Origin of the sequence: Cnuella takakiae (assembly GCF_001953305.1) — a bacterium.
In the GTDB taxonomy this organism is placed as follows: Bacteria; Bacteroidota; Bacteroidia; order Chitinophagales; family Chitinophagaceae; genus Flavisolibacter; species Flavisolibacter takakiae.
On record NZ_MTFE01000010.1, the window covers coordinates 500,523 to 542,195 of the forward strand.

Here is a 41,673-nt window from a genome sequence, read left to right on the forward strand (position 1 = left end):
TGGGCTAAAAGCCACGGCTTCAACACTTTGAGCCTGTGAAAAATAAAGCTGTGGCCTGCCTACACCTAACAGGTTTTCTACACTTAACAGGTTTTTAAAACCTGTTAAGTGTATAGACTATAACGCCGCTGTCTTCAACTGCAGGGAGCTGTCGTTGATTTCAAAATCAAATTGCTTGGTGAGGAGCAGCACTTCGGAGCCGGCGAGCAGCACGGGGCCATAGCCGTGGGCCGCAAACACGTTCACCGGGCGGTAATAGTAAAATGCAGGGTCGAAGCCCATGCCGGTACCCACGCAGGTGCCAGCCACTTGTCCTTTATCGGTAACCTTGGTGGCAACGGCATTCCAGGCTAGCAGGGCAACAGGTGCAAAGGCTTTTTTATCTACATAACCCCTGTTAATGGCCCGGGCAATGGCATAGGCATAAATAGCGGTAGCCGAAGTTTCGAGGTAGGTATCGTTGCGGTCGATCAGCTGGTGCCAGAAACCGGTACCGTCCTGGTAGGCAGCCAGTCCCTGGATATGTGCCTGCAGTTGTGCCAGCACGGGTTTGTATCCCGCATGGGTTTTGGGCAGCACTTCAAGCAGTTCTACCATGGTCATCGCGGCCCAGCCGTTGGCACGGGCCCAGTGAAACTGCGGGTGAAAAGCCATTTCCTGCACCCAGCCGTGCATGTACAATCCTTTTTCCTTGTTGAACATCCGCTGCGAAAACTGGAGCACCTGTTTTACCGCATCGTCAAAATATTTCTGGTCGCCGGTAAGGCTGCCCATCTGTGCCAGGGCGGGCACGCTCATAAAGAGGTCGTCGAGCCAGAGGGTGTTGGGCTGTGGCCTGTTGCGGGCCAGGGTGCCATCAGGCAGGCGGAATTCCTTGCTGCTGATATACCCAATGAAATTATCAATGAGGGGACGCAGGTTGGCTTTATTGCCCTCTTTCTGTGCTTTGATCATGGCTGCGCAAATGGCGCCTGCATCATCCAGGGCATGGGGCATCAGCACCGAGCGCACCGGAGCAGTTGCTTTTGGGTTTTGCTTCAGCACTTTTTTGAAATAAGGCGCCACATCGGCAATCAGCTGCAGGCGCTGGTGGGTATAATCGGCAAAGCGCTTGTCGCCGGTTGCAGCGGCAGCATTGAGCGCACCGGCATAGGTTACGCCCCACTCGTAAGAGGTAAGGCGGAAATCGCCGGGCGCAAAAATAGTTTCGGGTGTGAGTTGCTTCAGATCGGTGATGGGTGCTTTGGTTTTGCCATCCACTACCTGTGCAGGTGTTGCGGCTTCCAGGTAACGCAATACACGGTTCAGCACCTCGGTGATGCCCGCCTCGGTGGGTTTGCCATAAGGCGTGGGATAGTCGGGCTTCATCAGGTGCAAGGGCGTGGTTACATCGTTGGTTGCTTGCTGGGCAGTGGCGGGCAGCACGGTGCCGGAAAGACAAAGCGCCATCAGGGTGTTGCGCAGCCGGGGTGCACGGCCGCTAAAAGGAGCAGTGATATTCATACAGCGAAAATCGTTTTAATGGGGCAGGAAGTTGGGATAAATAAGGAAAACCAGCAACCTGTGCTGTCGGGTGGTGGGTTCTCACAGATGGCACAGATAGCACGGATAAATGTTTAGCGGAAAGATGCACGAAAATAAATTAAAGAATGGATCGTATACGTGTTGGAAGGAAAGTGCTCACAGATGACACAGATAGGTTTTTGGGAAAAGCTACAAGCTTTTAGCTGCAAGCTCCCGGTGAGTAACCAATACAACTGATTATATTTCTATTGAACACCATCCGTGCGATCCGTGCTATTTGTGAGCAAATCAAATAGGGCACACAGATGACGCAGATAAGTTTTTGAGGAGCAAATGGCCAACTATAAAATGCACGTGATTTAAAAAACACTTGAGTGCACCATTGCTATCATCTGTGCCATCTGTGAGCACCAACCTAATATATCAGCCTGCGCAGGGCATCGGTATAGCTGCGGCTGACTTTTACCGTTATCCCGTTTTGCAATACCACCTGCGGGCCGGTGGGTTCGCGGTGTATTTCCCTGATGGCATTGAGGGCAATGATGGCCGAGCGGTGTACCCGTTGAAACTGTTGCGGGTTGAGGCGGGTTTCCAGTTCGCTGATTCCTTTGGAGCTCAGGAAGCTTTGTTTGGCTGTATGGATCTTGGTATAGTCGCCTTCGGCTTCAAGCCAGTAGATTTCTACTACCGGCAGGGTGATCCATTTGTTGCCCTGTTCCACCAGGATGCGTTCGGGGTAGGTCTTGCCCTGCAGGCTTTCCGACAGGGCCATCAGGTTTTGCATCACAGAAGGTTCTTTTTGCAATGCCTTGCGCAAGGCCTGGTCAAAGCGTTCGCGAGTAAAGGGCTTGAGCAGGTAATCAACAGCATTGGCATTAAACGCATCCAGTGCATATTTATCGAAAGCTGTGGCAAAAATGATCTGCGGCAGGTGCTCTATTTCCTGCAACACTTCCAGCCCTGTTTTTCCCGGCATTTGTATGTCGAGGAACACCAGGTCGGGCTGCAACACGTTGATGATGCCAATGGCCTCAATACCGTTTTTACATTCGGCTACCACCTTCAGTTGCGGGTAGGCCTGCAGGTATTCCTTCAGCAGGCTGCGTGCGGGCACTTCATCGTCTACCAGTACTACTTTTTGTTCCATTCGGGGTGGGGTTGTAGGGGCAATGCAAACAAAACACGGAAACCCACCGGTTCGTTGGGCTGTACACTCAAAGGAGCGCCATATAATTTCTGGATCCGCTGCCGGGTATTTTCCAACCCGATGCCCTTGGTAAACAGCTGCCCGGGCTGGTAGCCATTGATGCCTTTGCCGGTGTCGGCCACTTCAAACTGTACGCTGCCTCCATCTTTTTGTACCCGCACACTAATGCTGCCACCTTCCAGGCTTTTGGCAATGCCATGTTTCACCGCGTTTTCCACCAGCGGCTGCAGCAGCATGGGCGGCACCGGATAATCGCTCAGGGTTTCGTCGAAATGATAGTACACGCTGAGGCGGTCACCAAAGCGCTGCTGCTCCAGCGCCAAAAAGTTGCGGATGAATTCCATCTCCTGCCCAAGGGTAATGAACTCCTTATCCGACACATTCATGGCAAAGCGGAACACATCGGCCAGCTGCGCAATGAGGGTGCGGGTATGCTCCTGTGCAGCAGGCACCGAAGCGGAAATAGAGTTGAGGGTGTTGAACAAAAAATGGGGTTGTATCTGTGCTTTGAGCGTAGACATTTCTGCGGCATGAGCCAGGCGCATCAAGGACTTTTCTTTCTCTTTCTGCCGCAGGATTTCGCACCAGTATTCGTAGGCATGAAACACACCAAACTGAAGCAGGTATACCAGTATGGGTATGTACACATCCCACCAGGAGCCTGAGGCATCGAGGTGGCCAATACCGATGGCTTCGGAAGTGGCGTAAAAGATGGTTTTCCAGGTAAACACATACAGCAAACACAGGGGTAGGTGCAACAGTATCCGGTTGCGCAGGTTCCAGTGCCTGAGGCGGCGAAAAAACAGCCACCATACCGGTGCGGTGAACAATATTTTAAACAAATAATTGATGCTGATACCAATAGCCTGGTTCTGCCCCGAGGTAAGCAGGATGGCGCACCAGTACAGGAAACCCAGGAAGGTATGCATACCCAGAAAGGCCACCAGTTCCCAGCGGCGGATGCCCCAGAACAAGGGTCGTTGCCAAAATGAAGTAGCAGGTTCCATTGCTTTAAAACTACTCTTTTCCAAATGCAATGGTATGCCTGTTGTCGACGAATGAACAATAAGAGCGATAAACTGCAGCTTGCTACTGAACGATGCTATTGCACGCCAGCCGATTACTGCTTGCCTTGGGCGGGCATGCCGGATAGGTTTGCAACAAATCCTTTTTCATGCGATGCTTTACATTTTTATGGTTGCTGCTGGCCACAACAGCTAAGGCGCAAACAATCCAGGGTTCAGTAAGGAATGAACAGGGCGAACCGCTTGTAAACGCTACCATCACAGCGTACCGCGACAGTGCTGTTTGGAAATACACCCTGAGCGACAACAAGGGTACTTTCCAGTTGGCTCAACCTGCTGCCGGAAAGCTGCGTTTGTATGTGAGCTATAAGGGCTATCAGGATTGGGACAGCATCCTCACCATGCCTGTTGCAATAGCTATACAGGTAAACATGCAGCGCATGGCACAATCGCTATCGGCGGTAACGGTAAATAGCAACAAACCCTTGATTGAAGTACAGCCCGATAAAACCGTGTTCAACGTAAGCGGGAGCATTGTGGGTAGTGGTGGCAGTGCACTGGAAGTGTTGCAAAAATCGCCGGGCGTGCTGGTAGATAAAGATGACAACATAACCATGAATGCAAAAAGCGGTGTACGCATTTATATCGATGGCCGTCCTTCGCCTCTTTCGGTGCAGGAAATAGCGGCACAACTGCGTACCATGCCAGCGGCAGATATCGATGCCATCGAAATCATTACCAATCCATCAGCACGGTATGAAGCGGCAGGCAACGCAGGCATCATCAATATCCGGTTAAAGAAGAATAAAAACTATGGCACAAACGGAAGCATCAATACCGGGTGGAACCTGGGTCTTTTTCCAAAATACAACAGCGGCGTCAGCCTGAACCACCGCAATAAAAAGATCAACCTTTTTAGCAATTACAGTTACAACAAAGGCCGCTATCAAAGCACCCTCAACCTGTTTCGTTATCAAAACGATTCCCTGTTCGATCAGCGTTCGCAAACCAACTCACGCAGCAAGTCACACAATATCAAAGCAGGTGCAGATTTTTTCATCAACAAGCAACAAACTTTAGGTGTGTTGGTAAATACCAACCTGAGTGATAACAGTGGCCGCACCCGTAGCCTTACACCTATTGCTGCGCAGGATGATAAACTGGTGGTGCAAACACTGGAAGCAATAACCCAATCGGAAAGACGGCGCACCAATATCAGCGCCAATATCAATTACCGTTTTGCCGATACTGCAGGCAGTGCGCTCACCGCAGATGCAGATTATGGTTACTACGATATGGAAGCAAGTGCCTTTACACCCAACTATTACCGCAACAATGCAGGTGCTATCCTTTACCAAACCACTTTCGGCAACCGCACACCGGTGCGTATTCGTTTCTACTCGTTGCAGGCATCCTGGGAGCAGAACTGGAAAGGCGGCAAGCTGAATGTGGGCTGGCGCAGTACCTGGGCAAGTACCAATAATACCTTCCATTTTTTCGACTATATCAACAATGCACCTGTATTGAGCGAAGAACGCAGTAACCGTTTCAACTACAACGAAAACATCAACGCAGCCTACCTGCAGTACAGCAAGCAAAAAGGTGCATGGAGCTACCAGGCAGGACTCAGGCTGGAGCATACCGCAAGCCTTGGTGAACTGATTGCATCACAATCAAACAAGGACCAGCGGGTACAACGCAATTATATCAACCTGTTTCCCACTAGTGGCATTACTTACCAGTTAAATAAAAACCACCAACTGGGATTGAGCCTTGGCCGCCGCATCGACCGGCCTTCTTACCAGGATCTGAATCCTTTTGAAAACAGGATCGATGAACTGACATATCAAAAAGGCAATCCTTTTTTGCGGCCGCAATTCACCAACAATATCGAGCTGAAGCACACGTACAAGTATAAGCTTTCCAGCAGCATCGGCTTTTCGGATGTACAGGATTTCTTTGCTGCCATTACCGATACCATCGAAGGGCGCCGCAACTTTATTACTACGCGCAACCTTGCCAGCCAGAAGATATGGAGTTTGAATACAGGTATGCCCTTCGCTATTGCCAAATGGTGGAACCTGTACTTTAATGCCGGTGTAAACCATAGCCGTTATCGTGCACAATTTGAGCCGGGTAAAGAAGTGCGCATCAATGCAACGGTTGCCAATATTTACCAGCAACACAGCTTTACATTCAGCAAAAAGTGGAGTGGTGAATTGAGCTGCTTTTATATGTCGCCATATGTGTGGGCGGGCAATTATGAATGCCGCAGTATGTGGAGCCTGGATGCGGGTGTGCAAACAAAATTGCTCCGGGATAAAGCCACACTGAAGCTGAGTATTAGCGATATCTTCAGGCGCATGCCCTGGGAGGGTACCAGCAGGCTGGGACAATTGCGCATTGATGCTTCGGGTGGATGGGAAAGCAGGCAGCTGCGGCTCAACTTTGCATACCGTTTTGGCAACAAGGAAGTAAAAGCAGCACGCCAGCGCAAGACTGGGCTGGATGATTTGAACAACAGGGTGCAATAAAATTATTTTCCATAACGAAACTTTTTTCACCATACTAAAACCTATATCATGCGCACTAAATTTTTTCTTTCAGGCATCATTGCAATGCTGCTTACTGCACCCTGCATGGCACAATCATCAACAAGCGTTGCTGCTGCAAAAGACAGCACTTCCGCAACCCAACAACTGGTACAATCGCTATTGGATACCTGGGTTATTGACCTTCGGCCATCACCTGATGCTGAGCCTTACCTGAAAGATTTTGTTTTGAAAGCTTTTGATGCGCAAACCCTTAAAGGATCGTTTTACGACACACCTTTTGCTAACGGCAGGATACATACTGCATGGGGCAAACTATACTTTGCATTTACCACGGCAGATGGCTCCGGCACTTATTTCCATAGTGGCTACTTGGAAAACGGTAAGCTGTCTGGTTTATCTTTTTCACCAAGCCGAGAGTTTGTGATGCCGTGGACGGGTGTGCGGAAGCAATAACCAAATTGATTGTTCCAGCAATCCTTTTTTGAAGAATCGGGACTTCGTAAATAGGGATTATAATATTAACATGGATTGCAATCTACTCCTATGGCCGGGCCAAACCTATAAGGTCTTGAAGACCTTATAGGTTTTTACCTTTACGGCCTAACTGCTTTTTATGAACCTGCAAACCGCAATCCGTTCCGCACTCTTTGGCCTTGCCGTTGGCGATGCGTTGGGCGTGCCTGTAGAATTCAGAAGCCGCGCCTCCATTGCTGCTAATCCTGTCGTGGATATGCGTGGGTATGGTACCCACAACCAGCCGCCCGGCACCTGGTCTGATGATAGTTCGCTTACCTTTTGCCTGGCCGAAGCCCTTTTAAATGGATACGACCTCCACCGAATAGCCGATGCATTTTCCCAATGGTATAGGGATGGTTTATGGACCCCGCACGGACAGGTGTTTGACATTGGCATCGCAACTGCCGATGCCCTTTACCAATACCAGCAAGGTTGCCCACCCTTGCTGGCAGGTGGCGCCGATGAACTTAGCAATGGCAACGGATCGCTGATGCGTATACTGCCCCTGTTGTTTTATACCCACAGCAAGCCAATTGAAGAACGCTTTGCCTTTACTGCGCAGGTATCATCCATTACGCACCGGCATATCCGTTCTATAGTTGGTTGCTTTTACTACCTAGAGTTTGCAAGGGGTATTTTGTATGGGCGCACTGCAAAAGACATCTATCAGCAATTACAAAATGACCTGCCAGCTTTCCTGTTGCAACAAGGTGTGGCCATTGATGAAATCAATCAATATCACCGGTTGCTGCAACAGGATATCACCCTGTTGCCTGGAGCTGAAATCCACAGCAGTGGCTACGTGGTGCACACTTTGGAAGCAAGCATCTGGTGTTTGCTTACTACGCGTAACTATAGCGAAGCCGTATTAAAAGCTGTGAACCTTGGCGAGGATACCGATACTACCGGTGCGATATGTGGTGGATTGGCAGGTTTGCTGTATGGGTTTGAACAGATACCAGGAGCATGGTTGCAGGTGCTGGCCAGAAAAAAAGATATCGAAGCATTGGCACGGAGCTTTGCCGCGGTTGTTTTTGAAACCTATAAGGTCTCAAAGACCTTATAGGTTTTTTGCAGATCTTTCATCTCTTGGAGAGATGGAAGATCTATGCTAATTCGGCAAGCACTTTATCTATTCTTGCAGCCATCGTTTCATAATCAACATAGCCACGGCCAAGCAGGTAAAACTTTGCATCGCTTACCTGCATCAGAACGGTAGGAAAGCCGCTTACCTGCAATTGCTTCACAAGTGCCATATCATAATACGCTTTCTCGCGGTACTCCTCGCTTTTCAACTTGTTGTAAAAATCTTCATCACCAATTTCATATTTAGGCAGCAGGTGCCGATATGCTTCATTATCGGTAAGGTCGCGGCCTTCGAAGTTGAGGGCATACTGCAGGTCGGAAGCGAATGCAACGGCACGGTCAGGATGCAATTCTTTGAGGATACTTAATGCAATAGCAGGCTTGGTAGAATCGGGAAACCAATCCGTTTCCTCCGGGTGATTGACATGCCACAGGAAGTCGGGGCCAAAGGTTACACCCGTCATTTCTTCTACCTGTTTGTAGGCACCCTGAATGTATTTGGCCATGGGGCCAAAATGCGTAGGCGCTTCGGGCAGGATCATGCTACCGGATAATACATCAAAAGCAATACGGTCTTTGTATTCAGCTTCCAGTTGCTTAATCACCGGGCTGAAACCATAGCACCAGCCGCAATAGGCATCGTAACAGTAGTATATCGTAGGCTTCATTGTTCTCTTTTTGAAATAAAGAATGCAAAGTTAACTCCAACGAGGTTTGACACAGAACCCGGAAAACTGCAGGCCATTTTCCCTTGCCGCCTCGCATTGCTGCCCTACCTGTTTTAAGTCATAAGTGGTTTTGCTTACTGCCTGCTTCAGGACGGATGCAAAGGGCGTAAAGGTCAGCAACCAGGCGCTTTAGAATGTGTTAACAATCAAAGCCGCAGTTGACACTCGTCACTACCCGCCCGCCAGGAAGGGGCGAACCTTGCAGTATCAATTTCAATTCACCAATATGAAACGCCTGATATCTACCCTAAGCCTTGGCCTGTTATTTTCGATAAGCCTACCCTTTGCGGCCAATGCACAAACTAAATTTATCGCTACTGCAGGCACCGTAGCCATCAATGGCACTTCTACCCTTCACGACTGGGAAATGTCTGCACAAAAGCCCGCTGTTGAAGCCGTATTTGTACAGGATGCTTCCGGTGCGCTATCCAGCCTGAACACGCTGTCGTTTACCCTGCCCGCCGAAGCCCTGAAGAGCGGCAAGGGTCCCATGGATAAAAACGCTTACAAGGCCCTTAAAACAGGCGCCAACCGCAATATCAGTTTTGTTGCCAGCCAAGCAAGCATAACACCCGCAGGAGCCAATGCCTACCTGGTGAAATGCACCGGCAAACTAACCATTGCAGGCACTACCCGCGAAACCGATCTGCAGGCTACCTGCAAACTGAACGCAGATAAAAGCCTGCAGGTTAGCGGCAGCAAAAAGCTGAAGATGACCGATTACAAAGTAGAGCCGCCCTCCTTTGCTTTTGGTACCGTTAATACTGGCGATGCCATCAATCTCATTTTCAACCTGACTCTTAAGAAATAACCATCGGCAATGGTGAATGGTCAATGGTGAATAGGCAATAATAGATGGTAACTCATAAATGGCCAATCACTAACACCCAATCACCAATCACTATTCACCATTCACCTTCTCCCCTCACAACTCTTTTCACTTTTACTCTTTTCTTATGAACACAAAACAAATGGCAAAGCTTGCCCTGAGTGTACTCTTATTAGGAAGTATGCAAGCTGCCAATGCCCAGCAAACCACAGAACGAGAAGCTTATGGCCGTCCCTCTTACTGGCGTCCGCACGATAAGACCGGCATCAATGTTTTTGAAACATCGAAGGCTGCCGATACGATCCCCTATACCGGTTTGAAGATCCGGTTTGGTGCGGGCTTCACCCAACAATTCCAAAACCTGAAGCACGAAACAAAAAGCGGGCAGGCCCTGTATGAAATGGGGGCCGGTTTCAACCTCGCCATGGCCAACCTGTATACCGATGTGCAACTGGCAGATGGCATCCGTCTCGACCTCACTACTTATCTCTCTACCCGGCACCACAATGAAACATGGGTGAAAGGCGGCTATATACAGTTCGACAAACTGCCGTTCAAAAGTGCGCTGTTCGACAAGATCATGCAGTACACCACCATCAAGATCGGTCATATGGAAGTGAACTACGGTGACCAGCACTTCCGCCGCACCGATGCCGGTAACGGCATCTACAATGCTTTTGGTGAAAACTATATCGTAGATGCTTTCTCTACCGAAATCGGTGGTGAAATCTATGTACAGAAAAATGGCTTGTTTGGTATGGTAGCCCTTACCAATGGAACCATCAATTCTTCTATTGCCAAACAAGCTAAAGATGGCACCGGCGACTCTACCAAGAACCCCGCGATATACTTCAAAGCCGGTGTTGATAAAAGCTTTGGCAAAGCCCGTGTACGGTTGAGCGGCTCTGCTTATGTAAACCAGAAATCGCCCCGTAGTGTACTGTATGCCGGCGACCGTGGCGGCTCGTGGTACTATGGTGTGATGGACCCCAAAGGCGCCGACCTGAAAGCCAATTTTACCTCAGGCCGCTTCACTCCCGACTTCACCAGGAATGTTCGTGCCGTGATGCTGAATGGTTTCTTCAAGTATGCAGGCTTTGAAGCTTTTGGCACTTATGAAACTGCAAAAGGCAACAAGGCTGTTGCTGCCGATGCTACCAAGGGTATTGTTGCCGACCTGAACAAGCGTACCATGAACCAAACAGCTATTGAAGGCATCTACCGCTTTGGTGCTAAAGAAAATGTGTTTGCAGGTGTGCGCTACAATGCTGTAAATGCCGAACTGCCTGGCTACACCAACAAAGTAAACATCGACCGCACTTCATTTGCCGCAGGCTGGTTCCTTACCAACAATGTGCTGCTGAAAGGTGAGTACGTGGTGCAGAACTACAAGAACTTCAAAGCTGCCGATATCCGCAATGGTGGCAAGTTCAATGGTTATGTAGTAGAAGCGGTTGTAGGTTTCTAAGCTGCTATGTTAATAGTGATTAGTGCCAGGGCAGTTTGTGCTGTCCTGGCTTTTTTTCAAGCCATCAATTAAGGTTATGAATACGCTATGGATGCCCTGCCTTTTGGCTTTTTTGCTCATGGCATTTACCCTGCCAGCAGAACCCTCCCGATGGGTAGTGCAAAGAGGCAGTACCGTTGCGGTAAAAGGCAAAACAAATATCAACAGTTATGGCTGTGGCATCAGTAGCTTCGAAGGATGCGATACCATCAGCATGACGCCGCATCCGGCATCGCCGCAAAGCATGCTGCTAAATGGCTGCATCTACCTGGATGTTGCCCGCTTTGATTGTATCAACCGGATGATGACTGCAGAACTGCGCAAAACCTTACAGGCAGATAAACATCCAAAGCTGAAAATAAAATTTATCACTTTAGGTAAAATTGCTGTTGGCACAAACCGTAAGGAAGAAGATTGCGGTATCGTGGAAATGGAAATTGCAGGTGTAAAAAGAAGGTATCCTATTCAATACTGCTATACCATTGGCAGCGATGCCAACACTATTGTGATTGCCGGGCAAAAGACCTTATGCTTTTCAGACTTTTCGCTTATTCCTCCCCGCAAGCTTAATGGTATGGTACAGGCGAAAGACGAGTTGGAGGTGCAGTTTCACTTGGTGATGCGAAAAATATAATACCCCCTGTCCCCCTAAAGGGGGAACTTAGGCCGAAATGGCTGCCGGGGTTGCAACATGTTTTTAGCATAACGATTTTATGATGGAAACACGGATGTAACGGATAGAATGGATATCCGTTTTAATCCGTTTGATCCGTGTTCCTATCTTAATCATAATAACTACGAACTTCTACAAACTACAAAGCCACTCAGCGCAGAGTGGCTTTGTAGTTTGTAGGGCTATTTGACCTAAGTTCCCCCTTCAGGGGGACAGGGGGTATTAATGCGCCTCCAACCAATTTTTCCCTTCACCCACTTCCGCCAGCACCGGTATGCCGTTGGGCAGTTCCATGGCTGATTGCATGGCTTGCAGGATCACGGGTTTCACAGTTTCCAGTTCATCTTTCACCACATCAAACACCAATTCATCGTGCACCTGCAGCACCATGCGGCTTTTAAAATTATGTTGCTTGAAAGCTTTGTGTACGTTCACCATCGCCAGCTTAATCATATCGGCGGCGGTGCCCTGTATGGGTGAGTTGATGGCGTTGCGTTCGGCAAAACCACGTACGGTGAAGTTGGCCGAATTGATATCACGCAACCAGCGTTTGCGGCCCATCACGGTTTGTACATAACCATGCTTTTTTGCAAAAGAGATCATATCGTCCATGTACCTGGTTACACCGGCAAATTCTTTCTTGTAGTTGTCGATGATCTCCTTGGCTTCGGCACGGCTGATGCGCAGGTTTTCGGCCAAGCCAAAAGCACCCTGGCCGTACACGATACCAAAGTTCACACTCTTGGCTTTGTAGCGCATTTCCTTGGTCACTTCTTCTTCGGGCACATTGTACACTTTCGAAGCCGTGGCCGTGTGTACATCCTTGCCGCTGCGGAAAGCTTCGCACATGGCAGGATCGCCGGAAAGGGCGGCAACAATACGCAGTTCAATCTGCGAGTAGTCGGCAGATACAAGGATATGCGCTTCATCACGCGGAATAAAAGCTTTGCGGATCTCGCGACCACGTTCGGTGCGGATGGGAATATTCTGCAGGTTGGGGTTGTTGCTCGACAGGCGGCCAGTTACAGCCACCGCCTGTGCAAAGGTGGTATGTACCCTGCCTGTTTTGGGATTAATCAGTTGCGGCAGCGAATCCACGTAGGTGGAACGCAGCTTGGTGTACTCGCGGTAAGCCAGAATATCGTCTACGATCTTGTGTTCTGCTGCCAGTTTACCCAGCACATCTTCGCCGGTAGCATACTGGCCGGTCTTGGTCTTCTTGGCTTTGGGATCGAGCTTGAGGTGTTCAAACAAAATCTCTCCCAGTTGCTTGGGCGATCCCAGGTTGAACCTTACACCGGCAGCTTCGTACACGGCCTCTTCGTGGCGGTGCGCATCTTCTTCAAGCAGTTTGGAGTAGTCGTTCAAAAACTGCTCGTCGATTTTCACACCTTCAAATTCCATATCCACCAGCACCGGCGCCAAGGGGTTTTCTACTTCATCAAATACCCTTTGTACATCCAGCTCTTTCAGCTGCGGAGCAAATACATTTTTGAGTTGCAGGGTAACATCAGCATCTTCGGCGGCGTAGTCTTTTACCAGGGCCACATCCACGTCGCGCATGGTCAGTTGGCCCTTGCCTTTTTTACCAATCAACTCGGTGATGGAAACAGGTTTGTAGTTGAGGTATTTCTCTGCCAGCAGGTCCATATTGCGCTTGCCTTCGGGGTCGATTAGGTAGTGCGCGAGCATGGTATCAAACTTCTTCCCTACCAGTTCCACATCATACCATTTCAGCACCAGCATGTCGTACTTCAGGTTCTGCCCGATCCAGATTTTATCCGGGTTGGCAAACAAGGGCCTGAAGCGTTCCAGCACCTGCATGGCTTCGGCCCTGGATGCAGGCACCGGAACATAATAGCCAGTTCCGGCCTCTACGGAAAAGGATAGGCCTACCAGTTCGGCGATGTTGGCATCGATGGCGGTTGTTTCCGTATCAAAAGAGATTTCAGTAGTCTTATTCAGCACGTCCATCAGTGCGGCAAACTCGCCTTCACTTTCTACCAGCTCGTAGTTGTGCGGCACGTCGGCAATGGTTTGCACGGGACCATCCCAGCTGCGGTCGGCCTCCCCCCCGCCCCCTCCGGTGGAGGGGGAGTTGGACTCAGATGATTCGTTGTTGCCTGTGTCAAACAGGGAAGGCTGGGAACCAGATTTCTGCTCCTTTCCTGTTGGGGTGGGTGTCAGTTCTTCACCCAGTAAGCGTTTGCCTACCGTGCGGAACTCCAGTTCAATGAGTATTTCTTTTAAAGCTTCCTTGTTCCATTCTTTCAGGCGGAAGTCTTCTTCGTGAAATTCAACAGGTACATCCGTAATGATGGTAGCCAGCTTTTTCGACATGATGGCACTGTCTCGGCCGGCGCGGATCTTTTCACCCATGGCGCCTTTGATGGTGTCGGCAGCGGCCAGGATATTTTCTACGGAACCGTATTCGGCAATCAGCTTGGCGGCGGTCTTCTGCCCCACACCGGGAATACCGGGAATATTGTCCACGGCATCACCCATCAGCCCCAGCATATCAATCACCTGGTCCACATTTTCAATGCCCCATTTACCACACACTTCTTCGGGGCCCATGATCTCCACATCGCCGCCCTGGTAGCCGGGTTTGTAGATCTTTACTTTATCGCTCACCAGCTGTCCATAGTCTTTGTCGGGCGTAACCATGTATACTTCATAGCCTAAGGCTGCTGCCTGCTTGCTCAAGGTGCCAATTACATCGTCGGCCTCAAAACCTTCGCTGTCGATCATTGGTATGTTGAGGGCGGCAAGGATGCGGCGTATATCAGGCAGGGATGCCTTGATGTCTTCGGGTGCTTCCTGCCGGTTGGCTTTATACTCCGCAAAATCGGAAGTGCGCCCTACAGGTTCGCCGCCTTCAAAGCACACGGCCATATGCGTGGGCTTCTGGTTGTTGATCAACTCGATGATGGTATTGGTAAAGCCAAATTGCGCGTTGGTATTCTTTCCTTTTGAAGTGATGCGCGGGCTGCGGATCAGGGCATAATAAGCCCGGAACACAAGGGCCATGGCATCAAGCAGGAACAGCTTTTTTTCTTCCATATCGCCAAAGGTAGGAACCGCTGATTGCTATAATTGAAAATGATTTTTGTGATTAGGTTGATGCGGTTCCGGCTGGTTGGAGCATGGAGCAAGTAAGTTAATAGAGCGTCGCTACAAAATTTCAGGACCAGGCTGTTACAAGTGTCTAAACAGGAAAACAATACTGTTGATACTTATGAAACTAATAAAAGAGGTACTAGCCCAGGCATCCTAAAAATCAAAACCCCGATGATGTATCGGGGCTTTGCCTGGTATCGCGTAGTTGGGTAAAAAGGGGCTTGGTTGGGTATGTGTCGTCTTGAGTGAAGCACCGGCTACTGATTATGGCAGTAGTTTAAGAGCAACTGAAAAACAAAAGCACTTTCAAATTTCCTCGGCTGGAAACAGGACAAAAATAAGTGTAAACGCCTATAATTTCCTAATCATTACCCCGGTAAGTTTTAAAAATTATTGACCAGCTTGTTATCAGGGTTTTATTTATGGAAAAGAATTGCAATTTGACGGTTTCAGCTAAACCCTGACGAATTATGCAGGGCTGTGTGCAAGTAATTTCACTTATTGCTTGCCGAAATATTGAATCCTCTCAAGAGCTTTTCCAGACTGTGCTCAAGTTAGCCCTATATGCTATTGCGCTTCCTATTAAAACATATAGGTAAGCAAAACGGGGCCGCCTAGGCCCCGTTTTATATGCTTTGAAAGATCATGCTTTCATGCCTTCCAGTTTTTTCTGCAAACCAAACATTTCATCGCGTAGCCTGGCAGCTTCCATGAAGTCAAGGTCGCGGGCAGCCTTTTCCATATCCTTTTTGGTTTTGGAAATGGCCTTTTCTATCTGCGGAATGGTAGTGTAAGCATCGCCGTCCTCAGCAGCCTTGGTGATCACTTCTTCCACCGCGTAGGGCGAATCGGGATCGTAACCCTTAATATCCAGCACTGAGGTTTGGGCCATGATCTGCTCCTTGCTCTTGGTTACTGTTTTGGGGGTGATGCCATGCTCCAGGTTATGCGCCATTTGCTTTTCGCGGCGCCGGGTGGTTTCGTCAATGGTGCGCTGCATGCTCTCCGTCATGTTATCAGCGTAAAAGATCACCAGGCCGTCTACGTTCCGGGCAGCTCGGCCGGCCGTCTGCGTCAGCGACCGTTCGTTGCGGAGGAAGCCTTCTTTGTCGGCATCCAAAATGGCTACCAACGAAACCTCGGGGAGGTCGAGGCCTTCCCGCAAGAGGTTGACACCCACCAGTACGTCAATCACCCCGAGGCGCAGGTCGCGCAAAATTTCTATACGCTCCAAAGTGTCCACATCGCTGTGGATGTACTTGGATTTGATATCGATCTTTTTCAGGTATTTATCCATCTCCTCGGCCATGCGCTTGGTAAGCGTGGTTACCAGTACGCGGTCGCCCTTTTTCACCCGCTTGTCAATTTCATCCAGCAGGTCGTCGATCTGGTTCACGCTGGGACGAATTTCAATGGGCGGCTCCAGCAGGCCCGTGGGGCGCACTACCTGCTCTACCACCACGCCACCGCTTTGATCCAGTTCGTAGTCGCCGGGGGTGGCGCTTACATACACCACCTGGTTCATCAGGTTTTCAAACTCGTGGAAGTTTAAAGGGCGGTTATCCAGTGCCGATGGCAGGCGGAAACCATAGTCCACCAGGTTCATCTTGCGGCTGCGGTCGCCACCATACATACCGCTTACCTGCGGGATGGTCTGGTGGCTTTCGTCGATCATACACACAAAATCCTTGGGGAAATAATCCAGCAAACAGAAAGGCCGGGTACCCGGTTTGCGGCGGTCGAAGAAACGCGAGTAGTTTTCAATACCATTACAAAAACCCAGTTCACGAATCATCTCCAGGTCGTACTCTACCCGCTCTTTGAGGCGTTGCGCTTCAATGAATTTGCCCACGCTTTTAAAGTATTCTACCTGGGCGGTCATCTCGTCCTGTATTTCGTACATCACCTGCTGCATCATGTCCTTGGGTGCCACGTACAGGTTGGCAGGGAAGATGGCGGCATTATCCAGCTTGCCGATGCGTTTGCCGCTGGGCAACTCGATGGTTTCGATGGAATCTATTTCATCGCCAAAGAAAGTGATGCGGTAACCAAAGTCCACATAAGGCAGGTTGATGTCCACCGTGTCACCTTTTACCCGAAACGTGCCCCGGTTGAACTCGATGGTGGTACGGGTGTAGAGCGAATTCACCAGGTCGTGCAAAAAGCCCTGACGGGAAATCTGCTGGCCCTTGTCAATCCGGATGATCCCGCTTTCATAATCGGTAGGATTACCCATACCGTAAATACAGCTTACCGATGCTACCACGATGATGTCGCGGCGACCTGAAAGCAGGGAAGTTGTTGCCCGCAAACGCAGCTTGTCCAGTTCCTCGTTGATGTTGAGGTCTTTTTCGATATAGGTATCCGTTACCGGTAGATAAGCTTCCGGTTGGTAATAATCGTAGTAGGATACAAAGTACTCTACCGCATTTTCGGGGAAAAACTGCTTGAACTCGCCATAGAGCTGGGCCACCAGGGTTTTGTTGTGCGTCAGAATAAGGGTAGGCTTTTGCACATTCTGGATCACATTGGCCATGGTAAAGGTCTTACCCGAACCGGTTACCCCCAGCAGCACCTGGTGCCGCTCACCGCCCAGTATGCCTTCCGTAAGTTGCTGGATGGCAAAGGGCTGGTCGCCGGCGGGCTTGTAAGGCGATTGTATTTTGAAAGGCATATAAAGTTTATTGTTTGTGGTTTTTGGTTTTTGGTTGAAGGCTTACGGTTGGCGTACCAACCATAAACCAAAAACGATAAACAAAAAACCGCTTATAATTGCCGTGTCAGGTAGGTACTATAATCAGGCGTACTGATCACATAATCGTCCTGCATGAGCGGCGAGGTTAAGATGAAATCGGCGGAGGTACGGTTGCAGGCCATCAGGATGTTCCAGGCTACAGCCAAGCGGAGCAGGGCTTTTACGTCGCTGTCGTGGGGCTGCGCTTCCATAGGGTCCCAAAAAAATACGATCAGGTCAATATTGCCTTCGGCAATCAGGGAGCCGATTTGCTGGTCGCCGCCAAGTGGGCCGCTGAACAGCTTTTTTACCGGCAACTGCAGTTTTTCTTCCAACATCTTACCGGTGGTACCAGTGGCTATCAAATCGTGGCCAGCCAGTGCTTCGCGGTTGTGCACTGCCCAGTCGGCCAAGTCTTTTTTCTTGTGGTCGTGGGCAACCAGTGCGATGCGCTTTTTGGTCCGGATTGTTCTTATATCTGACATGGTTTGGTTTTGGGGTGAAATTAACCAATCCGGCGCTATCTGCCGGAGCTGGGCAGCAGGCTTTAAATGGCAGACTTAATTGATTTTTCTAAAATTTAAAATCCTAGAGGATAACATTTTACACATATGGCAAAATTTTTGAATGGCATTAACTATCTAAACATTTGAAAAGACTAACGAAAAACCAACACACCTGCCCTTAAAACTGATTATTCCTACTATGAAGAACCATTTACCCTATTGACACTAAAAAAGGCCTGCGTCCACAGGCCTTTTTTCTTTTAGTATCGTCAGCTTACGCGTTTTGTGCTTCTTTGAGCTTTTCGCGGATCTTGCCTTCAATTTCGTTAGCCAGTTCCGTATTGTCTTTCAACAATTGCTTCACTGCTTCACGGCCCTGACCCAGTTTGTCGGTATTGTAGCTAAACCAGCTACCGCTTTTGTTTACAATACCCATTTCCACACCGATGTCCAGGATTTCCCCAATCTTGCTCACGCCTTCACCAAAGATGATGTCGAACTCGGCAGTGCGGAAAGGAGGCGCCACTTTATTCTTCACCACTTTCACTTTTACACGGTTACCCACAGCTTCTTCGCCATCCTTGATCTGGGTCATCCGGCGGATGTCCAAACGTACGGAAGCATAAAACTTCAGGGCGTTACCACCGGTAGTGGTTTCGGGGTTACCGAACATCACACCGATCTTTTCACGCAGCTGGTTGATGAAGATGCAAATGGTGTTGGTCTTGCTGATGGTGGCGGTGAGCTTACGCAGGGCCTGCGACATCAGTCGGGCCTGCAAACCCATTTTGGAATCACCCATCTCGCCTTCCAGTTCGCCTTTGGGTACCAGGGCCGCAACGGAGTCGATTACAACCACGTCGAGGGCGCCGGAAAGAATCAGGCGGTCAGCGATTTCAAGGGCCTGTTCGCCATAATCGGGCTGGGAGATCAGCAGGTTGTCGATGTCCACACCCAGTTTTTGTGCATAGGCGCTGTCAAATGCGTGTTCGGCATCGATGATGGCGCACATGCCGCCCTTCTTCTGCGCTTCGGCAATAACGTGTGTTGACAAGGTGGTTTTACCCGAGCTTTCCGGGCCGTAGATCTCGATCACACGGCCGCGGGGCAAACCGCCGATACCGAGGGCTGCATCCAAACCAATAGAGCCGGTGCTTACCACCTCCTGGATTGTTTCAGCTCGCTCGTTCATCATCATTACGCTACCCTTACCAAAGTCTTTGTCGATCTTGTCCATGGTAAGCTTGAGCGCTTTCAGTTTTTCGCTATTAGACATGTTGTTGTTTTGAAAAAGTAAGTAAGAAGGACAACTCTAAAATACTGTTTTTTGCCCCTTCCGGTTGTTTTTTATTAGGGTGTAAAGCTAATGATTTTAGCAAAGAAAAGGGCTTTTTCTTGCTTTTTTTCCGATTAAAAATAGGTTAAAGACGGGCCTGTTCCCAGGCAGTAAATACTTCCTGCATGCAAAAAATTAAAGCCTTTAAACAATTGATTTTCAATAATTGTTCAGTTAGCCTATTGGCTGACGCTAGTTTCCAAAACCAATCCGTAAAGGGTTTTTATTTCCAAACACCACCTCCAAAATTGGAGGAATTGGGAAGCTGCAAAAAATAGTCTTAGCAAAACCCTTATTCAAAAAGCCTGTAGCTTAGCAAAGCATTAAACCCTGACAAAAAAACGATTATGAAAAAGCTGATCACCGCTGCCTGCCTGCTGTTTGCACTGCACGCCGGCGCACAGGAAAAAGATATAACCCCCGCCGCTAAAGGTGTGGTATATGGTGCACCCATTGCTGCCGGCGCCAAAGCCATCAGCACCGACGAACTGGCTCAGAAAGCCGCCACTGCCGAATACGCCGGCCAGGTTACCGGTAAGGTTTCCGAAGTGTGCCAGGCCATGGGCTGCTGGTTCAAGTTGCAAAAAAGCGATGGCACCAGCGTGATGGTGAAAAACAAAGACCATGGATTTTTCCTGCCCCAAAGCCTGGTGGGTAAAACCGTTGCCGTGGAAGGCACTGCCAAGGTAAAAGAGGTGAGTGAGGCCCAGCGCCGCCATCTTGCCGAGGATGCAGGCAAATCGAAAGCCGAGATCGAAAAGATCAAGGGCGCCGAAAAAGAAGTGCAGCTGATTGCCGCAGGCGTTAAAGTGCTCGACTAAGTGCTTAATACACACGATATATTTTGCAAAGCCGGTATTTCAGATACCGGCTTTTTTTATGGCACAAAACTTTCACCTCTTTGTATATGCGAAACCTGGTCTTCATCCTCTGTATTGCAGCACTGTCCTGCAATACCAGCAGCACCGAAAAACAAAGGGAAGTTGATTCGGCCAAGGTAGATGGTACCCGCCTGCTCGACACGCTGCCTGCCACCGACTCGTTGCCACCTGGCGTCACCAACCCGCAACCAGATTAGTGGAAGGCAGTCATTTTGTTATAGAATTATGAAAGAAGCAAAACATTATGGTTTCAGCCATGCGGCTTTTGTAACTTAAATACTGCTAACCGGAGGCAACACCACATTACGTCATTGCTTAACTGCAAGCCTTGCCGCCAGCGGCAAAAAGCGGCAGTTCATAAGTCCCCCGGTATTTGCAGGCAGCAGCTAATTTATAACCGCTGCCTTTTGTTGAGGCCAACCTAAATGGAGGTATATGCAAAAAGTTTATCGCTTATTGCGCAACAACCGGGAAACGGGTCCCTACAGCCTGGAAGAATTGTTACAGCAAAACCTTAAGCCTGCCGACCTGGTATGGGTGGAGGGAAAGAGCGGCAGCTGGGCTTACCCCTACGAAATAGAAGCACTAAGGGCTTTTGTGGCAGCGCCGCAAGTGCAGAGTCCCGCTGCGCCCGATTCAACCCCGGCAAGACAGCCCGGAAGGCCGCAAGAAACGGCCCGGCACATTTTTGTGCGCCTTCCCGAAGGCACCAAAAAAGCAGCTGCAACAAAACCTGCCGATCCGCTGGAAGAAAGAGCAGAAGCCCTCCGCCAACGTGTGGCAGCACAGGCTGCAAGCCATCCCGATACCGAAGAACCGCTTCAAACCCGGTATAATCGCAGCATCGACGATGTGGAAGAAGAGTACACACACTGGTACTATAAACAAAAGACAAAACCAAGGAAAAACAGGCAGCGCCTGCTTACCGCAACGGTATTGGGTGCAGCCCTCCTCACGGGCGGTTATTTTACCAGCCAGATGCTTTTGAAAAGCAATACTGCCAGTGCTGTTCAAAAAGAAGAACACAGTTCGGAAGAAACCGCCAAAGCGGCCATCCTGCCTGCGGTATCTACCGGGCCGGTGACCGATACAATGGTGAATACGCCCACCGATTCGGTGCAGCTATTGCGGCAGGATAGTCCCGCCCAGGTAAGAAAAGATTTGTTGGCTAATAAACCCCTTGTGCAAAAGCCACTGGCCGAAACACCCGCACCGGCACCAGCCGAAACTACCGCTGTTGCCGCTCCGGTAATAGCAGCAGCAGAGCCGGAAACTAAGCAGGAAGAAGCGCCGGCACCTGTAGCCGAGAAAAAACGTGGCGGCTTTTTGGGATTGTTCCGCAAAAAAGAAAAACAACCTGAAACTCCTACTAACGCGGAATCCACAAGTGCCCGCAAAGCCAAAAAACGCGATGCAGCCGCACAGGATGCCATCCCGCTTGCCGAACGTATAGAACTGCGTTCTGACGCCACCCGCGAAAGCTGGATGCTGGGGGTGATGGGGCAGAAATTAACCCTGGTAAACCACAACCCACAACCGGTAGGTAGCGCATCGGTAGAAGTAAGCTACTATGGCGAAGACAAAACCCTGCTGGAAAAGAAAACCATCCGTATTGCCAATATCGCCGCCAAAGGCCAGGCAACGGCAGTGCTCCCCGATAACCGGGTGGCCGAAAGGGTAAGCCTCAAAATACTCAGTGCGGAGGCTCCTGTAGAAAAGTAAGCCACAGGCCTGTTTGCAGTACCGGGTATTGGTTTTGATACCGGTATAGGGTAATAAAGCTTTTAACCCATGCAACAGGCATCTACCCAGGACACGCTCAAAAAGATGGCCCGTGCCGGCTATGCCGCAAAGGGCGTTGTTTATCTCCTCCTCGGCATTCTTGCTTTTATGGCTGCCTTCGAATTGGGCCGTAGTGTATCGGAAGCCAACCGGGGCAGTGTTTTCCAAATGGTACGTAATGCACCGGCAGGTGGCATCCTGATGGGTATCCTGGCCTTGGGACTGGTATGCTATGCTTTGTGGCGGCTGGTGCAGGCGCTGGCACCCCGCTATGGTCATGAAACCAGCACCGGCAAAAGGGTCTTGTATTTTTTCAGCGCCCTTGCTTATGGCGCCATAGCCTTTACGGCCATCAAGATGGCTTTGTGGAACGAGCAAAGCGGCGGCAACCAACAGCAAACCCTTGCTGCTACCCTGCTGGAGCGCAAGGGCGGCCAGTGGCTCACCGGGATAGCTGCATTGATCTTCATCGGCACCGGGCTGTACCAGATTTATTATGGCTGGTCGGAAAAGTATCGCAAGTATGTGCAGGAAAGCCAGATCCATTCGCAACATGCCGCCCTTTTGTTGCGCTCCGGCAAGGCAGGTTATATTGCCCGGGGTATTGTATGGCTGATCATTGGTTACCTGTTGTTGCGGGCAGCCCTTAACGCAAGCGCCTCCGAAGCAGGCGACACTACTGATGCTTTTCGCTTTCTGCAAAATGCATCCTATGGCTCCTGGTTGCTGGGCGCTGTGGGATTGGGGCTGGCGGCATTTGGTGTTTTCTCCTTTTTAAGAGCCCGGTATGAACGGTTTTAAAACAGTCTCCTGTTTATGTGTACCTGTTAATTGATTTGCACGGGTTTAAACCGTTAAAACGGTTTAGAGTTAGTTGTTTATATCGTGCAACCCCACGGTTGAAACCGTGGGCTAATCTTGTGATTGCGGATTTATACAGCGCAGGAGGTCAAATTCTTTCATCCTTCGTGCTCCTTTGTGCTCCTCTTTTCTTTCCAACAGTAGGTATGGAACACAAAGAAGCACAAAGAATAGTACGAGGTGTGCAACACACCCTTTTTACGCTTTCGGAGCCAATAAGTATTTGCTTTCCCCACCCATCCTTTGCGCCCTTTGCTCCTCTGCATCTTTGCGTGAAAACCCTCCTGCAAACAAAAAAGCCGCAGGTAGTACACCCGCGGCCTTGCTGATAAATATGGCAAATAGCATTAAGCGAAAACGGCATCGCCGTACATCTCGCCGCGGAGTTCTTTTACACGCTTGTCTTCCATGTATTCGTCGAAGGTCATCAGGCGGTCGATGATACCCTTGGGTGTGAGCTCGATGATACGCGTGGCCACGGTTTGCATAAACGTATGGTCATGCGAGGTGAGCAACACTACGCCGGGGAACATGGTACAGCCTTCGTTGAAGCTCTGGATGCTTTCCAGGTCCAGGTGGTTGGTAGGCTGGTCAAGAATAATGCAGTTGGGGTTTTGCAGCATCATGCGGCTTACCATACAACGCACTTTCTCACCACCGCTCAACACGTTGGTCTTCTTCTGGATATCGTCGCCCGAAAACAACATCTTACCCAGGAAGCCGCGCAGGAAGGGCTCGTCGGCGTCGGTTACATGCGGTGGCACATACTGGCGCAGCCAGTCCATCAGGCTCAGGCCATTCTGGAAAAATTCGCTGTTCTCCAAGGGCAGGTATGCCTTGGTGATGGTAGTACCCCACTCAAACTTACCGCCATCGGCTTCCTTGTTGCTGTTGATGATTTCAAAAAAGTTGGTCACTGCCAGCGGATCCCGGCTCAGGAAAGCGATCTTCTCGCCTTTGTTTACGCTGAAGGTAACCTTGTCGAACAGCTTGCGGCCGTCAACTGAGGAAGACAGGTTCTCCACGTTGAGGATCTGGTTGCCCACTTCGCGGAGGGGCTGGAAGATGATACCAGGGTAACGGCGGTTGGAAGGCTCGATCTCTTCGATGGTGAGCTTTTCCAAAGCCTTTTTACGCGAAGTAGCCTGTTTCGACTTCGAAGCGTTGGCCGAGAAGCGGGCGATAAAGTCCAGCAGGGCGGCGCGCTTTTCCTCGGTCTTCTTGTTCTTGTCGTTTACCTGGCGGGCCATCAGCTGGCTCGATTCGTACCAGAACGTATAGTTACCGGTAAATACCTTGATCTTGGCGCGGTCCACGTCGGCAACGTGGGTACAAACGGCATCCAGGAAGTGACGGTCGTGGCTCACCACCAGTACGATGTTCTCGTAATCGGCCAGGAAGTTCTCCAGCCAGGCGATGGTTTCAATGTCCAGACCGTTGGTAGGTTCATCCAACAGCAGGATGTCGGGGTTGCCAAACAGGGCCTGCGCCAGCAGCACGCGTACCTTCATGTTGGAAGGAATGTCGCGCATCAGCATCTGGTGCATGTCCTCGCGGATACCCAGGCCACTCAGGAAGGTAGCGGCGTCGCTTTCGGCAGTATAGCCACCCATTTCACCAAATTCGGCTTCCAGCTCACCGGCTTTCATGTAGTCGTCTTCAGTAGCATCGGGATCGGCGTAGATGGCGTCTTTCTGGTGCATCACATCCCACATCTTCTTGTGGCCCATCAGCACGGTGTTGAGCACGGTCTGCTCGTCAAACTCAAACTGGTTTTGCTTGAGGAAAGACATGCGCTCGCCCTTGGTGATTTCTACACGGCCTTTGTTGGGCTCGATTTCACCGGAAAGAATTTTCAAAAAAGTGGACTTGCCGGCACCATTGGCGCCAATCACACCATAACAGTTGCCCTTGATGAAGTTGATGTTCACTTCGTCGAACAGCACCCTTTTACCAAAGGAAAGCGATACGTTATTTACTGAGATCATAATTGTATTGAGTCGTTGTTTGTTTGAAAGACGGGCCGGATTTCCAAGGGAGCCAGCCACAGCAACATTTTTGCCTTTGCTGCAAACAGCCTTCCAAACCGCTTAAAACGGGTGCAAAAGTACGATTTTAAGGCCAGCGCAAAAGCCCCAATTTCGTTAAGGATAGGCAAACAAATGCCCCGCAGGTGCGGGGCAGAGCTTAGGCGGCAATGGTGAAAGGGCAGTGGTGAAATGGAAAGCTTCAAACAGGAAAACCGTCCTGGATATTTTGTGGCAGATGCGGCCCCTCAATTGACCATTCACGATTCCCTACTTGCCATTATACGGAAACTTGCGGCTGGCATTGCGCATCAGCGCATTTACAAGGTTTTCGGGTGAGGAGCCTACAGATCCCTGTGCCTGGTAGTCGTATTTCCACAGCAAATCGCCCTGATTGGCCTCGTGGATATGGATGGTAGTAACAGCCTGGTTGGTACTTCCCCAGGCACCAAATACCAGCCCCATGGCTATGGCCACTCCTTCGTTCATGGGTTTGTCGGTGCGCAGTTGGGTAGAAATGACGGCATCCACACCCAGCAGCCGGGCCAACTCTGCCCGCGACTTCCGGGAAAGGTCGGTATAGCTCAGGCGGGCTTCTTCCAGCAAAGCATTGGTTTGACTTACATCCTGAAATTTTACCGTGTAATGAAATCGGTTGCTACGGCGCAGGAACCAGCCATATAGTTTTTCCTGGATTGCATATCCGGTAGCGGCTTCATTTTTCTCCAGCATCTCGGGTGTGGTACGCCGCATTTCATTGGGCCGCAAATTGATGGCCACCTGTGCCGGCAAAATGGCTACCGTTTTGTGGGTGGCAGCAACAGTAGCAAAATCGTTGGTTTTGTAAATGGCAGGACCGCAGGCGGTAAGCAACAGCAGCAAGGCTGCCAGGGCAGGTAACAATGTTTTCATAAGTGCAGTAGTTTCAAACAAAACTATGCGCCAGTGACATTCAAAACGGGCCGTGTATTTTATTAAGAATTTTTTTGCAGGTACCGGGAAAGTAGCCAATAGATTGAGCCGGCAGCGCATATTGTACAAGGGGTGGCAAAGTAGTTGTAGGAACAGTAGGAAGCGAAAAAATTCAAGGCATGAAAAAACTGATGATTCTTGTAGTAGCCTCGGCACTGACCTTTGTTGCCTGCAATCCCAGCAACCATAACCCCGGAGAAAGTGGTGCCCAAAATGATGGCATGGGCCCGGCCGATGCCAATGGTGCCCTGCAGGATACCGGCTATCAATACACGCCGCAAACAGATACCGCCAAGATGGAACATCGTACCGATGTTTCGGACAGGAAATAAGGATTGTGGAGTTGTGATTCCGGATTGCGGAAGTTGCAGCAAGCGTATTTTATATACTGCTTGAAACTTCCGCAATCCGGAATCACAACTCCACAATCACTCCACCACCGGCTGCAGTTTGCGCCGGCTATAATGCTCCATATACCCAAGTAATTTGAGGGATAGTACCAACCATAAAAAGCCTACGGCAAAACCCGCCAGCACATCGCTGGTATAGTGTACCCGCAGGTAGATGCGGCTGAATCCAATCAATAGGATCAGCAATAACAGGAAACTGATCATCGACCATTTGGCGGTTTCGTTTTTCCAAAGATGATAAACGGCGTAAATCAGCAGTCCGTAAAAGGTTACGCTCATCAGGGCATGCCCACTTGGAAAACTCAAACCCTTTGCTTCTTCCAGCAAGGGAATGCCTGGACGTTCCCTATTGAACACATTCTTCAACAAGAACATCAGCCCCAAAGAACTGAGTGCCACAGCAGGCACTTTGATGGAATACCACCGGTGTTTGCGCACCAGCAAAAACCAAAAGATCAGGGCGATATTAGCAGGTATCAAAAACTCGTGTTTACCCAGAAAAGTAACCGCTACCATCAGCTTGTTGGTGCTTTCATTTACATACGGGTCAAGGGCACGAAATATCTTCTCATCGAAGCTGTTGTTCTGCAATACAAATACGCGGCGCACCATGTACACAAACAACACCACGGCGCCGGTAAGCAGTGCCGATACCACTACCACTTCGGCTGATAAAAGCGCCAAGCCGGCCCAAAATTTTTTGATCCTTTGCCTTACCATACAGCGCATATTGCAAATGCTGTGCGAGCAGAAATCCGGAATTACCAGGCCATACACAAACTGCGGTGCACCACAGGAAAAAGCCTTTTACTTTTCCCGGTATAACACCTGGCAGTTAACACAAAAAAAGCTCCTTCGTGGTGTTTGCCCCGTATGCCTTTTCTCCAGGGGCAGGTTGCAGCGGCTGCAGATCTTTTTGGTATGTGCAAGCCAGTGCTGGCGCAGGGTGCCTTCTTTTTTCCAGTCCAGAAACTGGAAGCTGTAATGGCGGGCTTCTTCAACCAGCGCATTCAGCTTTTCAAAAGGCAGGCTGGCGCCCAGGCTTTCAGGATGCACACCAATGCGGTACAGCACTTCGTTCTTGATGATATTGCCCACACCCGAAAACACTGTTTGGTCCAGCAACAGGTCATCTACCTGTCGGTTGGGATGTGCCCGTATTTTCCCGCAGGCAGCCGAGGGGTTCCAGCTTTCCTGCATCACATCGGTGCTCCAGTCGTACAGCCGGTCCAGGTCGGTGGTATCCAGAATGCGTACCGCGCAGTTGTAATTATGCCATTGCCCGTTGGAAAAATAAAGAGATAGCTTGGGTGTCTTTTCAGGGTGGCGGCTATCGAGGTAATAGTTGCCAAACATCAGGTAATGAATGCGGATGGTACAGTCTTCCAGCACCATAAGAAAATGTTTACCCCATGATTTCAGGTCCACCATTTTCTGCCCGGCAATGCGATCGAAATCCAGCCTTGCCGCACCTTCTGCCGCATCTATTCTTTTACCAACAAATTTTGCTGCCTGTTCTTTCAACAATACCAATGAAGGGCCTTCCATAACTAAGCTTGTGCAAATGATGTGCGCAGATTGAAAGGAACAGCAGGAGCAACCCTACAATGAACGCTGGGGTGATGACCAGATAATAGGCTGCTGGCCTGAAGGATCATCTTTAAACCTTGGCCCGATTTTTTTATCAGTGCTCATCCTTAAAGCGTTGCCATGAGCCAGGCTCTCTATACCGCCAAATCGCAAACCATCCACCGGATGGAATATTCGGAAAAGGATAAAACCCTTGATATTGAATTCCGTACGGGTAATGTATACCGGTACCAGAATGTGCCGCCCAGGCTCTGGAAGATTTTTCAATTGTACATTGAGTGTGAAGGTTCGGCAGGATCTTTTTTCAACGAGTACATCAAGAACCAGTTTAGCTCAGAAAAAATCCGCGAGGTGTAAAACCAATAGATAAAAATTTTATATTTATCTGAAACGCAGGGAGGCAGCATTGTTGTTCCTGCTCATCGCAACCTAGCCCGAACATCGAACCCCATGGAAAAAATCCTCATCATTGACGACGACCAGGACCAACTCTTCTTACTCCAAACTATTTTGAAACGGAATGGGCTGCTGGTTTGCACTGCACAAAGCGAGCAGGAAATTTATGCCACCATTGCCCGCGAACATCCCAAGCTTATTTTGATGGACGTACTGCTGTCCGGCGCTGATGGCCGTATTATCTGCCGCCGGCTTAAAGCGTCTTCTTACCGTAGCATCCCGGTCATTATTTTTTCCGGCCATCCGGGAGCCCAAAAGAACTATGCTGAATTTGGTGCGGATGATTTCCTGCCAAAACCTTTCCGCGAAAAAACCCTGCTGAAAAAGTTGAGCAGGTTTGTACAGGTAGATAAGGGAGAAGTAGCGGGATGAAAGTGGTGAATGGTGAGTGGTGAATGGGAATTAGGTATTGTATTGTTTTTGGGTGATGATAACTTAATCATGTTAGCAACATCGGCTAAAATGCATTCCTTTTACCAAGTATTCACAATCACTACTCACCAATACCTAATTCCCAATACCCATTTATACATTTCCATCTTCACCGCGCAACATATCGGTGGCGCCTTCTTTTTTGTGGCGCAGCAACAGCTCGCCCGAAGGTTCGCGTTTGGTATCTTTTTCCGCTTCCTTGCCAATGGCACCTTTGCCAATGGTGATGCCACCATCAACCATCATCAGGGTACCGGTGATATAGGATGCTTCATCAGATGCGAGGAAGAGATAAGCATTGGCAATTTCTTCAGGCGTGCCCCTGCGGCCCAATGGGGTGCCTTCCACGATCATGGTCTCGTGCTTCTTTTTCATCGGGCCTGTTTCCTTGTGCGTCCAGGCGGTATCAATAGCACCGGGACAAACACAGTTGGCCCTAATGCCATACTTTGCCTGCTCTACCGCAATACCGCGGGTAAAGGAATGGATAAAACCCTTGGTACCGCCATATACCGCGTTTTCACCCAGGCCAATCTTGCCTGCTTCGGAGCCGGCAGAGATGATACAACCCTTGGTTTTTTGCAGTTCCGGAATGGCGTACTTGGTCATCAGGAAAGCAGTGCGCACATTGTTTTTCATCATGTACTCAAATGCCTTGGTAGGATAGTTCTCGATCATTTCCATAACCGGGAACACACCGGCATTGTTTATCAGGATATCCAGCTTTCCATAGGTTTCCACGGCAAACTGCACACAGGCCATGGCATTGCCTTCTTCCGATACATCGCCCATAAAACCGATGGCATCGTAACCACCCGAGGTAATCTCATTTACCACGTCCATTACCGGGTCTTCGGGAAAACCGTTAACCACCACTTTGGCACCTTCTTTTGCAAATTTCTTTACAATGGCTTCCCCTATACCGGTAGCACCACCTGTTACAATGGCTACTTTACCTCTTAGTCTGTTCATAAACGCAATGTTTAGGTGAGGTGTAGTTGAAAGGATTGTGCCAGAGATAATGTGCTAATTGGATAATGAGCTAATGTGCTAAAGAAGACCTGTTGCTTGCTAAATGTGGTTACCTGCATCCGTTTGATTGCTGCTTACTGTTTAGCACATCAGCACATTAGCTCATTATCAAATTACCCTACTTCCCGCTAATCACATCCTTTGCTTTTTCAATAAAAGATTTATCGGCCATGGGTATTTCGCGGCCCACCATCTGTTCAGTTTGGGCATGGGTCAGCGGGTCGGGTTTCGACAGGTCGGGCATACCGCCCATGGGCTCGGCATGCATAAAGGTGAAGGTGCCCTTGCCATCAACGGAAGGCCCTTCGGTCCAGCGGGTATGCGGCGAGGGTTCCTGGTTGATATTGGTAGAAACAAAAGTGTAGTTGAACTGCTGGTTTTCCTGCGACTGCGGGAAGGAGTTGGGAATGGGGTGTACATTACCCAGGTCTTCCAGCACCGCCATCCACTGATTCTGGTGCATGGTATCGCGGGCAATAAGGAAGGAAAGCATGTCCTTCATGCCCGGGTCGTCGGTCATCTCCCAAAGGCGTGTAGCCAGCACCCGGCCGGTAGCTTCGGCATATACGTTGGCATGCATGTCGGCGGCAATATTGCCACTGCTCACAATCCACGACCCATTGAAGGGAACACCATTGCTGTCGGCAGCCATGGCACCCAGTCCGGCACTCAGAATATGGCGGGGATCCTTACCCCCCAGCACCGATTCTACCAGCGGGTTGCTGGCGGCCATCTTCTCCTTCAATGCCGTAGAAGCACCTTCCAGGTTGAGGGCTACAGCTGTTGCCAGCATCTCGATATGGCTGATCTCTTCGGTGCCGGTTTCTAATAGCATATCGCGGTACTTCTGCGGCCCGCGGCTGTTCCATGCCTGGAAGAGATACTGCAAACAAACCCTGATCTCTCCCTCCACACCACCAATGGCTTGCTGGAGCAATTTGGCAAACTCGGGGTTGGGCTTTTCTACGCGTACCTTATACTGAAGTTGTCGATCGTGATAAAACATCTGCTTGGTTTTTTATGGATGAAAAATGTGCAGCACGGCGCCATGCTGTGGTGGCCTTGGGCTTCAAAAAATGAGCCTTTTTAAACTGTACAGGAAAAGATTTTTTATCAGGATAACTTTTACTCATCCATAAACAATGCAGGAAAATAGCGGAGGATACATTCTGTTGCCTGCTTCATCCATTTGGCAAAAGCACCATCGGTTGCTCCTATTGGTTAAGCATTGTAATTGCTTCCTACTGCCTTTGTTTACAACACTACGCTTCATCGCCTTCTACCAGTTTGTAATGCATGGCATGCGGTAAGGGTTTGATCGCATTACCCCGGTGCAGGGCCCACATCTTGGTAAAGGCTGCACCGAAGTACAGGATGAGCGAGGAGTAGAAAACAAAAAGCAGGAGCAAAACAATCGATGCAGATGTGCCGTACAAAGTATTGAGGTTGCTATACGACAGCAACACCCGCAGCAGGATGCGCCCCAGTGAAAACAGCAGGCTGGTAAGCAACGCACCTGTAAATGCCACGCGCCACGAAGGACGGCCATCGGGCAGGTAGCGAAACATGATGGCAAACCACAGCGTAACAATCACCAGGGAGATCAGGTAGTTGACAGCTGTTTTGAAATAAAACGACAGGAGTGGAGCTGCATCAAATAATTGCCTGCCAATAATGGTTTGCAGGGCTTCGGCGATGATGCCGATGAGGAAGAGGAAACCCGCCACCAGTATTACGGCAATGGCATGCCAGCGGGCATTCATTTTCTTCAGCACACCCTTGCGTTTGCGCGGCTTTATTTTCCATATCTGGTTAATGGAATGGCGGATGATGGTAAACAGGTTGGTAGCTACAAAAACAAGGAACAAAAAACCTCCTGCCGTTACCCAGATATTTTGCGCCAGCTGGCTGAAAGCTTTCAATACATTCTCCAGCTGCCCCACCGCCTGCGGACCCACCATTTCGGAAAGGCTGGTAAAAAGCTTGTTTTGGATAAACTGCGGATGCAATACCAGGCGCAGTAGCTGTATCAGCATTACCAGTATGGGCGGCAGCGCGAAGATGGTAAAGAAAGCCGTGGCTCCTGCCATTCGCAGGGGGTCGTTGCGCTGCAGTTCGGCAAAGGACCGCGACAGCAGTGATGGCAAGGCTGCAACCAAGGAGTAAACGGCTTTTTTGCGCATGAATACAAACCTGTTTAGCGCCTATGGGTTACGATAATAATGCCACCAGCCACCAAAGCCGCAACAGGCAGGATTTTTGCTGCTTTTATGCACATCTTTTCCCCTTAACCAATGCCACAGCCGGTACACCAGGATTTGCTGGCTTTACTGATCATGACCTACAACAAGGAGGTTAAGGATTTCTATTATTTCCCCGAAGTAATATTGGTGGGGCGCACCCGCCTGGAGCCCGAAGCTTTCCAGCAAATGCTGCAGGGTGGCTGGCTGCAGCAGTGCGGCGCCGATAGTTTTGGCAGGTACTACCGCCTGTCTGCAAAAGCCGAAACCACCCTCATGCAGTACCGCCGCAAACGCAAACCCGCGGCTCCCGTGCAACAAAAATCCACCTGTATGCAGGGAGGTTTTTGCTTCGAAACAGCAGGCAACACCAGTTCCTGAAAACAATTCTTGCGCAGCATTCCGTTTCGGCTATGCTTTTACCGGTTTCAACCAAAAAATAAGCCCTTTCAACAGCCAGCACTTAGATTTAGGTGCGCATAGAAAGTTATTGTTCCACTTCAAGGAAAGACCATGCAGCCAAACATCATTCACCGCAACAATGTAACCATCACCGGTAAGGGCAAACAGCCCTTGATTTTTGCGCATGGCTTTGGCTGCGACCAGAAGATGTGGCGTTTTATTGTGCCAGCGTTTGAAGACCGGTACCAGGTTATTTTATTCGATTATGTAGGCAGTGGCTGCTCCGATACTACAGCATACAATGCCGAACGGTATCGTTCGCTGCGGGGTTATGTGCAGGATGTACTGGACATATGCAGTGCACTCAACCTGCGCGATGCCATTTTTGTTGGTCACTCCGTTAGTTCCATGATTGGCATGTATGCCGCCATTGCGGCACCGCAGTACTTCAGCAAACTGATCATGGTAGGCCCTTCGCCCTGCTACCTGGCTGATGGCGATTACAACGGCGGTTTTACCCGTAGTGATGTCGACGACCTTTTTGTCACCATGGACAAGAACTACATTGGCTGGGCCAATTTTCTGGCGCCGGCTCTTATGGGCACTCCCCAACAACCGGAACTGGGCGATGAACTGGTCCAGAGCTTTTGCTCATCCGATCCCATTATTGCCCGTCGCTTTGCCGAAGTAACTTTCCTCAGCGACTGTCGCCCCGATTTACACCGTTCAACCGTTCCCACCCTCGTGATGCAATGCCGCGACGATATTGTGGCACCGGTATCGGTGGGCGAATACCTTAGCCAACACCTGCCCAACAGCACTTACCGGCTGCTGAATGCAACAGGCCACTGCCCGCATGTGAGCGCACCCGGTGAGACCATTGAACATATACGCTCCTTCCTGCACACGGAGGCAGTGATGACATGACCGATTACCTCAATCTGGCGCCTTTTGCTTTTTTCTCCATCGACGACCATGGAAAAATACTGGCTGCTAACGAGGCTACCTGTAACCTTTTGGGCTATGCAAAAGAAGAGTTGGTGGAGCATTATATATCTGCGTATGTAAGCCTGGGTACCCGCATTTTTTTTCAAACGCATTTCTTTCCCATGCTGCTGATCAGGCAGGTGGCCAAGGAAGTATTCATTACCCTCTCGAACCGCGAGCGGCAACAGATTCCCGTACTGCTGAATGCACAAAGAAGAATGGTAAATGGCCGGGCCGAAATTGTATGCGGCGCCATGGTAATTGAAAACCGCAATAAGTACGAAAACGAAATTATTGCCGCCAAAAAATACGCGGAGCAGGCCTTGCAGGAAAATACCGAACTACAGCAGGCCCGCCAGCAATTGCAGCAACACGCCGAAACCCTGGACGCGCAGATTCTGCTGCTGGAACAACGCAATGCCGACCTGCAACAGGTGAACAAGGCATTAACCCACAACATGCAGGAGCCCCTGCGCAAGCTGATGGTGCTTTCCAGCATGCTGCTGCGCGAGGACAGTACAACACCCGGCCACCTGGCCACCCACCTGGAGCGCATTGCCCAGGTGGCCCAGCATACCCGCGATGTGGTGAAACAGGTGCAGCGGTTTGTACAGATAGACATGCAGGAACTGAACCCCCAGCCGGTGGACCTGAATACCCTTGTGACGGCGGCCGCCGAAAAGGCAAGGGCCATCCAACCTGCTGCCGACATAACGATGCATTGCTCACCGCTGCCTGTTATTATGGGCTTTACTGATGATCTTTCCTTTTTATTTTCCGAGCTCCTGCACAATGCCATCAAGTTCCGGCACCCGCAGCGGCTGCTGCAACTACACATCAGCACCGTGGTAAGTAAGGACAATAAATTCAGGATGCTCGAAAACCGTTACCGCTATACCGACTTTATCCGCATCCGCATACAGGATAACGGCACAGGCATACCCGAGCAGTACAAGGATACCATCTTCCAGCTTTTCCAGAAGCTAAACCGCGGCAATGATGGCCTGGGACTGGGATTGGCTTTGTGCAAAAAAATCATCGAAAGACACCAGGGTTTTATCACTGTGGACAGCCAGCCGGACAAGGGTTCGGAGTTTTGCTGTCATTTTCCCATCGCCTGATAAGTTTTTGCCGCCCGGCAAGCTGCAACCGTCCTAAACTAGCCGTTTTGGGATATCGCTTTTTTGTATCAAATACTAACTTCAGAAGCAACAAACCCGGCATTCCTTTTGTCCATATAAGTACGATCTACAACTCCTCTGCAAAACCAACTGCTCCATTCCTATTCTTTTTTAACCTGCTCAAAAACACCCGTCATGAATAACTTGCTGGACTTTGCAGGGCTGTTGCTCTATGTTGCGGTACTGCCCATACTGATTCCCATGCAGGCATTGCTATATGCACTCGGAGGTATTTATCTGGCATTGGTTTTCTTCCACCGCATGGTCTTGCATGTGCCCCAGCTTTTTGGCTGGCTGCGCCATGCGAGCCGCCACACGCATGGCCCCATACAGGTGCTGGCCTGGCGCAAAAAGCTGGCGAAAGTGCATGCCTGATACCTGCCCGGATGCAGGTGGTTCAGTTTTTGAACCCCCTGCATCAAATACAGGCAATGAATATGCGCAGTTTTACCTCCTTCCGTTCTACAACCCTCCTGCTTCTTTTGGTGGCGGCCCTTGGCTTTACCGCCTGCAACCGGAAAATAGCATTTACTACCTCCACGGTGGTACCTGGCGCCGATGGTGCTGTGAAGGTGAAAAAAGATAATAATGGCAACCATGCCATCGATATTGAAATCCGCAACCTGGCCGACCCGCAGCGGCTGGCCCTTCCCCAAAACACCTACGTGGTGTGGATGGAATCCAATAACGGGTTGAAAAACCTCGGACAGCTGAAGTCTGAAACGGGCCTGCTTTCCAAAGCCCGCAAGGCAGAAATGGAAACCGTAACCCCTTACAAACCCACCCGCATTTTTATCACTGCCGAAAGCGATGGCAACGTGCAAACGCCGGGCAACCAGGTGGTGCTGAGTACGCGGTCGTTTTAAACACCTATAAAAGACTGCCGGTAGAAAAAGATGGAAGCAGCAGATCAAATTGTTTACCGGCGTTTTTTCCATTGGTAGGTAATAAATACACTCAAACCCAACATGATGTACCAATACGGAAAGTAACCGGAAAGCAACCCCACAGCGCTTCCTGATGCGGTAGCATCTTCTATTGAGTAGGTAAGGGTATAGCCAATTTGCTCATCCAATTTTTTGATGGCTTTTTTGTAAGAGTTGAATTCGGCTGTTGTTACATGGTCTTTTTTGCCTTGAAAATTGTACACCAGTTCTACTCGGCTGCCTATGCCTTTATACTGCGCCTTGTAGGAAAAAGCCTCATGGTCCAACTGTATTTTATCGTTATGAAACTCCCACGGTTCAGGCAGGTTTATGATGATTTTCTCGTTGCAGTTCACAGGGGCGCCCAGCGCAAAAGGAGCCGTACGCAGGTTGTTGTCGGGCCGGCTAACTAGGTTGGTGATTACAAAAGGTTCTAAGGTTGCTTTTTTCAGATTGCGTACCTCACCCCAAAAATCTTCGATTTTATACTTCTCGGTAGTGGTCACCATGCCAGTAATCGAGTCGTTGGCAAATGTTAAAGACTGCGGGGTGATGTTTTTAAAATATTGCTGGTAAAATTTTGTGTATCCTCCCTGAATTTCACGATTGGAATCGTTTCCAAACTTTGTGCGCAGTTCATCAGCTGCTGAGCCATAGCTCTTGGTAATCACACTCAGTGAGGCTTCTCCCTGCAGGTTGTGTACCTCAAAAGTTTCAACAATTTCGACTTTTGCCGGCTTTTGCCTGGGTAGCGCGGAGAGTTGTTTGGTACCTGCACGCACAATCAAGCCATATCCATAATCAGGAAAATAAATATCGTCAACAGCACCCCGCTGGTTGCTGATGGTGGGATCGAAGTAATAAGTTTTGCCATTTACCTGCGCAGTAATTACCACATGGTCAAATACGGTAGGCGCTGGTAGCATCTGGTTAAGTACTTTGCCTTTGCCGGAATTTACCAATACCGGATATGCTGCTATGCCAAGATCGTGAAGCAGGCGACACAGCAGAAAGACTTTATCCTTGCAATCGCCATAACGGTTTTCCAGCACTTGCTGTGGCGTATGTGGCCGGTACGATCCTTCACCCATTTCAAAACCCATATACCTTACTTCATCCTGCACAAAACGCAATGCAGCCAGTAAACGGTCAAGGTCGGAGGTGTGTTGCTTTTTTATGGTGGTAGCCAGTTTGGATACATTATCTGTAGCTGAGGTTGAAACAGCGTATAAGGGCAAGGCCCAATCAACAACTTGCTCCCAGTTTTTATATTCACTGATCATAGTGACAGGATAGGGGTCGTACCAATAAGGTATATTGTTGTTGGTGCGCAGGGGCATCAGGTTGGCAGCTTTCCATTCGTACACAGCCATACCCTCCTGTTTATTAAAAGTGGGCGCTTGCAGGTTGCCACGGTTTACAAACTGAACCTGCCTGTGGGGCGGCACTACAATTTTATAATACAGCCATGCTACAGGTATAGAGAATTGCAGATCGAATGTGCCGGTGTACAGGTTGCCTAAAATTGGATTGCGGCCTGCAAGGCTATACGCATATTCCACAATATCACCCTTTCGCACATCTGCTAAAATCTGAACGGCAGAAAGTGAACCGTCGTACAGGTGTTTGGCGCGATCACTCTCCTGTTGCATCAGCTTTTGGCGGCTAACCTGCAATTGGTTGATTCGGGAATTTCCCCTGCGGATTACTATATGGTGCCAGATTAGTTTTTGATAACTGGGGTCGAAATTTACCGTAATCTCCGAATTGGCTTCCACACCTTCTTGGGTGCGCATTTGAATGGCCGCTTTATAAAAAGTAGTGTTGGCAGCAGGGTTCACCTGTTTTTCATAAGCCAGGTACAAAACACCATCTTCGGCTTCAGCCAGCAACGAATCGGGGGCAACTGCTGTTTCATTCAGGGTGATCCATTTGGGCAGAGGCCCTACGAAAGGTTTGTTATTTTGCGCCGCAACAAGAAAGGTGTACAGGAGAAGGGAAAATGCAATAGCAAATGGTTTCATGGTAGTTCTGGTTGGCCAAAGGGATCAAAACAATAACCTCAACAGTTATTTGCAAACAAGATATTACGTTATGGGTGTTCATCCAAAATTGTTGGTTGGGCTGCCCTTCATGCCGGATGGTACCTTGATAATTTTACCACTACATTTTTTAGCAATCGGCCCCGCCCTGCCGTACCTTTGCCGTCTATGCAAGACTACCTGAAGGGATTGAATCCTAACCAGCGCGAAGCTGTGACCACCACCGAAGGCGCACTGATGATTGTGGCGGGCGCAGGTTCGGGAAAAACCAAAGTGCTCACCACCCGCATTGCCCACCTGATGGCCAAAGGCGTGGATGCTTTTAATATCCTGGCGCTGACCTTTACCAATAAGGCGGCCGCCGAAATGAAAGAACGGATTGGCCATATACTGGGTACCGGCGAGGCCCGCAACCTCTATATCGGTACGTTCCACTCGGTATTTGCCCGCATCATGCGCGGCGAAGCGCACCGGCTGGGCTACCCTTCTTCGTTTACTATTTACGATACCGACGACGCTAAGAGCGTACTGAAAACCGTGGTGCAGGAGCTCAACCTCGACCCCCAGCACTACAAACCCAATGCGTGTTACAACCGCATTTCAGGGGCTAAGAACGCATTGGTAGGTCCACGCGAATACCTGAACGACTACCACATCCAGCAGGAAGATATGCGGGCCAACCGCCCCATGCTGGGCCAGATATATGCAGCCTATGCCCAGCGCTGTTTTAAGAACGGCGCTATGGACTTTGATGACTTGTTGATCAAAATGTACGAGCTGCTCAAGAACTTTCCGGAGGCGCTCCACAAGTACCAGCACAAGTTCAAGTACATCCTCATCGATGAGTACCAGGATACCAACCCCGCGCAGTACGAGATCATCAAGCTGCTGGGTGCCGCCAACGAAAACGTGTGCGTGGTGGGTGATGATGCCCAGAGCATCTACTCCTTCCGGGGCGCTACCATCCAGAACATCCTGCAGTTCCAGAACGACTACGACGACGTGAAGGTGATCAAACTGGAGCAGAACTACCGCTCCACGCCCAATATCCTCAACGCCGCCAACCAGATCATCAAGAACAACAAGGGCCAGATCGAGAAGACCCTGTTTACCGACCAGCCCACCGGCGAAAACATCAAGCTGGTACGCACCCAGAGCGATAATGACGAAGGCAAGTACGTTGCCGACGCCATTATGGAAAACAAGCTGCGCAACCATTTTTCCAATAAAGACTTTGCGATCCTGTACCGCACCAACGCCCAGAGCCGCTCTTTTGAAGAAAGCCTGCGCCGGGCTGGTATTCCCTATACCATCTTTGGTGGCATCTCTTTCTACCAGCGCAAGGAAATCAAGGATTACATTGCTTACCTCCGCCTGATCGTTAACCCACAGGATGAAGAAGCCCTGAAGCGGATCATCAACTATCCCATTCGCGGTATTGGCAAGACCACGGTTGACAAAGCCATTTTGTTTGCCAACCAAAACGAGATCTCGATGTGGCAGGTGCTGGAAAGCGCCGCCTATTATGGCTTCAAGAGCGGTACGCTCCAGGCCATCGACGAGTTCGTGACCATGATCAAGAGCTTCCACAGCATGCTGCCCACCAAGAATGCTTATGATATTGCGTTCCATGTAGGCAAGCAGACCGGTTTTGTAAAAGAACTGTTCAACGACAAGAGCACCGAAGGCGTACAGCGTTATGAGAACGTGCAGGAATTGCTCAACTCTATTAAAGAATTTATTGAAACGCCCATCAGCGAGGAAAGCGGTGAAGTTGGCGACAAAAGCCTCGGCACCTACCTGCAGCAGATCACCCTGCTCACCGACAGCGACCAGAAAGATCCCAATGCAGATACGGTGAAGATGATGACCATCCACGCCTCCAAAGGCCTGGAGTATCCCGTGGTATTTGTTGGTGGACTGGAAGAAACGTTGTTCCCCAGCGGCATGAGCATCAATACCCGCGAGGAACTGGAAGAAGAACGCCGCCTGTTTTACGTGGCGGTTACCCGCGCCAAGAAGCGCCTGTTCCTTACCTATGCCAATACCCGGTATAAGTTTGGCCAGCTCACGCAAAACGAGCCCAGCCGCTTTATCGAAGAAATTCCGCAGGACCTGGTGGACCGCAGCTATGCCGGCGGCGGACTGAAGAACCAGAGCTCCGGCTCGGGTTGGGGCAGCGGCAGTGCTTTCGACCGGATGCGTAAAACCACCACACCGGCACAGCCGCAGGAGCGCACCTTTGTTTCAGCAGTAGCTGCAGGCGCCCTCAAAAACCAGAAGGAAGTAGCGCATACACCTTCTACCAACTTTGTTCCTTCCGATCCCGCTACGCTGCAGGAAGGCATGAAGGTGGAACACCAGAAGTTTGGCTTTGGCGAAGTGATGAAACTGGAAGGCTCGGCGCACAACCCGGTTGCCACCATCAAATTCGACCAGAACGGTGAAAAGAAGATCATGCTGAACTATGCCAAGCTGATGATTGTGCAGTAGCGAAAGGTGAATGGTCAATAGTAAAAGATATGAAGCGCTCCTGAGGGGGCGCTTTTTTTAATCGCAGATTTATGGATTGGAAGAGATTGAAGGATGGTTTACACAGATTATGCAGCGCTCTTGAAGCCCATTTTCTTAGAACCGGCCTGCCCCAATCACTTGCAGCTTGTAGCTTCCTTTGTGTCTTTGCTTCTTAGCGCTCTTTGCGTGAACACAATGCCCTGCGAGCAAACCGCGCTATCGTCAAACAAATGCTATAAATCCGATCCATTCATTTAATCCCATCATCCGCGGTTACCTTTGCACCATGAGTGATTTGCTGGTAAACAAAGTGGCCAACAGCGGCCTCATCACCCTCGACCTGGAGCAATTTCTGCCCAAGGGTGAAGTCAAGCTGTTTGACCTCAAGGATTTCCTGTTCATGGGACTGATCCTGAAAGAAAAAGACTACCGCGAGGCGCTGAAAGCCAAAGACTGGAGCGAGTACCAGGATGCGCTGGTGGCCGTCACCTGCACGGCGGATGCCATCATTCCTGTGTGGGCCTATATGCTGGCGGTGAGCTACCTGGAGCCCGTGGCCAGGGAGGTATTTCTGGGTACGGCCGAAGAACTGCACAAACACCTGCTGGTAAAAAACATCGAGCGCTTGGATACAGCCGAATACAACGACCAGCGTGTGGTGGTAAAAGGCTGTGGCGAAACGCCCATCGATGCCATAGCTTACGCTGCTGTTACCAAGGTGCTGCGCCCTGTAACCAAGAGCATCATGTATGGCGAGCCCTGCAGCACGGTGCCCATATATAAAAAGAAATAAACTGCTCGTTAAACCTATAAGGTCTTCAAGACCTTATAGGTTTTTCCAAAAGCCAGATCAGCCATCTCTCAAGGAAATGGCAGGTTTATAAATACCAATACATGAAGCTTACCCGCCTCTTTGCCATTGCAGCCATTGGCCTTTGCACCTCATGCACCAACAACGCCGATACGGAATCTGCAACAACCGACACCGCTGCAGCACAACCGGAAGCCGACCTCAGCCAACTCACGCCCGAAGCACGGATGGTGCAAACAGCGTTTCCCAACATGTATATGTTTCTGGAAGGCCAGGATCCCAGCTTCGATCCCGCCAACTTCCAGGAAACTGAAGGTGGTTATGGCGAGCCCCTGCCGCCCCGCTTCTTTGCACCCGAAGAACTGGAGCAGTTCAAGCCTTACCTCATTTACAATACCGACAGCACCAAGGCCATCGACCTGGTATCGTATAACTATATCATCGACAAAAAAGACGGGCAACAGGTGCTCACCGGTGCCGGCCCCGATACCGAAGTGGGCATCATCAACCTGCAAAACAATATGCGCACCCGCATCTTCTTTGCCGGCCCCGGTACCGTGATGCGCGAAGGCAAATGGATTGACTCCTCCACCGTGATGCTGGGTGGCGCCGAAACCCTGAGCAATACTGCCATCAAACCCTTTTTGCTGCGCATCAACCTGAATGAAAAGAGCGTGCAGAAGTTTGCATATGCGGATAGTGTGAAGGGAAAACTGTAACCGCAGAGGATTATGATTTGAAAATGATTTGAATGATAAGCGTACGATAATGGAAACGGGCG

The 41,673-nt window shown here is 49.9% G+C and carries 37 protein-coding genes; 21 read left to right on the forward strand and 16 right to left on the reverse strand.

Annotation, left to right across the window (positions count from 1 at the left end; translation table 11 throughout):
- Positions 1-117: 117 nt before the first annotated feature.
- From BUE76_RS02565 to BUE76_RS02575, 3 genes are all read right to left on the reverse strand, one after another.
- Entirely contained in the window at positions 118-1,503 is a 1,386-nt protein-coding gene (locus BUE76_RS02565; protein ID WP_073046569.1) for a glycoside hydrolase family 88/105 protein, read from the reverse strand.
- Positions 1,504-1,939: 436 nt separating this feature from the next.
- Positions 1,940-2,671, reverse strand: a complete 732-nt coding sequence (locus BUE76_RS02570) for a LytR/AlgR family response regulator transcription factor (protein WP_073046566.1) — start codon at positions 2,669-2,671, stop codon at positions 1,940-1,942.
- Positions 2,656-3,738, reverse strand: coding sequence for a sensor histidine kinase (locus BUE76_RS02575; protein WP_073046564.1), 1,083 nt, complete (start codon positions 3,736-3,738; stop codon positions 2,656-2,658). Before BUE76_RS02575 ends, BUE76_RS02570 begins: the two co-directional genes overlap by 16 nt.
- Before the next feature lie 167 nt (positions 3,739-3,905).
- Between BUE76_RS02575 and BUE76_RS02580 the strand changes: the two genes are divergently transcribed.
- The 3 genes from BUE76_RS02580 to BUE76_RS02590 all read left to right on the forward strand — a co-directional run bounded on the left by BUE76_RS02580 (position 3,906) and on the right by BUE76_RS02590 (position 7,893).
- Positions 3,906-6,290 (forward strand): TonB-dependent receptor, encoded by a 2,385-nt coding sequence (locus BUE76_RS02580; protein WP_073046561.1) that lies wholly within the window; start codon positions 3,906-3,908, stop codon positions 6,288-6,290.
- Between the two features lie 48 nt (positions 6,291-6,338).
- Positions 6,339-6,764: a hypothetical protein gene (locus BUE76_RS02585; protein ID WP_073046559.1), complete on the forward strand. Its 426-nt coding sequence runs from the start codon at positions 6,339-6,341 to the stop codon at positions 6,762-6,764.
- Between the two features lie 160 nt (positions 6,765-6,924).
- The gene (locus tag BUE76_RS02590) at positions 6,925-7,893 is read left to right on the forward strand and encodes an ADP-ribosylglycohydrolase family protein (RefSeq protein ID WP_073046557.1); all 969 of its coding nucleotides are present in this window, start codon (positions 6,925-6,927) and stop codon (positions 7,891-7,893) included.
- Between the two features lie 40 nt (positions 7,894-7,933).
- Here the strand turns inward: BUE76_RS02590 and BUE76_RS02595 are convergent, their stop codons facing one another.
- The gene (locus tag BUE76_RS02595) at positions 7,934-8,581 is read right to left on the reverse strand and encodes a DsbA family protein (RefSeq protein ID WP_073046554.1); all 648 of its coding nucleotides are present in this window, start codon (positions 8,579-8,581) and stop codon (positions 7,934-7,936) included.
- Between the two features lie 286 nt (positions 8,582-8,867).
- On the opposite strand from BUE76_RS02595, the gene BUE76_RS02600 reads away from it, so the two are divergent.
- From BUE76_RS02600 to BUE76_RS02610, 3 genes are all read left to right on the forward strand, one after another.
- On the forward strand, positions 8,868-9,452 hold the full coding sequence (locus BUE76_RS02600; protein WP_073046551.1) for a YceI family protein: 585 nt from the start codon (positions 8,868-8,870) through the stop codon (positions 9,450-9,452).
- Positions 9,453-9,597: 145 nt separating this feature from the next.
- Entirely contained in the window at positions 9,598-10,938 is a 1,341-nt protein-coding gene (locus BUE76_RS02605; protein WP_073046548.1) for a hypothetical protein, read from the forward strand.
- A 76-nt stretch (positions 10,939-11,014) separates the two neighbouring features.
- Positions 11,015-11,611, forward strand: a complete 597-nt coding sequence (locus tag BUE76_RS02610) for a YceI family protein (protein WP_143157425.1) — start codon at positions 11,015-11,017, stop codon at positions 11,609-11,611.
- A 261-nt stretch (positions 11,612-11,872) separates the two neighbouring features.
- Here BUE76_RS02610 and polA read toward each other — a convergent pair whose 3' ends face one another.
- From polA to recA, 4 genes are all read right to left on the reverse strand, one after another.
- The gene (polA, locus tag BUE76_RS02615; protein WP_073046543.1) at positions 11,873-14,713 is read right to left on the reverse strand and encodes a DNA polymerase I; all 2,841 of its coding nucleotides are present in this window, start codon (positions 14,711-14,713) and stop codon (positions 11,873-11,875) included.
- Positions 14,714-15,413: 700 nt separating this feature from the next.
- On the reverse strand, positions 15,414-17,444 hold the full coding sequence (gene uvrB, locus BUE76_RS02620; RefSeq protein ID WP_073046540.1) for an excinuclease ABC subunit UvrB: 2,031 nt from the start codon (positions 17,442-17,444) through the stop codon (positions 15,414-15,416).
- A gap of 92 nt (positions 17,445-17,536) precedes the next feature.
- Positions 17,537-17,989: a methylglyoxal synthase gene (locus tag BUE76_RS02625; protein ID WP_073046537.1), complete on the reverse strand. Its 453-nt coding sequence runs from the start codon at positions 17,987-17,989 to the stop codon at positions 17,537-17,539.
- A gap of 295 nt (positions 17,990-18,284) precedes the next feature.
- Positions 18,285-19,286 (reverse strand): recombinase RecA, encoded by a 1,002-nt coding sequence (gene recA, locus BUE76_RS02630; protein ID WP_073046534.1) that lies wholly within the window; start codon positions 19,284-19,286, stop codon positions 18,285-18,287.
- 407 nt (positions 19,287-19,693) lie between these two features.
- On the opposite strand from recA, the gene BUE76_RS02635 reads away from it, so the two are divergent.
- The 4 genes from BUE76_RS02635 to BUE76_RS02645 all read left to right on the forward strand — a co-directional run bounded on the left by BUE76_RS02635 (position 19,694) and on the right by BUE76_RS02645 (position 22,810).
- The gene (locus BUE76_RS02635; protein WP_073046531.1) at positions 19,694-20,167 is read left to right on the forward strand and encodes a DUF4920 domain-containing protein; all 474 of its coding nucleotides are present in this window, start codon (positions 19,694-19,696) and stop codon (positions 20,165-20,167) included.
- An 86-nt stretch (positions 20,168-20,253) separates the two neighbouring features.
- Positions 20,254-20,424 carry a hypothetical protein gene (locus BUE76_RS24405; protein ID WP_158069917.1) on the forward strand — a complete coding sequence of 57 codons (171 nt, stop codon included), beginning with the start codon at positions 20,254-20,256 and terminating at the stop codon, positions 20,422-20,424.
- Positions 20,425-20,662: 238 nt separating this feature from the next.
- The gene (locus BUE76_RS02640) at positions 20,663-21,949 is read left to right on the forward strand and encodes a hypothetical protein (protein ID WP_073046528.1); all 1,287 of its coding nucleotides are present in this window, start codon (positions 20,663-20,665) and stop codon (positions 21,947-21,949) included.
- A 69-nt stretch (positions 21,950-22,018) separates the two neighbouring features.
- The gene (locus BUE76_RS02645; protein WP_073046525.1) at positions 22,019-22,810 is read left to right on the forward strand and encodes a DUF1206 domain-containing protein; all 792 of its coding nucleotides are present in this window, start codon (positions 22,019-22,021) and stop codon (positions 22,808-22,810) included.
- 407 nt (positions 22,811-23,217) lie between these two features.
- Here the strand turns inward: BUE76_RS02645 and BUE76_RS02650 are convergent, their stop codons facing one another.
- Together BUE76_RS02650 and BUE76_RS02655 are read right to left on the reverse strand one after the other, a co-directional pair.
- Positions 23,218-24,858, reverse strand: a complete 1,641-nt coding sequence (locus tag BUE76_RS02650; RefSeq protein WP_073046524.1) for an ABC-F family ATP-binding cassette domain-containing protein — start codon at positions 24,856-24,858, stop codon at positions 23,218-23,220.
- Positions 24,859-25,167: 309 nt separating this feature from the next.
- The gene (locus tag BUE76_RS02655) at positions 25,168-25,809 is read right to left on the reverse strand and encodes a hypothetical protein (RefSeq protein WP_073046521.1); all 642 of its coding nucleotides are present in this window, start codon (positions 25,807-25,809) and stop codon (positions 25,168-25,170) included.
- Between the two features lie 179 nt (positions 25,810-25,988).
- Between BUE76_RS02655 and BUE76_RS02660 the strand changes: the two genes are divergently transcribed.
- A complete protein-coding gene (locus tag BUE76_RS02660; RefSeq protein WP_073046519.1) occupies positions 25,989-26,201 on the forward strand; it encodes a hypothetical protein in 213 nt (70 codons plus the stop codon).
- Positions 26,202-26,297: 96 nt separating this feature from the next.
- On the opposite strand, the gene BUE76_RS02665 is transcribed toward BUE76_RS02660, so the two are convergent.
- Positions 26,298-26,963 (reverse strand): phosphatase PAP2 family protein, encoded by a 666-nt coding sequence (locus BUE76_RS02665; RefSeq protein ID WP_158069918.1) that lies wholly within the window; start codon positions 26,961-26,963, stop codon positions 26,298-26,300.
- Positions 26,964-27,086: 123 nt separating this feature from the next.
- The gene (locus tag BUE76_RS02670; protein WP_073046513.1) at positions 27,087-27,827 is read right to left on the reverse strand and encodes a DNA-formamidopyrimidine glycosylase family protein; all 741 of its coding nucleotides are present in this window, start codon (positions 27,825-27,827) and stop codon (positions 27,087-27,089) included.
- A gap of 162 nt (positions 27,828-27,989) precedes the next feature.
- On the opposite strand from BUE76_RS02670, the gene BUE76_RS02675 reads away from it, so the two are divergent.
- Both BUE76_RS02675 and BUE76_RS02680 read left to right on the forward strand, forming a co-directional pair.
- On the forward strand, positions 27,990-28,226 hold the full coding sequence (locus BUE76_RS02675; RefSeq protein ID WP_076026715.1) for a KTSC domain-containing protein: 237 nt from the start codon (positions 27,990-27,992) through the stop codon (positions 28,224-28,226).
- 93 nt (positions 28,227-28,319) lie between these two features.
- Positions 28,320-28,697, forward strand: coding sequence for a response regulator (locus tag BUE76_RS02680; protein ID WP_073046507.1), 378 nt, complete (start codon positions 28,320-28,322; stop codon positions 28,695-28,697).
- Between the two features lie 153 nt (positions 28,698-28,850).
- Here the strand turns inward: BUE76_RS02680 and BUE76_RS02685 are convergent, their stop codons facing one another.
- From BUE76_RS02685 to BUE76_RS02695, 3 genes are all read right to left on the reverse strand, one after another.
- Complete coding sequence (locus BUE76_RS02685) at positions 28,851-29,729, reverse strand: SDR family NAD(P)-dependent oxidoreductase (protein ID WP_073046504.1); 879 nt, start codon at positions 29,727-29,729, stop codon at positions 28,851-28,853.
- A gap of 178 nt (positions 29,730-29,907) precedes the next feature.
- Positions 29,908-30,795, reverse strand: coding sequence for a manganese catalase family protein (locus BUE76_RS02690; protein WP_073046501.1), 888 nt, complete (start codon positions 30,793-30,795; stop codon positions 29,908-29,910).
- A 256-nt stretch (positions 30,796-31,051) separates the two neighbouring features.
- The gene (locus tag BUE76_RS02695) at positions 31,052-31,972 is read right to left on the reverse strand and encodes a YihY/virulence factor BrkB family protein (RefSeq protein ID WP_073046498.1); all 921 of its coding nucleotides are present in this window, start codon (positions 31,970-31,972) and stop codon (positions 31,052-31,054) included.
- A gap of 111 nt (positions 31,973-32,083) precedes the next feature.
- On the opposite strand from BUE76_RS02695, the gene BUE76_RS02700 reads away from it, so the two are divergent.
- The 5 genes from BUE76_RS02700 (at position 32,084) to BUE76_RS02720 (ending at position 35,465) form a co-directional block, all read left to right on the forward strand.
- A complete protein-coding gene (locus BUE76_RS02700; protein WP_073046496.1) occupies positions 32,084-32,410 on the forward strand; it encodes a hypothetical protein in 327 nt (108 codons plus the stop codon).
- Between the two features lie 132 nt (positions 32,411-32,542).
- Positions 32,543-33,358 (forward strand): alpha/beta fold hydrolase, encoded by an 816-nt coding sequence (locus tag BUE76_RS02705; RefSeq protein ID WP_073046494.1) that lies wholly within the window; start codon positions 32,543-32,545, stop codon positions 33,356-33,358.
- Positions 33,355-34,539, forward strand: a complete 1,185-nt coding sequence (locus tag BUE76_RS02710; protein ID WP_073046490.1) for an ATP-binding protein — start codon at positions 33,355-33,357, stop codon at positions 34,537-34,539. The genes BUE76_RS02705 and BUE76_RS02710 overlap by 4 nt, the downstream gene beginning before the upstream one ends.
- Positions 34,540-34,734: 195 nt before the next feature.
- The gene (locus BUE76_RS02715) at positions 34,735-34,974 is read left to right on the forward strand and encodes a hypothetical protein (protein WP_073046488.1); all 240 of its coding nucleotides are present in this window, start codon (positions 34,735-34,737) and stop codon (positions 34,972-34,974) included.
- A 62-nt stretch (positions 34,975-35,036) separates the two neighbouring features.
- On the forward strand, positions 35,037-35,465 hold the full coding sequence (locus BUE76_RS02720) for a hypothetical protein (RefSeq protein WP_073046760.1): 429 nt from the start codon (positions 35,037-35,039) through the stop codon (positions 35,463-35,465).
- 53 nt (positions 35,466-35,518) lie between these two features.
- On the opposite strand, the gene BUE76_RS02725 is transcribed toward BUE76_RS02720, so the two are convergent.
- Complete coding sequence (locus tag BUE76_RS02725; RefSeq protein ID WP_073046486.1) at positions 35,519-37,549, reverse strand: DUF3857 domain-containing transglutaminase family protein; 2,031 nt, start codon at positions 37,547-37,549, stop codon at positions 35,519-35,521.
- Between the two features lie 186 nt (positions 37,550-37,735).
- Here BUE76_RS02725 and BUE76_RS02730 point away from each other — a divergent pair, with 186 nt between their 5' ends.
- The 3 genes from BUE76_RS02730 to BUE76_RS02740 all read left to right on the forward strand — a co-directional run bounded on the left by BUE76_RS02730 (position 37,736) and on the right by BUE76_RS02740 (position 41,611).
- The gene (locus BUE76_RS02730; protein WP_073046485.1) at positions 37,736-40,060 is read left to right on the forward strand and encodes an ATP-dependent helicase; all 2,325 of its coding nucleotides are present in this window, start codon (positions 37,736-37,738) and stop codon (positions 40,058-40,060) included.
- A gap of 307 nt (positions 40,061-40,367) precedes the next feature.
- Positions 40,368-40,874: a DUF2480 family protein gene (locus tag BUE76_RS02735; protein WP_073046482.1), complete on the forward strand. Its 507-nt coding sequence runs from the start codon at positions 40,368-40,370 to the stop codon at positions 40,872-40,874.
- Positions 40,875-40,975: 101 nt separating this feature from the next.
- Positions 40,976-41,611 (forward strand): hypothetical protein, encoded by a 636-nt coding sequence (locus BUE76_RS02740; RefSeq protein ID WP_073046479.1) that lies wholly within the window; start codon positions 40,976-40,978, stop codon positions 41,609-41,611.
- The last annotated feature ends 62 nt before the right edge of the window (positions 41,612-41,673 follow it).

Coding starts and splice junctions, on each gene's coding strand:
- BUE76_RS02660 (WP_073046519.1), top strand. CDS start 25,989: ATGAAAAAACTGATGATTCTTGTAGTAGCCTCGGCACTGACCTTTGTT.
- BUE76_RS02610 (WP_143157425.1), top strand. CDS start 11,015: ATGAATACGCTATGGATGCCCTGCCTTTTGGCTTTTTTGCTCATGGCA.
- BUE76_RS02725 (WP_073046486.1), bottom strand. CDS start 37,549: ATGAAACCATTTGCTATTGCATTTTCCCTTCTCCTGTACACCTTTCTT.
- recA (WP_073046534.1), bottom strand. CDS start 19,286: ATGTCTAATAGCGAAAAACTGAAAGCGCTCAAGCTTACCATGGACAAG.
- uvrB (WP_073046540.1), bottom strand. CDS start 17,444: ATGCCTTTCAAAATACAATCGCCTTACAAGCCCGCCGGCGACCAGCCC.
- BUE76_RS02685 (WP_073046504.1), bottom strand. CDS start 29,729: ATGAACAGACTAAGAGGTAAAGTAGCCATTGTAACAGGTGGTGCTACC.
- BUE76_RS02720 (WP_073046760.1), top strand. CDS start 35,037: ATGCGCAGTTTTACCTCCTTCCGTTCTACAACCCTCCTGCTTCTTTTG.
- BUE76_RS02670 (WP_073046513.1), bottom strand. CDS start 27,827: ATGGAAGGCCCTTCATTGGTATTGTTGAAAGAACAGGCAGCAAAATTT.
- BUE76_RS02640 (WP_073046528.1), top strand. CDS start 20,663: ATGCAAAAAGTTTATCGCTTATTGCGCAACAACCGGGAAACGGGTCCC.
- polA (WP_073046543.1), bottom strand. CDS start 14,713: ATGGAAGAAAAAAAGCTGTTCCTGCTTGATGCCATGGCCCTTGTGTTC.
- BUE76_RS02625 (WP_073046537.1), bottom strand. CDS start 17,989: ATGTCAGATATAAGAACAATCCGGACCAAAAAGCGCATCGCACTGGTT.
- BUE76_RS02575 (WP_073046564.1), bottom strand. CDS start 3,738: ATGGAACCTGCTACTTCATTTTGGCAACGACCCTTGTTCTGGGGCATC.
- BUE76_RS02580 (WP_073046561.1), top strand. CDS start 3,906: ATGCGATGCTTTACATTTTTATGGTTGCTGCTGGCCACAACAGCTAAG.
- BUE76_RS02600 (WP_073046551.1), top strand. CDS start 8,868: ATGAAACGCCTGATATCTACCCTAAGCCTTGGCCTGTTATTTTCGATA.
- BUE76_RS02605 (WP_073046548.1), top strand. CDS start 9,598: ATGAACACAAAACAAATGGCAAAGCTTGCCCTGAGTGTACTCTTATTA.
- BUE76_RS02570 (WP_073046566.1), bottom strand. CDS start 2,671: ATGGAACAAAAAGTAGTACTGGTAGACGATGAAGTGCCCGCACGCAGC.
- BUE76_RS02710 (WP_073046490.1), top strand. CDS start 33,355: ATGACCGATTACCTCAATCTGGCGCCTTTTGCTTTTTTCTCCATCGAC.
- BUE76_RS02735 (WP_073046482.1), top strand. CDS start 40,368: ATGAGTGATTTGCTGGTAAACAAAGTGGCCAACAGCGGCCTCATCACC.
- BUE76_RS02585 (WP_073046559.1), top strand. CDS start 6,339: ATGCGCACTAAATTTTTTCTTTCAGGCATCATTGCAATGCTGCTTACT.
- BUE76_RS02565 (WP_073046569.1), bottom strand. CDS start 1,503: ATGAATATCACTGCTCCTTTTAGCGGCCGTGCACCCCGGCTGCGCAAC.
- BUE76_RS02595 (WP_073046554.1), bottom strand. CDS start 8,581: ATGAAGCCTACGATATACTACTGTTACGATGCCTATTGCGGCTGGTGC.
- BUE76_RS02680 (WP_073046507.1), top strand. CDS start 28,320: ATGGAAAAAATCCTCATCATTGACGACGACCAGGACCAACTCTTCTTA.
- BUE76_RS02715 (WP_073046488.1), top strand. CDS start 34,735: ATGAATAACTTGCTGGACTTTGCAGGGCTGTTGCTCTATGTTGCGGTA.
- BUE76_RS02705 (WP_073046494.1), top strand. CDS start 32,543: ATGCAGCCAAACATCATTCACCGCAACAATGTAACCATCACCGGTAAG.
- BUE76_RS02730 (WP_073046485.1), top strand. CDS start 37,736: ATGCAAGACTACCTGAAGGGATTGAATCCTAACCAGCGCGAAGCTGTG.
- BUE76_RS02645 (WP_073046525.1), top strand. CDS start 22,019: ATGCAACAGGCATCTACCCAGGACACGCTCAAAAAGATGGCCCGTGCC.
- BUE76_RS02655 (WP_073046521.1), bottom strand. CDS start 25,809: ATGAAAACATTGTTACCTGCCCTGGCAGCCTTGCTGCTGTTGCTTACC.
- BUE76_RS02650 (WP_073046524.1), bottom strand. CDS start 24,858: ATGATCTCAGTAAATAACGTATCGCTTTCCTTTGGTAAAAGGGTGCTG.
- BUE76_RS24405 (WP_158069917.1), top strand. CDS start 20,254: ATGCGAAACCTGGTCTTCATCCTCTGTATTGCAGCACTGTCCTGCAAT.
- BUE76_RS02590 (WP_073046557.1), top strand. CDS start 6,925: ATGAACCTGCAAACCGCAATCCGTTCCGCACTCTTTGGCCTTGCCGTT.
- BUE76_RS02635 (WP_073046531.1), top strand. CDS start 19,694: ATGAAAAAGCTGATCACCGCTGCCTGCCTGCTGTTTGCACTGCACGCC.
- BUE76_RS02690 (WP_073046501.1), bottom strand. CDS start 30,795: ATGTTTTATCACGATCGACAACTTCAGTATAAGGTACGCGTAGAAAAG.
- BUE76_RS02675 (WP_076026715.1), top strand. CDS start 27,990: ATGAGCCAGGCTCTCTATACCGCCAAATCGCAAACCATCCACCGGATG.
- BUE76_RS02695 (WP_073046498.1), bottom strand. CDS start 31,972: ATGCGCAAAAAAGCCGTTTACTCCTTGGTTGCAGCCTTGCCATCACTG.
- BUE76_RS02700 (WP_073046496.1), top strand. CDS start 32,084: ATGCCACAGCCGGTACACCAGGATTTGCTGGCTTTACTGATCATGACC.
- BUE76_RS02740 (WP_073046479.1), top strand. CDS start 40,976: ATGAAGCTTACCCGCCTCTTTGCCATTGCAGCCATTGGCCTTTGCACC.